General features: G+C 70.9%; 49 protein-coding genes (1 of these 49 cut by a window edge). 15 read left to right on the top strand and 34 right to left on the bottom strand.

Features of this window, described 5'->3' with window-relative positions; all coding sequences use genetic code 11:
• Both ACFY6S_RS29905 and ACFY6S_RS29910 read right to left on the bottom strand, forming a co-directional pair.
• A partial coding sequence (locus tag ACFY6S_RS29905) for a polysaccharide deacetylase family protein (RefSeq protein ID WP_388828594.1) occupies positions 1-852 on the bottom strand: 852 nt, incomplete at its 3' end.
• A gap of 111 nt (positions 853-963) precedes the next feature.
• The gene (locus ACFY6S_RS29910) at positions 964-1353 is read right to left on the bottom strand and encodes a hypothetical protein (RefSeq protein WP_388828304.1); all 390 of its coding nucleotides are present in this window, start codon (positions 1351-1353) and stop codon (positions 964-966) included.
• Positions 1354-1646: 293 nt separating this feature from the next.
• Between ACFY6S_RS29910 and ACFY6S_RS29915 the strand changes: the two genes are divergently transcribed.
• The gene (locus ACFY6S_RS29915; protein WP_388828307.1) at positions 1647-2717 is read left to right on the top strand and encodes a chitinase; all 1071 of its coding nucleotides are present in this window, start codon (positions 1647-1649) and stop codon (positions 2715-2717) included.
• A 64-nt stretch (positions 2718-2781) separates the two neighbouring features.
• Here ACFY6S_RS29915 and ACFY6S_RS29920 read toward each other — a convergent pair whose 3' ends face one another.
• The 3 genes from ACFY6S_RS29920 to ACFY6S_RS29930 form a co-directional block, all read right to left on the bottom strand.
• On the bottom strand, positions 2782-3201 hold the full coding sequence (locus ACFY6S_RS29920; protein ID WP_388828309.1) for a hypothetical protein: 420 nt from the start codon (positions 3199-3201) through the stop codon (positions 2782-2784).
• A 34-nt stretch (positions 3202-3235) separates the two neighbouring features.
• Complete coding sequence (gene mqnC, locus ACFY6S_RS29925) at positions 3236-4450, bottom strand: cyclic dehypoxanthinyl futalosine synthase (protein WP_388828312.1); 1215 nt, start codon at positions 4448-4450, stop codon at positions 3236-3238.
• 189 nt (positions 4451-4639) lie between these two features.
• Positions 4640-5452: a menaquinone biosynthetic enzyme MqnA/MqnD family protein gene (locus ACFY6S_RS29930; RefSeq protein ID WP_388828597.1), complete on the bottom strand. Its 813-nt coding sequence runs from the start codon at positions 5450-5452 to the stop codon at positions 4640-4642.
• A 455-nt stretch (positions 5453-5907) separates the two neighbouring features.
• Between ACFY6S_RS29930 and ACFY6S_RS29935 the strand changes: the two genes are divergently transcribed.
• Entirely contained in the window at positions 5908-6111 is a 204-nt protein-coding gene (locus tag ACFY6S_RS29935) for a cold-shock protein (RefSeq protein ID WP_017948713.1), read from the top strand.
• A gap of 214 nt (positions 6112-6325) precedes the next feature.
• On the opposite strand, the gene ACFY6S_RS29940 is transcribed toward ACFY6S_RS29935, so the two are convergent.
• From ACFY6S_RS29940 to ACFY6S_RS29965, 6 genes are all read right to left on the bottom strand, one after another.
• Positions 6326-7696 carry a dicarboxylate/amino acid:cation symporter gene (locus ACFY6S_RS29940; RefSeq protein WP_388828315.1) on the bottom strand — a complete coding sequence of 457 codons (1371 nt, stop codon included), beginning with the start codon at positions 7694-7696 and terminating at the stop codon, positions 6326-6328.
• 427 nt (positions 7697-8123) lie between these two features.
• Positions 8124-8420: a DUF4229 domain-containing protein gene (locus ACFY6S_RS29945; protein ID WP_388828318.1), complete on the bottom strand. Its 297-nt coding sequence runs from the start codon at positions 8418-8420 to the stop codon at positions 8124-8126.
• Positions 8421-8524: 104 nt separating this feature from the next.
• Positions 8525-9055: a GNAT family N-acetyltransferase gene (locus ACFY6S_RS29950; protein WP_388828321.1), complete on the bottom strand. Its 531-nt coding sequence runs from the start codon at positions 9053-9055 to the stop codon at positions 8525-8527.
• Positions 9056-9068: 13 nt separating this feature from the next.
• Entirely contained in the window at positions 9069-10247 is a 1179-nt protein-coding gene (gene mqnE, locus ACFY6S_RS29955; RefSeq protein ID WP_388828325.1) for an aminofutalosine synthase MqnE, read from the bottom strand.
• A gap of 157 nt (positions 10248-10404) precedes the next feature.
• Positions 10405-10857 (bottom strand): Lrp/AsnC family transcriptional regulator, encoded by a 453-nt coding sequence (locus ACFY6S_RS29960; RefSeq protein ID WP_388828600.1) that lies wholly within the window; start codon positions 10855-10857, stop codon positions 10405-10407.
• A 95-nt stretch (positions 10858-10952) separates the two neighbouring features.
• Positions 10953-11651 (bottom strand): UbiX family flavin prenyltransferase, encoded by a 699-nt coding sequence (locus ACFY6S_RS29965; RefSeq protein ID WP_388828328.1) that lies wholly within the window; start codon positions 11649-11651, stop codon positions 10953-10955.
• A 187-nt stretch (positions 11652-11838) separates the two neighbouring features.
• On the opposite strand from ACFY6S_RS29965, the gene ACFY6S_RS29970 reads away from it, so the two are divergent.
• Entirely contained in the window at positions 11839-12444 is a 606-nt protein-coding gene (locus ACFY6S_RS29970; RefSeq protein ID WP_388828331.1) for a rhomboid family intramembrane serine protease, read from the top strand.
• Positions 12445-12504: 60 nt separating this feature from the next.
• On the opposite strand, the gene mqnP is transcribed toward ACFY6S_RS29970, so the two are convergent.
• Entirely contained in the window at positions 12505-13410 is a 906-nt protein-coding gene (gene mqnP, locus ACFY6S_RS29975; RefSeq protein ID WP_388828334.1) for a menaquinone biosynthesis prenyltransferase MqnP, read from the bottom strand.
• The gene (locus ACFY6S_RS29980) at positions 13407-14858 is read right to left on the bottom strand and encodes a menaquinone biosynthesis decarboxylase (RefSeq protein WP_388828337.1); all 1452 of its coding nucleotides are present in this window, start codon (positions 14856-14858) and stop codon (positions 13407-13409) included. The genes mqnP and ACFY6S_RS29980 overlap by 4 nt, the downstream gene beginning before the upstream one ends.
• A 169-nt stretch (positions 14859-15027) precedes the next feature.
• Here ACFY6S_RS29980 and ACFY6S_RS29985 point away from each other — a divergent pair, with 169 nt between their 5' ends.
• The gene (locus tag ACFY6S_RS29985; RefSeq protein ID WP_388828340.1) at positions 15028-15417 is read left to right on the top strand and encodes a PLD nuclease N-terminal domain-containing protein; all 390 of its coding nucleotides are present in this window, start codon (positions 15028-15030) and stop codon (positions 15415-15417) included.
• Between the two features lie 145 nt (positions 15418-15562).
• Here the strand turns inward: ACFY6S_RS29985 and ccsB are convergent, their stop codons facing one another.
• The 7 genes from ccsB to hemL all read right to left on the bottom strand — a co-directional run bounded on the left by ccsB (position 15563) and on the right by hemL (position 23685).
• On the bottom strand, positions 15563-16648 hold the full coding sequence (gene ccsB, locus ACFY6S_RS29990; protein ID WP_388828343.1) for a c-type cytochrome biogenesis protein CcsB: 1086 nt from the start codon (positions 16646-16648) through the stop codon (positions 15563-15565).
• Positions 16645-18516 (bottom strand): cytochrome c biogenesis protein ResB, encoded by a 1872-nt coding sequence (locus tag ACFY6S_RS29995; protein WP_388828346.1) that lies wholly within the window; start codon positions 18514-18516, stop codon positions 16645-16647. Before ACFY6S_RS29995 ends, ccsB begins: the two co-directional genes overlap by 4 nt.
• Positions 18517-18520: 4 nt before the next feature.
• Positions 18521-19258 (bottom strand): cytochrome c biogenesis CcdA family protein, encoded by a 738-nt coding sequence (locus tag ACFY6S_RS30000; protein ID WP_388828349.1) that lies wholly within the window; start codon positions 19256-19258, stop codon positions 18521-18523.
• A gap of 73 nt (positions 19259-19331) precedes the next feature.
• Positions 19332-19952 carry a TlpA family protein disulfide reductase gene (locus ACFY6S_RS30005; protein WP_388828353.1) on the bottom strand — a complete coding sequence of 207 codons (621 nt, stop codon included), beginning with the start codon at positions 19950-19952 and terminating at the stop codon, positions 19332-19334.
• Positions 19953-20096: 144 nt separating this feature from the next.
• On the bottom strand, positions 20097-21338 hold the full coding sequence (locus ACFY6S_RS30010; protein WP_388828356.1) for a hypothetical protein: 1242 nt from the start codon (positions 21336-21338) through the stop codon (positions 20097-20099).
• 326 nt (positions 21339-21664) lie between these two features.
• Positions 21665-22357 carry a histidine phosphatase family protein gene (locus ACFY6S_RS30015; protein WP_388828359.1) on the bottom strand — a complete coding sequence of 231 codons (693 nt, stop codon included), beginning with the start codon at positions 22355-22357 and terminating at the stop codon, positions 21665-21667.
• Positions 22354-23685: a glutamate-1-semialdehyde 2,1-aminomutase gene (gene hemL, locus ACFY6S_RS30020; protein ID WP_388828362.1), complete on the bottom strand. Its 1332-nt coding sequence runs from the start codon at positions 23683-23685 to the stop codon at positions 22354-22356. Before hemL ends, ACFY6S_RS30015 begins: the two co-directional genes overlap by 4 nt.
• A 116-nt stretch (positions 23686-23801) precedes the next feature.
• On the opposite strand from hemL, the gene ACFY6S_RS30025 reads away from it, so the two are divergent.
• Positions 23802-24479, top strand: a complete 678-nt coding sequence (locus ACFY6S_RS30025; RefSeq protein WP_388828365.1) for a hypothetical protein — start codon at positions 23802-23804, stop codon at positions 24477-24479.
• 265 nt (positions 24480-24744) lie between these two features.
• Here ACFY6S_RS30025 and ACFY6S_RS30030 read toward each other — a convergent pair whose 3' ends face one another.
• A complete protein-coding gene (locus tag ACFY6S_RS30030; protein WP_388828367.1) occupies positions 24745-25098 on the bottom strand; it encodes a hypothetical protein in 354 nt (117 codons plus the stop codon).
• A gap of 361 nt (positions 25099-25459) precedes the next feature.
• Entirely contained in the window at positions 25460-27013 is a 1554-nt protein-coding gene (locus ACFY6S_RS30035) for a pentapeptide repeat-containing protein (protein ID WP_388828371.1), read from the bottom strand.
• Positions 27014-27511: 498 nt separating this feature from the next.
• Between ACFY6S_RS30035 and ACFY6S_RS30040 the strand changes: the two genes are divergently transcribed.
• On the top strand, positions 27512-28600 hold the full coding sequence (locus ACFY6S_RS30040; RefSeq protein ID WP_388828374.1) for a hypothetical protein: 1089 nt from the start codon (positions 27512-27514) through the stop codon (positions 28598-28600).
• A 23-nt stretch (positions 28601-28623) separates the two neighbouring features.
• On the top strand, positions 28624-29511 hold the full coding sequence (locus tag ACFY6S_RS30045) for a DUF3592 domain-containing protein (RefSeq protein ID WP_388828376.1): 888 nt from the start codon (positions 28624-28626) through the stop codon (positions 29509-29511).
• Positions 29512-29697: 186 nt separating this feature from the next.
• Here ACFY6S_RS30045 and ACFY6S_RS30050 read toward each other — a convergent pair whose 3' ends face one another.
• Positions 29698-31215: a carboxylesterase/lipase family protein gene (locus ACFY6S_RS30050; RefSeq protein WP_388828379.1), complete on the bottom strand. Its 1518-nt coding sequence runs from the start codon at positions 31213-31215 to the stop codon at positions 29698-29700.
• Between the two features lie 2 nt (positions 31216-31217).
• Positions 31218-32627 (bottom strand): FAD-binding oxidoreductase, encoded by a 1410-nt coding sequence (locus ACFY6S_RS30055; protein WP_388828382.1) that lies wholly within the window; start codon positions 32625-32627, stop codon positions 31218-31220.
• A gap of 272 nt (positions 32628-32899) precedes the next feature.
• Here ACFY6S_RS30055 and ACFY6S_RS30060 point away from each other — a divergent pair, with 272 nt between their 5' ends.
• The gene (locus tag ACFY6S_RS30060) at positions 32900-34636 is read left to right on the top strand and encodes a helix-turn-helix domain-containing protein (protein ID WP_388828385.1); all 1737 of its coding nucleotides are present in this window, start codon (positions 32900-32902) and stop codon (positions 34634-34636) included.
• Positions 34637-34710: 74 nt separating this feature from the next.
• Here the strand turns inward: ACFY6S_RS30060 and ACFY6S_RS30065 are convergent, their stop codons facing one another.
• The 5 genes from ACFY6S_RS30065 to ACFY6S_RS30085 form a co-directional block, all read right to left on the bottom strand.
• On the bottom strand, positions 34711-34887 hold the full coding sequence (locus ACFY6S_RS30065) for a hypothetical protein (RefSeq protein WP_388828388.1): 177 nt from the start codon (positions 34885-34887) through the stop codon (positions 34711-34713).
• 296 nt (positions 34888-35183) lie between these two features.
• Positions 35184-35639: a hypothetical protein gene (locus tag ACFY6S_RS30070; protein WP_388828391.1), complete on the bottom strand. Its 456-nt coding sequence runs from the start codon at positions 35637-35639 to the stop codon at positions 35184-35186.
• A 29-nt stretch (positions 35640-35668) separates the two neighbouring features.
• Complete coding sequence (locus tag ACFY6S_RS30075; RefSeq protein ID WP_388828394.1) at positions 35669-40885, bottom strand: DNA repair ATPase; 5217 nt, start codon at positions 40883-40885, stop codon at positions 35669-35671.
• 241 nt (positions 40886-41126) lie between these two features.
• Positions 41127-43223, bottom strand: coding sequence for a flotillin family protein (locus ACFY6S_RS30080; protein ID WP_388828397.1), 2097 nt, complete (start codon positions 43221-43223; stop codon positions 41127-41129).
• A gap of 259 nt (positions 43224-43482) precedes the next feature.
• Complete coding sequence (locus ACFY6S_RS30085) at positions 43483-44118, bottom strand: hypothetical protein (protein ID WP_388828400.1); 636 nt, start codon at positions 44116-44118, stop codon at positions 43483-43485.
• A gap of 330 nt (positions 44119-44448) precedes the next feature.
• On the opposite strand from ACFY6S_RS30085, the gene ACFY6S_RS30090 reads away from it, so the two are divergent.
• On the top strand, positions 44449-46005 hold the full coding sequence (locus tag ACFY6S_RS30090) for an alpha/beta hydrolase (RefSeq protein WP_388828403.1): 1557 nt from the start codon (positions 44449-44451) through the stop codon (positions 46003-46005).
• Between the two features lie 143 nt (positions 46006-46148).
• Here ACFY6S_RS30090 and ACFY6S_RS30095 read toward each other — a convergent pair whose 3' ends face one another.
• Positions 46149-47156, bottom strand: coding sequence for an aldo/keto reductase (locus tag ACFY6S_RS30095; RefSeq protein WP_388828406.1), 1008 nt, complete (start codon positions 47154-47156; stop codon positions 46149-46151).
• A gap of 117 nt (positions 47157-47273) precedes the next feature.
• Here ACFY6S_RS30095 and ACFY6S_RS30100 point away from each other — a divergent pair, with 117 nt between their 5' ends.
• The 5 genes from ACFY6S_RS30100 (at position 47274) to ACFY6S_RS30120 (ending at position 50669) form a co-directional block, all read left to right on the top strand.
• Positions 47274-48155, top strand: coding sequence for an AraC family transcriptional regulator N-terminal domain-containing protein (locus tag ACFY6S_RS30100; RefSeq protein ID WP_388828409.1), 882 nt, complete (start codon positions 47274-47276; stop codon positions 48153-48155).
• 113 nt (positions 48156-48268) lie between these two features.
• The gene (locus ACFY6S_RS30105) at positions 48269-48865 is read left to right on the top strand and encodes a TetR/AcrR family transcriptional regulator (protein WP_388828412.1); all 597 of its coding nucleotides are present in this window, start codon (positions 48269-48271) and stop codon (positions 48863-48865) included.
• A gap of 101 nt (positions 48866-48966) precedes the next feature.
• Positions 48967-49656 (top strand): type 1 glutamine amidotransferase domain-containing protein, encoded by a 690-nt coding sequence (locus tag ACFY6S_RS30110; protein ID WP_388828415.1) that lies wholly within the window; start codon positions 48967-48969, stop codon positions 49654-49656.
• A 117-nt stretch (positions 49657-49773) separates the two neighbouring features.
• Complete coding sequence (locus ACFY6S_RS30115; protein ID WP_388828418.1) at positions 49774-50151, top strand: nuclear transport factor 2 family protein; 378 nt, start codon at positions 49774-49776, stop codon at positions 50149-50151.
• An 89-nt stretch (positions 50152-50240) separates the two neighbouring features.
• Positions 50241-50669 carry an SRPBCC family protein gene (locus ACFY6S_RS30120; protein WP_388828421.1) on the top strand — a complete coding sequence of 143 codons (429 nt, stop codon included), beginning with the start codon at positions 50241-50243 and terminating at the stop codon, positions 50667-50669.
• Positions 50670-50871: 202 nt separating this feature from the next.
• Here the strand turns inward: ACFY6S_RS30120 and ACFY6S_RS30125 are convergent, their stop codons facing one another.
• The gene (locus ACFY6S_RS30125) at positions 50872-51783 is read right to left on the bottom strand and encodes a DUF397 domain-containing protein (RefSeq protein WP_388828424.1); all 912 of its coding nucleotides are present in this window, start codon (positions 51781-51783) and stop codon (positions 50872-50874) included.
• Between the two features lie 43 nt (positions 51784-51826).
• Between ACFY6S_RS30125 and ACFY6S_RS30130 the strand changes: the two genes are divergently transcribed.
• The gene (locus tag ACFY6S_RS30130) at positions 51827-52468 is read left to right on the top strand and encodes an ATP-binding protein (protein ID WP_388828426.1); all 642 of its coding nucleotides are present in this window, start codon (positions 51827-51829) and stop codon (positions 52466-52468) included.
• On the opposite strand, the gene ACFY6S_RS30135 is transcribed toward ACFY6S_RS30130, so the two are convergent.
• The 3 genes from ACFY6S_RS30135 to cobN all read right to left on the bottom strand — a co-directional run.
• The gene (locus tag ACFY6S_RS30135; protein ID WP_388828428.1) at positions 52392-52844 is read right to left on the bottom strand and encodes a hypothetical protein; all 453 of its coding nucleotides are present in this window, start codon (positions 52842-52844) and stop codon (positions 52392-52394) included. The two genes, ACFY6S_RS30130 and ACFY6S_RS30135, sit on opposite strands and share 77 nt — an antisense overlap.
• Before the next feature lie 29 nt (positions 52845-52873).
• Positions 52874-53218, bottom strand: a complete 345-nt coding sequence (locus ACFY6S_RS30140) for a plasmid mobilization protein (protein WP_388828430.1) — start codon at positions 53216-53218, stop codon at positions 52874-52876.
• Between the two features lie 293 nt (positions 53219-53511).
• Positions 53512-56415, bottom strand: partial view of a cobaltochelatase subunit CobN gene (gene cobN, locus ACFY6S_RS30145; RefSeq protein WP_388828433.1) — the 3' portion only. The gene runs 735 nt beyond the window's last position; the window shows 2904 of its 3639 coding nt (coding positions 736-3639); the start codon falls outside the window, past its right edge — the gene reads right to left on this strand; it ends in the stop codon at positions 53512-53514.

Genomic DNA, 56415 nt, shown 5'->3' on the forward strand with positions numbered 1-56415 from the left:
CTGCTGAGCGTCCTGCTCCTGCTGGCGGTCCTGCTGCTGGGCGCCGCTGACCGTGGTGAAGGTGTACCCCTTCGCCTTCATCTTCTTGATGTAGCGGGGCAGGGCGATCAGCGTCTCGTCGCGGTTGCCGCCCGCGTCGTGGAAGAGCACCGCCGCGCCCTTGCCGTTCTTCGGTGTCGCCCACTTGACGATCTTGTCGACTCCCGGGAGCTGCCAGTCCTCGCTGTCGGTGTCGATGAAGACGCTCGTGTACCCCATCGCGCCGAGCTTCTTGTAGACCGGCCAGCTCTCGTTGTCGATCGCCTCGTTCGTGGAGGAGTACGGGGCCCGGAAGAGGGTCGTCGTGATTCCGGCGGCCCCGGCCAGCGCCAGCTGCGTCTGGGCTATCTCCCGCTTGACGCGCGCGGCGCTCTGGTAGGAGAGATCGACATGGGTGAAGGTGTGGACGCCGACCTCGTTGCCGTCCGCGACCAGCTGTTTCACCACTCCCGGATAGCGGGAGATCATGGAGCCGATCAGGAAGAACGTGCCGGGTACGTCGTTGTCGTCCAGGATCTTGAGGACCTTCGAGGTGTACGTGGGATCGGGCCCGTCGTCGAAGGTCAGCACAATGGTCTTGTCGGCCACGGACCGGGTGCGCGCCCGCCCGTTCTCGAAGGAGAGGAAAGGGCCGCCGTCGATGACGGACTCGGGCACGTCGCTGTTGCTCGCGTCGGACCGTACGCGCTGGTCGCCGCCGACCTCGGACCGCAGATAGCCGTCGAGCAGCAGCACGCTGACCAGGCCGACCAGCAGCAGCAGAGCGACGATCACGCGGGGCCTCGGCACGGCCTGTCTGCGGACGCGCTCCATGCGGCCGGGCGTGGCGTGGCGGGGCTTGGCGGGGCCGGGCCGGGCGGTGCCGGAGCGTGCGGGGTCCGGCTCGGTGGGTTCGGGCTCGGTGGAATCGGTCGCTGTCATCGGTCAGTTGCCGCCGGAGGACGCGGACGAGGACGGGGAGACGGACGCCGAGGCAGCGGGCTGCCCGCTCGGCGGCGCGGACGGAGGCGCCTCGCCCATGCCGGGCGGCGGCCCCTCCCCCGGCGGTGCGCCGCCGCCGTCGACGGCGGCCGGTCCACCGCCGAACGGCGAGATCTCCGACGGGGTCAGCGAGATACCGCCCATGAAGGCCAGTCCGAGCACGGCCACGTATCCGATACAGACGACCCCGAACACGATGGCCGCACGGCGCAGCAGCCGGGACCGGCGCCCGGAGGCATCGACGAATACGGGGCCCTCCTGGGGGCCGGAGCCGGGCCTACGGCGCCGGCCGCGTGCCACGGGCCGTTTCTCAAGGGCGGGGTCGGAATGCATGCGAGCACGTTGACGGGCGCCGATGTGCGAAACCTGTGTATTCGGCGGCGCATCGCTATGAAAGAACGCGCTACCTGTCAGTGCGCTGAGAGCCGAAGGGATACCGGACTCTCCCTCCCGACCACCCTCATCTGCTAACCAGCGCGGCGGAAAAGGGAGTTGAAGAATGGCCGGATCGCGATTCCCGTCAACTGTGCGATGCGTCACCACATTCGACCGTACATCGAGCCGTGAGACGCTCGCTCCTCTCCTTCATTTCCCTCATTTCCCTCACGAGAGCGGGTGTGTTCGGTATGCGGATTTCCCCGGAACGGATTCCGCCGGGACGGCATTTCCCGGAAAGGGGCGCACGGTGGATCGCCCGGTCGGCCGGACCGGTCGCGCTGGCCCTGGCCTGCGCCGCCTGTGCGACGGGCACCGCCGCCGACACCGGCCGGGAGTCGCCGCCGCGCGCGGCGTCCTCCGGGACCGGCGGGGCGGGCGGGACGGCCACCGCTTTCGCGCCCTACGTCAGCGCCACCACGGCCGCCGCCACCGACTCGGCCGGCTCGCCTGACACGTACAACCTGGCCTTCGCCGTCGCGGCGGACGCGGACAGCTGCACCCCCACCTGGGGCGGGACGGCGGCGTACGACAGCGCGTCCGTGAAGTCCCGTACGGCGGCGCTCGCCGCGTCCGGCGCCGGGCTGCGGGTCTCCTTCGGCGGCGCGGCCGGCACCGAACTCGCGCTGGCCTGCGGCAGCGCCGACCAGCTCGCGGCGGCGTACGCGAAGGCGCTCGACGCGGTCGGCGCGACCCGGGCGGACTTCGACATCGAGGGCGACGCGCTCACCGACACCGCCTCCGTGGCCCTGCGCGACCAGGCGCTCGCCGAGCTCCAGCGGACCCGCGACCTCGACATCACGTACACCCTGCCGGTGATGCCGGACGGCCTGGAGGAGTCCGCGACGGCGGTCCTGACCGACGCCGTCGAGCAAGGGGTGCAGCTGTCGGCCGTCAACATCATGGCGATGAACTACAGCACGTCGGACGACGGGGACATGGGCGACTACGCGGAGCGGGCGGCCCGCGCCGCCCACGACCAGATCGCCGGCATCCTCGGTCTGTCGTCGGCGAAGGCGTGGAAGTCGCTCCACATCACGGCGATGATCGGCGTCAACGACGTGGCCGCCGAGACCTTCACCCTCGCGGACGCCGGCCGGCTCCGCCGTTTCGCCCGGCGCCAGGGCGTGGGCGCGCTCTCCATGTGGGCGGCCTTCCGCGACCAGCCGTGCGCGGCAGGGGTGTCGACGGCGGAGGCGTCCGACACGTGCAGCGGCGTCGAGCAGAAGGCGGGCGCCTTCGCGGAGGCGCTGGCGGGCTGAGCCCGGAGCGGACGGCCCCTCGGCGTACCCACTCGACGCGACCGACGGCGCACCCGGAAAACCCCTACGCCCTGCGGTGCACCAGCCGCCCCGCGCACACCGTCGCGACGCACCGGCCGTCCGCGTCGAAGACGGCGAGGTCGGCGCGGCGCCCCTCCGCCAGCTCCGGGCGTCGGTCGGCGGCGGGCAGCACCAGGACACCCACCCGGGCCGCCGCGGCCCGGACGCCCGGCTCCGCCGCGTACCGTTCCAGCACCGCCACCGCTCCCCGCTTCAGCACCTCGTGCACCCGCTCGCGGGGGCTGGGCGCTTCGGGCAGCGGCCCCTCGTGGACCAGGGCGGGCCCGAGCGTCCCGCGCCAGCTCCGCACCCGGGCGCCGGGGAACCGCTCGCGCAGCTCGTCGTACGTACCGACGGCGCCGATCCGGTCACCGGTCACGACCACGGCGTGGCCGGTCCCGTCGGCGACATGCAGGGTCTCCAACGCGCGTGCTCGCCTCGCTCCGGGTCGGTCGGGCTCAGTTGGAGGAGATGAGCTTCAGCTCGGGGTGCGCCGTACCGCCCTCGATCGCGGTGGACGAGATGTGCGAGACGACGCGCTCGTCGACCGGGTCGTTCGCCGGGTCGTCGTGCACGACGAGGTGCTCGTACGTCGTGGCGCGCTGCGCCGGGACGCGGCCCGCCTTGCGGATCAGGTCGATGATCTCCAGCCGGTTGGAGCGGTGCCTGGCACCCGCCGACGAGACGACGTTCTCCTCCAGCATGATCGAGCCGAGGTCGTCCGCGCCGTAGTGCAGCGACAGCTGGCCGACCTCCTTGCCGGTGGTCAGCCACGAGCCCTGGATGTGCGCGACGTTGTCGAGGAAGAGGCGCGCGATCGCGATCATCCGCAGGTACTCGAAGAGGGTGGCCTGCGTCCGGCCCTTCAGCTTGTTGTTCTCGGGCTGGTAGGTGTACGGGATGAACGCGCGGAAGCCGCCCGTCCGGTCCTGTACGTCACGGATCATCCGCAGGTGCTCGATGCGCTCCGCGTTGGTCTCGCCGGTCCCCATGAGCATGGTGGAGGTGGACTCGACGCCCAGGCCGTGCGCGATCTCCATGATCTCCAGCCAGCGCTCGCCGGACTCCTTGAGCGGCGCGATGGCCGTGCGCGGCCGGGCGGGCAGCAGCTCGGCGCCCGCGCCGGCGAAGGAGTCGAGACCGGCGGCGTGGATGCGCGCGATGGCCTCCTCGACCGGCACCTTGGAGATCCGTGCCATGTGCTCGATCTCGGAGGCGCCCAGCGAGTGGATGACCAGCTGCGGGAACTCCTTCTTGATCGCGGCGAAGTGCTCCTCGTAGTACTCGACGCCGTAGTCCGGGTGGTGGCCGCCCTGGAACATGATCTGTGTGCCGCCCAGCTCGACGGTCTCCGCGCAGCGGCGCAGGATGTCGTCGAGGTCGCGGCTCCAGCCCTTGTCCGTGTCCTTGGGCGCGGCGTAGAAGGCGCAGAACTTGCACGCCGTCACACAGACGTTGGTGTAGTTGATGTTGCGCTCGATGATGTACGTCGCGATGTGCTCCGTCCCCGCGTACCGGCGCCGGCGCACCGCGTCGGCGGCCGCGCCCAGCGCGTGCAGCGGGGCGGAGCGGTACAGGTCGAGCGCTTCCTCGGGGGTGATGCGTCCGCCCGCGGCGGCACGGTCGAGGACGCCAGTGACGTGTACGGACGTGAGGTCGGCCTTCTCGGTCACTGGGTGGGTCCTTCCCGAGGGTGCGGTACGAGGGCGTGGAGCGTGGGCGGTGACGACCGATCCAGCCTACGCCAGGGCCTTCTTCCGCCCGGTGCGCGGGCGGGACGGTACGGTGCGGCGTCCCGCCCGGGCGCCGGTGAGGCCCCGGGCACGGCCGTGCACGGTGCGGGCTTCAGCCGTTCCGGCGGTTCAGGGCTTCAGCAGTTCCACGTGCACGTCGGACGGGAAGCCGGTCGACGGACCGACCCGGCGGGCGAACTCCCGTACCCCCGCGAGCTGGTCGGGGCCGAAGCGGAAGTCGAGCGTCGTGAAGTAGCGCTCCAGCAGCTCAGCGTCGAAGGCTTCCCAGCGCGCCGCCTGCTTCGCGACCTGGGCGACCTCCTCCAGGGAGAGGTCCCGGGAGGCGAGGAACGCCTCGTGCGCCTTCCGTACGTGCCGCGGCTCACGAGCCAGGTAGTCCTTGCGCGCCGCCCAGACCGCGAAGACGAACGGCAGCCCGGTCCACTCCTTCCACATCTGCCCCAGGTCGTGGACCTGGAGGCCGAGCCGGGGCGCGTCGTGCAGCGAGGCGCGCAGCGCCGCGTCGCCGATCAGGACGCCGGCCTCGGCCTCCTGCATCATCAGGCCGAGGTCCGGCGGGCAGGTGTAGTAGTCGGGCCGTACCCCGTACTTCTCGTCGAGCAGCAGCTGCGCCAGCCTGACCGAGGTACGGGAGGTGGAGCCGAGCGCCACCCGGGCGCCGTCGAGCTGCTCCAGCGGCACCTGCGAGACGATCACGCAGGACATGACCGGCCCGTCGCAGCCGACCGCCAGGTCGGGGAAGGCGACGAGATCATCGGCGTTGCGGAGGAATTCGACGAGGGTGACGGGCGCGATGTCCAGCTCGCCCCTGACCAGCTGCTCGCTGAGCCTCTCGGGCGTGTCCTTCGTCAGCTCCAGGTCGAGCAGGAATCCGGTCCTGGCGAGCCCCCAGTAGAGGGGCAGGCAGTTCAGGAACTGGATATGTCCGACGCGGGGGCGGGTACGGCCCGGGACACGGCGGTCATCGGCGTCGGGAGCGGAGTCCGGGCCCGTGTCCGGGCCGGGGGGCGCCGCCGCTCGCGCCGTGTCCGCCGTGACCGCCGTACTGTCCGCTGTCGTACCTGCCGCTGTGTTTTCCTCGGAACTGTCCACATCGTGAGGCTAGACCCGCGCTCCATCAGGGGCGGATCCGGGGGCGTGCGCGGGCCCGCGCGGCGCGCGATTCGTCAGCACGGAAGGCCCTATACAAACGTCCGGGTGAAGTGATCTTTCCCTCTACCGCTGCGCACACGCTGCGTGCTAGGCTCGCCGCAAGTTGCAGTTTGGTTTCCCTTGCAGTACAGAGCCTGCGGAGCATGTGACCCGCAGGCTTTTGTAGTTTTCAGACTTCTTTGCAGGTTCTGGAGCAGGGCAACCCTTTGGCCCAAGGAGGGCTTATGGCTACCGGAACCGTCAAGTGGTTCAACGCTGAAAAGGGCTTCGGCTTCATCGCCCAGGACGGCGGCGGCCCGGATGTCTTCGTCCACTACTCCGCGATCAACGCGACCGGCTTCCGCTCCCTTGAGGAGAACCAGGTCGTGAACTTCGACGTCACTCAGGGTCCGAAGGGCCCCCAGGCGGAGAACGTGACCCCGGCCTAGTCACCCGGGTCGGCGATCGCGCACGACTTACGCAGTACCAAGGAGCCCTGCTTCCCCCACTCGGGTGGGGAAAGCAGGGCTCCTGCCTGTACGGGGTCCGTGATGCCCGAGGTCGTGCGACGGGACAGCGGGGGGGGCCGGGGCGCGCGACCGGGCCGTACGGGCTGTACGGGTGCCACCGGCCGCCGCGCCGTCGTATACGAACCCGGGGAGGTCAGGCGGCGACCGGCACCTTCTCCTCGTGCGCGGTCCCGGCGGCGCCGAAGTCGTCCACCGGCGAGGCCGAGGCCGAGTCGTACGCGTCGTGGTCGAGGATCTTCTCGCGCGCCGCGACGAGGACCGGGACCAGCGCCTGGCCCGCCACGTTGGTGGCCGTCCGCATCATGTCCAGGATCGGGTCGATGGCCATCAGCAGGCCCACGCCCTCCAGCGGGAGGCCGAGCGTGGAGAGGGTCAGCGTCAGCATGACCGTCGCGCCGGTGAGGCCGGCGGTGGCCGCCGAGCCGACGACCGAGACGAAGGCGATCAGCAGATAGTCCTGGATGCCGAGCTGAACGTCGAATATCTGCGCGATGAAGATCGCGGCGAGCGCCGGGTAGATCGCCGCGCAGCCGTCCATCTTGGTCGTCGCGCCGAACGGCACGGCGAAGGACGCGTACTCCTTGGGGACACCGAGGCGCTCGGTGACCTTCTGGGTGACGGGCATGGTGCCGACCGAGGAGCGCGACACGAAGGCCAGCTGGATGGCGGGCCAGGCGCCCTTGTAGAACTGGAGCGGGTTGACCTTGGCGACCGTCGCGAGCAGCAGCGGGTAGACGCCGAACAGGACCAGCGCGCAGCCGACGTACACGTCGGCGGTGAAGGTCGCGTACTTGCCGATGAGGTCCCAGCCGTAGTCCGCGATGGCGAAGCCGATGAGGCCGATGGTGCCGATCGGGGCGAGCCTGATGACCCACCACAGGGCCTTCTGGAGAAGTTCCAGCACGGCTTCGCTGAGGGTGAGGATCGGCTGGGCCTTCTCGCCGAGCTTCAGCGCGGCGATACCGGCGACGGCGGCCATGAAGACGATCTGGAGCACCTTCAGCTCGGTGAAGGGGGTGATGACGTCCGTCGGGACGATGCCGGTCAGGAAGTCGATCCAGGAGCCGGAGCCCTCGGGCGCCTTGCCGTCCCTCGGAGTGAGTCCGGTGCCCGCGCCCGGGTTGGTGATCAGGCCGATCGCGAGCCCGATGGCGACCGCTATCAGCGAGGTGATCATGAACCAGAGCAGGGTGCGGGAGGCGAGCCTGGCCGCGTTGTTGACCTTGCGCAGATTGGTGATCGACACCAGGATCGCGAAGAAGACGAGCGGTGCGACGGCCAGCTTGAGCAGCTGGACGAAGATGCTGCCGGTCTTGTCGAGCGTCGTGTACAGCCAGCCGATGTCCTGGCCGCGGGCGAGCCAGCCGAGCAGGACACCGAGGACCAGACCGGCGACGATCTGCGCCCAGAACGGGACCCTGGGAATTCTCGGCCTCCGGGAACGGGGCGGGTCGGACGGCTCACCGGCGGGGCTCGGGGACGTGGGCGCGGGGGTCGCGGACACGGACACACTCCAGACGTGACGTATCGATGCATACGGGAACGGAACAGGGGTGCGGCGCGCGTCTCGCAGAGGGCGCCGCTGCATGATGCCGGGTCAGACCGAGCGGCAACAGACCGCGGACATACAGCGGCAGAGATCGACATGCAGGCGCGCCACGAGCGGGAAGCCCGTGGCATGGCGGTGGCGCACTGCTGTCTGCATGTCGAACACGTTAACACTTGAACTTTGAGAACCTCAAAGCTCGCCTTTGGGACCTGTGACACCTGGGGGCCCGCGCGCCGGGCGGCACCTGGGCGGAAGGCGCGCATAACCGCGACACCCCGGCTCCGGAGGGGCGGCTCCGGAGCCGGGGTGTCGGGATATCGGGGTGTCGCGTGGTCGCTTCCACGGGACGCGGGACGCGCGTCCCGTGCGACGGGGGCGGGGCCTACTGGACGGCGCCGTCCTCCTGCGCCCGGTTGGTCTCCAGCCGGGCCCTCGCGTGGTCGATCCTGGGTGCGAGCTGCACGGACATCGCGTCACGCTGCTTGCGCAGCAGGACGAAGCTGACCGGCGCCGACAGGATGATGGCCAGCAGCGGCACCCAGAGGAAGTTGGAGTCGCCGAGCCCCTTGGGCAGCACGCCGAGCTGCACCAGCAGGGCGACGAAGGCGAAGCACAGGACGAAGACGCCGAAGCGCATCGCCGTGTACCGGATGGTGGCGTTCGTCTTCGCAGCGGTCACAGCGGGGCCTTCTCTCTTCCTGGTGCTTGCCTGTGCCTGAAGTGTGTGCCCGGGGGTACGTACGCGTGTGGGCACGTGTGTCCCAACAGTCAAGCACGCCCCGTTCAGTACCGGTTCAGCGGGAGCGTCATGATGATGTCGTCGCGGTCGTCGCCCGGGGCGACCCTGATCGCGTCGGGCACCCGCCCGACCTCCTTGTAGCCGCACCCGGCGTAGAACGACTCCAGCCCCGTACCGCCCCGGCAGGTGAGCCGGATAGACTCGATGCCGTCGAGGGACCGGGCGGACCCGGCCGCCGCCGCCAGCAGGTCACGGCCGTAGCCCTTGCCCTGGTGGCGGGGGTGCACCATGACCGTGTACAGCCAGAGCCAGTGGCGCATCAGCCGGTGGGTGTTGAGCACGAGGAACGCCGTCGCGGCGACGGCGCCCTCCTCGTCGTGCCCGACCAGCAGCCGGCAGCGGCCCTCGGCCATCGCCGTGAAGTGCTTGAGCAGCTCGGGCCTGACCGTCTCGGCCGTGACCGGCGGTACGAAGCCGACCGCGCCGCCCGCGTTGGTGACATCGGCCCACAGGGCGAGGATGCCGTCGCGCAGGGCGCGGTCGACCGGCGGGTCCAGCGTGAAGGTGAGTGCCATCGGACCCGCCCCCTCAGACCCGCATCGGCTGCGGGGACTCGCGGCGGTCCGCGTCGGGGCCGGGGTACTCGCGGATGATCTCGTACCGGGTGTTGCGCTCGACGGGCCGGAAGCCCGCGTCGCGGATCAGGTCGAGCAGATCTTCCCGGCCGAGCTTGTTGGGCGTGCCGTAGTTGTCCGCGTCGTGGGTGATCTTGTACTCGACGACCGAGCCGTCCATGTCGTCCGCGCCGTGCTGGAGCGCGAGCTGGGCGGTCTGGACGCCGTGCATCACCCAGAAGACCTTGACGTGCGGCACGTTGTCGAAAAGCAGCCGGGAGACCGCGAAGGTCTTCAGGGCCTCGGCGCCGGTGGCCATCGTCGTACGGGCCTGGAGGCGGTTGCGGACCTTGCCGTCCTTCATGTCCACGAAGTCGTGCTGGTAGCGCAGCGGGATGAAGACCTGGAAGCCGCCGGTCTCGTCCTGGAGTTCGCGCAGCCGCAGGACGTGGTCCACCCGGTGGCGGGGCTCCTCGATGTGGCCGTACAGCATCGTCGCCGGGGTCTTGAGCCCCTTCTCGTGGGCGAGGCGGTGGATGCGCGACCAGTCCTCCCAGTGGGTCCGGTGGTCCACGATGTGCTGGCGGACCTCCCAGTCGAAGATCTCGGCGCCGCCGCCGGTCAGGGACTCGAGACCGGCCTCGATCAGCTCGTCGAGGATCTCGGAGGCGGAGAGCCCGGAGATCGTCTCGAAGTGGTGGATCTCGGTGGCGGTGAACGCCTTCAGGGAGACCTGCGGGAGGGCTTCCTTGAGCGCGCTGAGCGAGCGCGGGTAGTAGCGCCAGGGCAGCGTGGGGTGGAGGCCGTTGACGATGTGCAGCTCGGTGAGGTTCTCCCCCTCCATCGCCTTGGCGAGGCGGACGGCCTCCTCGATGCGCATCGTGTACGCGTCCTTCTCGCCCGGCTTGCGCTGGAACGAGCAGTACGCGCAGGACGCGGTGCACACGTTCGTCATGTTGAGGTGACGGTTGACGTTGAAGTGGACCACGTCGCCGTTCTTGCGGGTCCGCACCTCGTGCGCGAGACCGCCGAGCCAGGCCAGGTCGTCCGACTCGTAGAGGGCGATGCCGTCCTCACGGGTCAGCCGCTCACCGGCCCTGACCTTCTCCTCCAGCTCGCGCTTGCGACCTACATCCTGGACAGATGCAGTCATCAGGCCGCCTCCCATACGTCTACCAATCGGGCCTGTCGAGCCTACGCCCCCCGACCGGCGGGGCCCGAGGCGGCCCTCCGGCGTTTCCGGCCCGTGTCCCGGCCCAGGTCACGGCCCGGGTCCCGGCCCCGCGCGGTCGCCCGCAGGGGAAACGCGCTCACTCCTCGGGGAGTTCGCCGACCCGGTTCTCCCACTTCGTGGAGAGAACGATGGTGGTACGGGTCCGGGAGACGCCCTTCGTGCCGGTCAGCCGGCCGATGGTCTTCTCCAGGCCGTCCACGTCCCCGGCCCTGACCTTGAGCATGTACGAGTCGTCGCCCGCGATGAACCAGCAGTCCTCGATCTCCCCGAGATCGCGCATCCGGCGGGCCACGTCCTCGTGGTCGGCCGCGTCGGAGAGGGAGATCCCGATCAGCGCAGTGACACCGAGGCCGAGCGAGGCGGAGTCGACCGTCGCGCGGTAGCCGGTGATGACACCGGCCGATTCGAGCCGGTTGATGCGGTCGGTGACGCTGGGCCCGGAGAGCCCGACGAGCCGGCCCAGCTCGGCGTAGGAAGCCCTGCCGTTCTCCCTGAGTGCCTGGATGAGCTGTCTGTCCACGGTGTCCATGGGAATGAAGCCTTCCATTGTTCAGATTTCAGGCGAGTATATACAGCTAATCTAAGGTATGGATAACTCAATACCTGCGAATCAGCGGGTCGCGTTCAGCTGTCGGTGCGGGAGCCGCCCAGCTCGCCTTCCCATCGGCGGTACAGCCCGTGCGCCACCCCCGCCGCGTCCAGCACCCGGCCGGCGACGAAGTCCACCAGGTCCTGGATGTGCGTCGCGCCCGCGTAGAACGCCGGGGAGGCGGGCAGCACCACGGCCCCGGCGTCGTCCAGCGCCACCAGATGCCGGAGCGTCTGCCCGTTCAGCGGTGTCTCCCGTACGGCCACCACCAGCCGGCGGCGCTCCTTCAGCGTCACGCTCGCCGCGCGCTGGAGCAGGTCCTTCGAGAGGCCGAGCGCGACCCCGGCCACGCACGCCGTCGACGCGGGCACGATCAGCATCCCCTGGACGGGATACGAGCCGGAGGACGGCCCGGCGGCCAGGTCACCGGCGCTCCAGTGCCGTACGTCGTCCAGGCACGGGGCGAAGGTGTCCGGCTTCCCGTCGGCGCCCCGCGCCAGCCAGGTCCGCAGATCGTCGCGCCAGTGCGCGTCACGGAAGGCGATCCCCGTCTCGTCCAGCAGCGTCAGCCGGGACGCGCGGCTCACCACGAGGTCCACGCTCTCCCCCGCGTCCAGCAGCCCGCGCAGCACGGCGGCGGCGTAGGGCGTCCCGGACGCGCCGGAGACCCCGACGACCCAGGGCCGCCGGGGCTCTCGCGGGCTCTGCTGATCTGCGTACGGTCCGGGCTTCACGGCTCCGAGCCTATCCGGCGCCACCGGGCCGGAACCGACAGCGGCCCCCGGACGTTCAGAGGGGCAGAGCACGGGCACGACCGCATGCGGACGGGCCCGGCATCGAGACGTACGCCACAGGACGCGACACGACAGCCGGGGCCACGAGCACCGCCGAGGCCGCCGGACCGCCGGTGAGGGGGGCGCCATGCCGTATCCGACCGTGGATTCGACCCGCGGAGGCCGGACCGCGCGCATGAAGCCGGCCGCCGCCCTGATGATCGGCTGGGTGGCGCTGCTCTGGGTCATCGAGGCGGTGAACAGCTCGACGGGCTCGCTCACCACCTACGGGCTCAGCCCCCGGGACTTCGGTGAGCTGCGCGACGTCATCCCGATGGCCTTCCTGCACCACGGCTTCGACCACCTCACGTCCAACACCGTGCCGCTGCTGGTCCTCGGCTTCCTCGCCGCGCTGACCGGGCTGCGCCGGTTCGCCGCCGTCGTCCTCACCATCATGGTCGTCGGCGGTCTCGGCGTCTGGCTCACCGCCGCCGACGGCACGGTGACGGCGGGCGCCTCGGGCGTCGTCTTCGGCCTGCTGGGCTATCTGCTGGTGCGGGGCTTCGTCGACCGCAACGCGGTGGACATCGTGACCGGGCTGCTGGTGCTCGTGTTCTACGGCTCCGCGCTGTGGGGCGTGCTGCCGACCAACTCGGCCGTGAGCTGGCAGGGCCATCTCTTCGGGCTGATCGGCGGGGTGCTGGCGGCGTTCCTGTACCGCAGGCCGCCGCCGGTCAACGAGCGCATAGGCTGACGGCCCCGGCCGGCCCGGCACGGGCCGACGGCGCGTCGGCCCACGCGGGCCGCCCGGACCTCAGACCGTGAGGCCGCGCGCCAGCAGATCGCAGAGCGCGCACACGAACAGCGCGATCCCGATGAAGCCGTTGACGCTGAAGAACGCCCGGTTCAGCCGCGACAGGTCGTGCGGCCTGACGATCGTGTGCTCGTAGAGGAAGGCCCCGCCGACGATCACCAGCCCGGCCCAGAAGAACACCCCGGCGTCCGTGGCCACCGCGTACCAGACCAGCAGCGCCGAGGTGACGACATGGGCGCCGCGCGCCCCGTGCAGCGACGCCGGGATGCCGAAGCGCGCCGGCACGGACTTCACTCCGTGCGCGCGGTCCGCCTGGACGTCCTGGCAGGCGAAGATCAGGTCGAAGCCGCCGATCCAGACACCGACCGCCACTCCGAGGATCACCGCGTCCCACGACCAGCTCCCGGTCACCGCGAGCCAGGCGCCGATCGGCCCCATGGCCTGAGCGAGGCCCAGGATCGCGTGCGGGAAGTTCGTGAACCTCTTCCCGTACGGATAGACCACCATCGGGACCACCGCGACGGGCGCCAGCGCCAGGCACAGCGGGTTGAGCGCGGCGGCGGCGCCCAGGAAGACGACGAGGGCGACGAGCGCGCCGGTCCAGGCGGACCGCACGGACACCGCGCCCGTCACCAGCTCACGGCCGGCGGTGCGCGGGTTACGGGCGTCGATCTCGCGGTCGATGATCCGGTTGCAGGCCATCGCGAACGTACGGAGCCCGACCATGGCGACCGTGACCAGCAGCAGCCGGCCCCAGAGGATGGTCCCCTCCGTGCGGAACATCGCGGTGAGCGCGGCGATATAGGCGAACGGCAGGGCGAAGACCGAGTGCTCGATCATCACCAGCCGCAGAAAGCCCCTGGTCCGGCTCGGCGGCTGCGGTACTGCCGCGGCGGCGCTGGTCACAGCCCGTACTCCCTCCACCGGCGGTCGACCTTCGCCGCCGTCTCCGGGTCGGACTCGACCATCTCCGGCCAGCCCCCGTCCCGTGTGTACCCCTCCTCGGGGAGCTTGCGCGTCGCGTCGATGCCCGCCTTGCCGCCCCAGAACTGCTGGTAGGAGGAGTGGTCGAGATGGTCGACCGGCCCCTCCACGACGGTGAGATCGCGCGCGTAGTCCGTGTTGCCGAGCGCCCGCCAGGACACCTCGTGCAGATCGTGGACGTCGCAGTCCGCGTCGACGACCACGATCAGCTTGGTCAGCGACATCATGTGCGCGCCCCAGATCGCGTGCATCACCTTCTGCGCGTGCTTGGGGTACTTCTTGTCGATCGAGACGATCGCACAGTTGTGGAATCCGCCGGACTCGGGCAGGTGGTAGTCCACGATGTCCGGCACGATGATCTTCAGCAGCGGCAGGAAGAACCGTTCCGTCGCCCGGCCCAGCGGCCCGTCCTCGGTCGGCGGCCGGCCGACCACGATCGACTGGAGCAGCGGGCGCCTGCGCATCGTCACACAGTCGATGGTGAGCGCGGGGAACTCCTCCTGCGGGGTGTAGAAGCCGGTGTGGTCCCCGAACGGGCCCTCCGGCAGCGTCTTCCCCGGCTCCAGCCACCCCTCGACGACGACCTCGGCGTTGGCCGGGACCTGGAGCGGCACGGTCTTGCAGTCGACCATCTCGATGCGCCGGCCCTGCACGAAGCCCGCGAAGAGGTACTCGTCGATGTCGCCGGGCAGCGGCGCGGTGGAGGAGTACGTCACGGCGGGCGGACAGCCGAACGCGATGGCGACGGGCAGCCGCTCGCCGCGCCTGGCGGCCACCTGGTAGTGGTTCGCGCTGTCCTTGTGGATCTGCCAGTGCATGCCGATGGTGCGCCGGTCGTGGCGCTGGAGCCGGTAGAGCCCGAGGTTGCGGATGCCGGTCTCGGGGTGCTTGGTGTGCGTCAGCCCCAGGTTGAAGAACGACCCGCCGTCCTCGGGCCAGGTGAACAGCGCCGGCAGCTGGTCGAGGTCGACGTCGTCGCCGGTGAGGACCACTTCCTGGACCGGAGCGTCCTTGATCTTCTTCGGCGGTACGTGCGCCATGGAGCCGAGCTTGCCGAACGCCTCGCGCACCCCGATGAAGCCCTGCGGCAGCTCCGGCCTGAGCAGGCCGCCGATCTTGTCGCTGATGTCGCTGTACGACGTCAGCCCGAGCGCCTTGAGCAGCCGGCGGTCCGTGCCGTACACGTTCATCGCGAGGGGCATCGAGGAGCCCCGTACGTTCTCGAAGAGGAGCGCGGGCCCACCGGCCTTGTTCACCCGGTCGACGATCTCCCCGACCTCCAGGTACGGGTCGACTTCGGCCTTGATGCGCTTGAGGTCGCCGTCGCGCTCCAGCGCCCGGAGGAGCGAGCGAAGATCGTCGTAAGCCATGCGCTCCAGTGTGTCATCCCGCTCCGCGCGATCTTCCGGGGGCGGCACGGTGGCGCGCGGGGGACCTCGTCGTCTCCTGCGGGTCAACGTCCTGGCGGCCACTCGCTACTCTTGGTGTATCAGGGGGGCCGTGACCCGGTCTCGATCTCCATGCGCAGGGGGGACCTCCATGCTTCGGGTGCTGATGTTTCTGGTGCCGCTGGCTCTCAGCATCTACGCCTTCATCGACTGCATCACCACCGATGAGAAGGAGATCCGCTTTCTCCCGAAACCCATCTGGGCGATCCTGGTGCTGCTCTTCCCGCTGGTCGGCTCCATCTCCTGGCTGATCGTCGGCCGCGACCGCACGACACCGGCGCGCCGGGGCGGCTGGGTCGCGCCGGACGACAACCCGGAGTTCCTCAAGTCGCTGAAGGACGAGAAGGGCGGCTCGGCGGACGACGACTCCTCGCATCTGGAGCGGTGGGAAGCGGACCTGCGCCGGCGCGAGGAGGAGATCGAGCGCCGCGAGAAGGGCAAGGGGACCGGCAGCGCGGACGACACCCCGCCGAAGTCCTGAAGCCGCCGGGTCCTGACGAGGTTCTGGCGGCAGGTTCGCGTACGACGTGACGGGCGACCGTGACGTGTGACGAAGGAGGGCGCCCCCGCCGTGTGCGGGGGCGCCCTCCTTCGTCGTGTGCCGTGCGTCGGCGGCCCGTGTGGCGTCAGACGCCCGCGTACGAGTGCTTGCCGGTCACGAAGATATTGACGCCGTAGTAGTTGAACAGCCAGCAGCCGAAGGCGATCAGCGCCAGGTAGGCGGCCTTGCGGCCCTTCCATCCGGCGGTCGCCCGGGCGTGCAGATAGGCGGCGTAGGCGACCCAGGTGATGAAGGACCAGACCTCCTTGGGGTCCCAGCCCCAGTAGCGGCCCCAGGCGTCGCCCGCCCAGATCGCGCCCGCGATGATGGTGAACGTCCAGAGCGGGAAGACCGCGGCGTTGACGCGGTAGCCGAACTTGTCGAGGGTCGCCGAGGCGGGCAGCCGTTCCATGACGGAGGTGGCGAAGGCTCCGGGCTTGAGACCTGCGGCGAGCTTCGACTCGTACCGCTCACGGAAGAGATAGAGGACCGTGGCGGCGGCGCCGACGTAGAACACGGCGCCGCAGAAGATCGCGGTGGAGACATGGATCCACAGCCAGTACGAGTGGAGCGCGGGGACGAGCTGGTCGCTGTCGGTGTAGAGGACCGTGACGGCGAGGCCGAGGTCGAGCAGGACCGTGGTGACCAGCGGCAGGCCGAGCCAGCGGACCTTCTTCTTCATCAGGAGGAACGCGAGGTAGACGCTCACGGCCACCGTGGAGAAGGTGATGTTGAACTCGTACATGTTGCCCCAGGGCGCCCGCTGCACGGACAGCGCGCGGGTGACCACCCCGGCGGCCTCGATGGCCCAGGCGAGCACGGTGAGGGAGATGGCGATCCGGCCGTACAGATCGCCCTGTTCGTCACCGCCGGCCGCGCCGGGGCCGTCCGGGATGTCGCGGGCGCCGGGCGCGGAGCGGGTGATGATCTTCGGCCGCTCCAGGACGGCCGTACCGCCCTTCCGCTCCGATCCGGCCTTCCCGGTGCTCGCCGCGGCCGGCCTGGCGTCGGCGGTGAGCGCGGCGGCGGTTCTGGCGGTCTTGGAGCGGCTGCCGAACAGCCACTCGGCGATATGCGCGAAGAAGGCCAGCAGATAGACGGCCATCGACGAATAGATCAGCACATTACTGGTGTGCGCCAGGCTCTCATTGGCTGCGGCGGCGAGATTCACTTCTCGGCCCCTCCGGCATTCTCTTCTGCGGAATCAGGCGCGGTGGGCGCCTCTGAATTGAGGGTGTAGGCCAGATCGGCCAGTTCCTCGGGGAGCTTGGCGGACTCGCTGCGGCCGAGTCCCGCCATCTCCACGACGGTGACGCCGTCGGCGCCCCGCACTGTACGGACCCAGATCCGGCGGCGCTGGATGAAGAGGGACCCGGCGAGACCGACGATGGCGGCGATGGCTCCGGCGAGCGCCCAGCCGTCACCCGGCTGGTGCGAGATCTGGAAGCTGGCCCACTCCTTGACGTCCTTCTCGAAGGTGATGGACCCGGCGCCGTCCGGCAGCGTGAGCTTGTCGCCGGGCAGCAGGGTCTTCTTCAGTACCTCGCCCTCGGAGTCCTTGAACGCCTTCATCTTGCGGGTGTTGAGCTGGTACACGTTCTGCGGCAGCCCGGCGTCGACGCCCAGGTCGCCGTGGTAGGCGCCGACGTTGAGCACCGGGAAGTCGAGGGCGGGGAACCGGGAGAACATCCTGGTGGCGCCGCCCTCGCCGCCGCCGTAGGTCGGCACGAAGAAGGCGGCGAAGCCCAGCTGGTCCTTCTTGCCGTTCTTGTCGCGGTAGCCGTCCATCACCTTGATGGCGCCGGTGGAGGAGACGTTGCTGTCGATGGGCAGCAGCGGGACCGCGCCCTTGAAGACCACCTTGCCCCGGCCGTCCCTGACGGTGACGACGGGCGCGTACCCGTGGCCGATCAGGTAGACCTTCGAGCCGTCCACCACGAGGGGCTTGTTGACCTCGATGGACGTCTTCTTCTCCGTACCGCCGGGCCCCTCGCTGTAGTGGACGTCGGCCCGGTAGACCCGGGGGGTCCCGAGCTGCGGTCCGCTGCGCTCGTACGTCCCGGTGAACTTGTCCAGGCCGAAGCTGAACGGCGCGAGGTCGTTCGTGTCGAACAGGGAGCCCGACTTGAAGTCGTCGTACTGGGTGAGGGTGTTGGAGAAGCCGTCGCCCTCGACGATCAGCTTGCCGCCCTCGGACTTGAACAGCTGCCCGCTGGCGAACGCGACGAGCAGCACGATCAGCGAGATGTGGAAGATCAGGTTCCCCGCCTCGCGGAGATAGCCCTTCTCGGCGGCCACGGCGTCACCGACGGTGTGGGCGCGGTAGCGGCGCTTCCTGAGCATCGCGAGCGCCGCCTCACGGGCGGCCTCGGGCTCCGCCGTCGTACGCCATGTGGTGTACGCGGGCAGCCGGGTGAGGCGTTTGGGCGCGCCGGGCGGGCGGCCGCGCAGCTGGCCGACGAACTGCCAGGTGCGCGGGACGATGCAGCCGACCAGGGAGACGAACAGCAGGATGTAGATCGCGGAGAACCACACCGAGCTGTAGACGTGGAACAGCTGGAGCTTGTCGTAGATCGGGGCGAGCGTCTGGTGCTGGTCCTTGAAGTCCTGGACCTTCAGCTCGTCGACGCTGCTCTGCGGGATCAGGGACCCGGGGATGGCGCCGAGGGAGAGCAGGAAGAGCAGGATCAGCGCCACGCGCATGGAGGTGAGCTGCCGCCAGAACCAGCGGATCCAGCCGACGACCCCGAGGGTGGGGCCGCCGATGGCGGTCTCCTCGCGCTCCTCGCGGGGGGCGGTGGAGAGCCGGGACCCGGCGTCGCCGAGGTCGCGGGAGTCCTGCGCGTCGCGGGCGTCCTGCGCGTCGCGGGCGTCCTGCGCGTCGCGGGCGTCCTGCGCGTCGCGGGCGTCCTGCGCGTCGCGGGCGGCGGACCCGGCGGTGCCGTCGGGGCCGGGGCCGGTGGCGTCGGGTGTCGGGTCCGTACCCGCCGTACCCGCCGTGCCCTCGTGCCCGGTGTCGCTCGTCGAAGCCTTGCTCATGGAACTAGATCCCTACCGTGAAGCCGTTCGACCAGGTCTGCATCTGCTGCACGATGCCGTCCCACGCGCCGGTGAGCAGCAGCAGGCCGGTCGCGATCATCATTCCGCCGCCGATACGCATGACCCAGGTGTAATGGCGCTTGACCCAGCCGAAGGCCCCCAGGGCCTTGCGGAACGCCACCGCGGCGAGCACGAACGGCAGGCCGAGGCCGAGGCAGTACGCGACCATCAGTATCGCGCCCCGGCCGGCGTCCGCCTCGCTGAGCGCCAGGGTGTTGACGGAGGTGAGGGTGGGGCCGAGACAGGGCGTCCAGCCCACCCCGAACATCACCCCGAGCAGGGGGGCGCCGGCGAGGCCGCCCACCGGGCGCTTGTGGAAGCGGAATTCGCGCTGGGTGAACCAGGGCATGAGCCCCATGAAGAACAACCCCATGAGGATCATCAGCGCGCCGAGCACCTTGGAGATGATCCCCTGGTACTCCATGAGGGTGGCGCCGAAGTAGCCGAAGAGCGCGCCGCCCGACACGAAGACCGCCGTGAAGCCCACCACGAACAGCGTGGCGCCCACGACCATCCGGCCGCGCCTGGCGTCCGCGAGATCGGTGCCGCTGACTCCGGTGACGTACGAGAGGTAGCCCGGCACGAGCGGCAGGACGCACGGCGAGAAGAACGAGACGAGCCCGCCCAGCACCGCGATCGGGAGCGCGAGCGCGAGCGCTCCGCTGTAGACCGTCTCGTTCACGCCGGACACCCCGGGCGCGGCGCGCACCCGCGCCGCGTGCGCCGGACCGGGCGTACGGGCCGTACCGGCCGCATCACTTCTCCGCGATCAGCGGGTCGATCATCTTGCGCAGCTTCTCCTCGTTGAGCGCCATCAACGAGCGGGCCGCGATCTTCCCCTGCCGGTCCAGGACGATCGTGGAGGGGATGGACTGCGGGTTGAGGCTGCCCTTGGGGAAGCCGTTCACGATCAGCTTGCCCGTCGGGTCGTACAGGCTCGGGTACTCGACGCCGTAGTCCTCTTCGAAGGCGACCGCCGGGCCCTTGTTCGGGTCCCGGGTGTTGATCCCGACGAAGGCCACGCCCTTCGACTCGGTCTCCTTGGCGACCTTCGCGAAGTGCGGGGCCTCGGCGCGGCAGGGCGGGCACCACGAACCCCAGACGTTCAGCACGACGACCTTGCCCTTGAGGTCGGCCACGTCGAGCTGCTCGCCTTCGAGGGTCTCGCCCGCGATCTTGTTGACCGGCCGGCGGTCGGCGACAGCGGCGGTGGAGATGCCGCCGGCGTTCGTCACGAAGTTGGTGTCGCCGCCGCCCCCGGACTTACCGCCGCTCGTGCACGCCGAGAGCGTCAGCGCCGCGACGACGGCCGTGACCGGCAGGATGGCGCGAGGACGGCGGCCGGGGCTGCGTCGGGGGGCGCGACCTGAGTTCATGTGAAAAGTTTCGCATGGGCGTTTCGCGGATCTTGCGCACCCCCCTGGTCCCGCCGTGAGAAGCGGAAAGACGGTGGTCGGGGGCGTGGCCGGGCCGGGGCCCGACCGGGGCCGGGCCCCGGTCGGGCGGCGGTCGGGCAGCGATCAGGCGGCCTTGAAGAAGGAGTTCCAGCCGCCGTCGGGGGCCTGCCCGGGGTTCAGCGTGCGGAGCTTCTCCAGCACGGCCGGGTCCTGGGCGTCGAGCCAGTCGGTGAACTGGCGGAACGACACCAGCCGTACGTCCTTCTTGCCCGCGATCTTCTTCAGCGCCTCCTCGACGGCGTCCATGTAGATCCCGCCGTTCCACTGCTCGAAGTGGTTGCCGATGAAGAACGGGGCGCGGTTCGACTCGTACGCCCGCTCGAAACCGGCCAGGTAGGACCCGGCGGCCTGCTCGCGCCACTCCGCGTACCGCGAGGTCATGCCGTTGGTCGAGTTCTTCGACTGGTTGGCGAGCATGTTGTAGTCCATGGAGAGGACTTCGAAGCTGTGGCCGGGGAAGGGCACCGCCTGGAGCGGAAGGTTCCAGACGCCGTTCAGCTTGGCCGGCCAGATCTGGGTGCCGCCGGAGGAGCTGGCGTCGTAGCGCCAGCCCAGCTTCTTCGCCGTCGGCAGCAGGTTCTCCTGGCCGAGCAGACAGGGCGTGCGGCCGCCGGTCAGTTCCTTGCGGTAGTCGAAGGGCAGCGGGTCGAGGTCCGTCCAGCCCGTGTTCGTACGCCACTCGGTGACGAAGGAGACGGCCTGGTCGATCTCGCTGCGCCACTGGTCGGGGGTCCAGTTGGCGACCGTGCCGGAGCCACCGCAGAAGTGGCCGTTGAAGTGCGTGCCGATCTCGTGGCCGTCCAGCCACGCCTGCCGGACGTTCTTGAGGGTGTCCTTGATGTGCGCGTCGGTGAGATACCCGATGTCGGACGCGCCGACGGGGTTGTTGGGCGGGCGGTAGAGGGTCTTCTTCGACTCCGGCAGGAGATACAGGCCGGAGAGGAAGAAGGTCATCGCCGCGTCGTGCTCCTTGGCGAGTTCCAGGAAGCGCGGGAAGAGGCCGTTTCCGACCTCGCCCGCGCCGTCCCAGGAGAAGATCACGAACTGCGGCGGGGTCTGCCCCGGCTCCAGCCGGACCGGCGCGGCCGGCTGGTGCGGCTGCTTTCCGGTGTCGGAGGTGGAACCGTCACCGATGAGACGGCCGTCCTTGCCCGTGGAACCCGTTCCGGATGTCGGGCTTCCGCTGCCGCCCTTCGCGGCGTCGGGCCGGCCCGGCTCGCTCCCTCCGGTGGAGCAGCCGGCGATCCCGGCCGCCGCCGCCCCGATTCCCGCTCCGAGCAGACTCCTTCGGCTGATGTCGCGCATACCGTTCCTTCGCGCTCGCTTACACGTACGCCGTTCATAAAGTCTTACAAACGGCAATACATGAGATGGCGTAGCGAACGCGGAGGTTCCAGCATTAGTCACACTTTTGCTGAGGTAACGACAGCTGTGACAAAAATCATCGCGATATGACAGAAGTGGTCACTCGGGCCTGCTGACGTGCTGACAGACCGTCGCGACGGCGGCGGTCGCGCCTGCTGAGGGCGGCGGTCGCACCTGCCGACGGAGACGGGGCGCGCCCGCGCCGACGGAACCGGGGCACGCCTGCTGACGGAGACGGCGCACGCGATGCCGCCCGGCGCGGAGGGTCACGCCCCGAAGGCTTTGGCCCCGCCCTTCACGGGCCGCGCGCCCGGCAGGAGGTGAGCGGGCACCAGGTCGCGGGCCGGCTCGGAGTAACCGACGGAGACGATCTTGTTGCCCCGGTAGGTGACGCTGGTCAGGGACGCGAGCGAGCACTGCCGCCGCCTCGGGTCGTGCCACAGCCGGCGCCGCTCGACGAAGCTCCGCACGATCCAGATCGGCAGCTGGTGGCTGACGCAGACCGCCTCGTGCCCCCGGGCCGCGTCGCGGGCGGCGGTCAGCGCGCCCATCATCCGTACGACCTGATCGATGTACGGCTCGCCCCAGGACGGCCGGAACGGGTTGGTGAGGTACTTCCAGTTGGCGGGCCTGCGCAGCGCGCCGTCACCGACGCCGAAGGTCTTGCCCTCGAAGACGTTCGCGGCCTCGATCAGCCGGTCGTCGGTGTCCAGGGTCAGCCCGTGGGCCTTGGCGATGGGGGCGGCCGTCTCCTGGGCGCGCTCCAGCGGGGAGGCCACGACATGGGTGATGTCACGGCCAGCGAGGTGCTCGGCGACCCGGTCGGCCATCCGCACCCCCAGCTCGGAGAGGTGGAAGTCGGGGCGCCTGCCGTACAGCACGCCGTCGGGATTGTGCACCTCACCGTGGCGCATCAGATGGACGACGGTCATCTCGCTCTGGGCACTGGTGGCACTCATGCGGCGTTCTCCGGCTCGATGGCTTGGGCCGCGGCGCGGGCGGCGGCGGGCAGGGCGGCGGCGATCCGCTCGACCGCGCGCTCGTCGTGCGCGGTGGAGACGAACCAGGACTCGAAGGACGACGGCGGCAGGTAGACGCCGTCGGAGAGCATCGAGTGGAAGAAGGGGGTGAAGCGGAAGGACTGCTGCTTCTTGGCGTCGTCGTAGTCGCGTACCTCGTCGGCCGTGAAGAAGACGGAGAACATGTTGCTCGCCGTCTGGACACGGTGTGCCACGCCCTCCTTGGCGAGCGCCTCCGTCACCAGCCCCTGGATCTCGCGCGAGACGGCGTCGACCGTGGCGTACGCCGCGTCGTCGAGCAGCCGCAGCTGCGCGAGGCCAGCGGCGGTCGCGACCGGGTTGCCGGAGAGCGTGCCGGCCTGGTAGACGGGGCCGACCGGCGCGAGCCGGCCCATCACGTCGGCACGACCGCCGAACGCGGCGGCCGGGAAGCCGCCCCCCATCACCTTGCCGAAGGTCATCAGGTCGGGCTCGACGCCGTCGACCCCGTACCAGCCGGCCTTCGAGGTACGGAAACCGGTCATCACCTCGTCGGAGATGTAGAGCGCGCCGGCGGCGGCGCAGATCTCCTTGAGCCCGGCGTTGAACCCGTCCCTCGGCGGTACGACCCCCATGTTGCCCGGCGACGCCTCGGTGATCACGCAGGCGATCTCGCCCGGGTTCGCGGCGAAGGCGGCGCGTACCGCTTCGATGTCGTTGTACGGCAGGACGATGGTGTCCCCCGCCTGGGCACCGGTCACACCGGGCGTGTCGGGCAGCCCGAACGTGGCGACCCCGGACCCGGCGGCGGCGAGCAGCGCGTCGACATGGCCGTGGTAGCAGCCGGCGAACTTCACGATCTTGGCCCGGCCGGTGAAGCCGCGGGCCAGCCGGATGGCGGACATGGTGGCCTCGGTCCCGGACGACACGAGCCGCACCTGGTCGAGTGGCGCGATCCGCGCCACCATCTCCTCGGCGAGCGCGACCTCCCCCTCACCCGGCGTGCCGAAGGACGTACCGCGGGCGACCGCGGCCTGGACGGCCTCGATCACTTCCGGGCGGGAATGTCCGAGAATCATCGGACCCCAAGAACATACGAGGTCGACATATTCGCGACCGTCCGCATCGATGAGGTATGGACCGTTACCGGACACCATGAACCGGGGCGTACCGCCCACCGCGTTGAACGCGCGGACGGGAGAGTTCACGCCGCCGGGCGTCACGAGGGCGGCACGGTCAAAGAGTGTCTGCGAAACTGGGGCGTCATAGGGGAAGCTCACGCAATCCATGGTGTCAGAGGCTCGGACGGATCCGCGGACTGGTGTTTCACCGGACGTTCGTGGGGGAGGTCACTGTCACGATGATCGGGTTGCGCGGCCGGGGCTGCGAGTGGTCGGGTGGAGATATGCATCGCGGTGGCGGAGTGGGCGAGGGGACCGACGACCTGGGTCCGGAGCCTGCCCGGGGGAAACACCGGCGCCGCGAGCACCGGGACCGCGAGGCGCGTGACTCCCGCGAGCGGCGCGAGCCCGGCGAGATGCGCGGTACGGGCGAAAGACGCGGTGGCGGCCAGACCGGCGAAGCCCGCGCGGCCGAGGAACAGCTTCCGGGAACACGGATTCCGGGAATCAGGAGTGGTGGCCGGGTGGGGGTGACCTACAAGTACTTCGGCGCGCCCAACGGGGCCACGGCGGCCCGCGTCCCCATCTCCATGCGTCCGGAGGAACTGGGCGGCGATGAGCTGGGCATGGGCGGGATGTTCTCCAAGATCAAGCCGGAGACGATAGCCGCGATGGTCCTGACGGGCATACAGGGCATGCCCCTGCACAAGGTCCCCCCGCTCGAACTCGTCGTCCTCCACCCGGATTACGCGGTCGTGCGCCTCCCCATGACGGTCGTGGACCCGCTGCGCGACATAGGCGAGGAATCGGTGGGCGCCGCGGCCTTCATCTGGTCGACGGTGCCGGACCGGGGCGGGCCGAGGGACGCGTACAACGTGTACCAACTGCTGCACGAGTGGCAGGACTTCAGCCACCGGCTGCACGAGGCGGGGCATCAGCCCTACTGTCTGGTGTGGCCCTGAGCCGGGGGTTCACTGGTGGCGGGCGGGGTCTTCGGGCCTCGCCTTCTTCATGTCCCCGGAGGGGCCGCCGGGGCGCGCTGAGGGGCACATGGGCTCGGCGCGGGCACTGATGCGCCCTGAGCCTCCGGCGGTGCCGGGCGCGCCCCCATCGCGGATACGGGGAAGCGTGTTCGCGCCGCACCCGCAGCGCGAACACGCTTCCGCGCCTCCCTTCACCGCGAACGACGGCCCGGCTGCCCATCCTCCGCGCGTACGGAAAGCAGCGTCAGCAGTTGTCCCCGATGGCGTCCATCGTCTTACCGAAGGCCGCCCCCTTGTTGTAGTTATCGGCGAAGTTTCCGGCACTGACGGTCCGGCACTGCTTGGTGCCGTCGTGGTAATTGATGAAGGCACCACTGCGGTTGGCCCGGAAGGAGTACACGTGGTGGTGGAAATTCGACGGGAGATCCAGGTAGCCGCCGCGCCAGACCTTGAGCTGGCCGCCTCCGTTCTGCTCGGTCCACAGACAGATGGCCCTGGCTTCGCAGCTCGGCGCCGCGGTGGACGGGGTGATGGTGGCGAGTGTGGCCAGCACTGCCGTCCCGGCTACCAGCAGCGCGTATGTCCTGCGCATCGACATGGGTTACTCCCTCTTCGGCGGGCACCCCAGAACGGTGGAAGTACCGCTACAGACGGAGAGCGCCCTCTAAGTCCGAATATGGCCGACCATATTCCTGCTGACCGAGCAAATCGCCTTGCCCGGAGGGCGAGTAGAGGTGAACCCGGCGCCCTCCGGTGACCCGCACGACCGGCGTACGCGACGGGGCGCGCACAGGCATCCGGGGCAGGAATGGCTGCTGAACCGGGCGGCAACCGGCCTCGCGTTCCTCGGCGGTCTCGGTGGTGATCCGGGTCGGGTCTACCTGGGGAGGGGATGACGAAACCCCTCCCCAGGATCGTTCTGAGCTGTAATGGTCACCGTGCGGGAATCCCCATCCATTTCACGGTCCGGTGGGCAGCCATGCAGCAGACAGGATGACTCCCACTGGTGCGGAAAGGGAAGCCTGTACCAACTCGTTCGGTGCGGCACCGAACGCCCCGCTGAAGTCGACCACACCGCCGGAGAAAACCGCGCCAGTGAAGTTGACCCTGCTGCCGGAGAACTTCGCACGTATGAATTCGACCGTGCCGCCGGAGAACAGCGCCTCGTTGAATTCGACCGTGCCACCGGAGAACTCGGCACTATTGAAGCTGACTTCACCGCCCGAGAAGACCGCATTACCGAAGCCGACCCTGCCGCCGGAGAGCTCAATACGGTTGAATTCCACTCTGCTGCCGGAGAATATTGCACCGTCGAACTGCACCCAGCCGCCAGAGAATACTGCGTCGCCGAATTCAACCACTCCGCCAGAGAACTCGACTCGATTAAAGCTGGTCGATCCACCGGAGAAGATCGCACGGCTAAATCCGACCTCACTGCCGGAGAACATCACGCGGTTGAATTCGACCGCACCGTCGGAGAACTCCGCACCAATAAAATCAACCCTACCGCTGGAGAATCCCACACGATGGAATTCGACCGTGCTGCCGGAGAAATTCGCATAGCTGTAGTCCAGCTCGACGCCGGAGAACTCCGCTTGATTGAAGCTGACCCTACCGTTGGAGAACTCCGTACGGCTGAAGTCGACCCTGCCCCCTGAGAACAGCGCATGCCTGAAGTAGACCCTGCCCCCTGAGAACACCGAGCCGCTGAAGCTGACCGTGCCGGGGGAGAACTCCGCGCTGCTGAAATCGACCGTGCCACCGGAGAACGTCGCGCCGCTGAAGCTGACCGTACCGCCGGAGAACGTCGCGCCGCTGAAGCTGACCGTACCGCCGGAGAACACTGCCAGGGCGAAGTCACCGCCGTCGAAGGTGACACCGGTGAAGTCGAAGTCGTGTCCCTGCCACGCGTGGGGGTGGCCGAGGGGGAGCCGTAGGTGGTCACGGATGAGGCGGATGACGGTGTGTCGGACTTCGCGCAAGGCGAGGTAGACGTGACGTGCGTCCGGGTCATTAGGGGAAAGGTCGGCCTCCGGGGTGTACGGGAGTCGAAGGTAGGCGCACAGAACGTCGATGGCGGTCTGGCGGAGGGCTTGGGTGGGGGCGTCATCGGCGAGTCCGGCCAGGGAATGGATGCCGCCGAGGCGTACGGCGGCGGATTCATCTCCCAGTTGAGACACGGCGGTGGTAAATCGCTCGGTGTGCAGGCGGGTGGCATCTCGCAGCGCACCGTCCTCGTCCACGCGCTGGCGTCGGTAGGCGACGATCAAAGCGACAAGGGCACCGGACCCGGCGACCACACCGAAGGCTAGCTTCACCATGTCGAAGAGAGTCTGGGAATCGATGCGCCGTTCCTGTTTGACCCTGTTTACCCCCAACAGCTCCCAGGCGGTGTAGAACACTCCGGACGCGACCAGCAGTGCGGTGGCAAAGGCCAGTACCAGGACGAGGCCGATGGGCCGAAGCCGCAAGCCGCGCCGCTCTGTCCGGCGCCAGGGCAGATGTGGACTCATTCCGTCGAAGACGCCGCTGCGGCAGTGTGCGGTTCCTCGCGGGGCGGCTGGGCCGAACAATGGGGTACGGCAGGACCCCCGCGGATTCAGCGGGGGCCGAACGGTGGCCGGCAGGGCAGTCCGGCGGCAACTGGCGTGCTCGGCGCGCGAGAGGCCCTACGGGGCCGCGGTGAGAGCGACGGCCGTCGCGGTCACCGGTGTCGTGCGTACCACCATGTCTTCCCCCAAGGTCCGGCGACCGGCTCGGTCGGAAGGAGAGACGCGAGCCGGTCAACACCCCGTTGCCTCACCCGGAGTCGGCGACAAAAGAGGTCGGCGCGGCCGGACCGGATCCGACGCTCGACCTGCGTACGCGACGGGGCGCCCTCGGTCGGCACCGTGCAGACCGCGGTACGCGGAGTCCGCCCGGCCGCCCGTAACGCGTTCTCCGCGGGAGCCGTGGAGGTAGCCCGTCCACAGGTCTGTCGGCCGCTACCCATGCTGTGCACAATCGGCCATATGACGATCGCCGCGAGCGCGCCGCCCACGCACAAGGGGCCTGCCGGTCTCGCTCTGGGGTTCCTGACGGGTGGGGTGATCGGGGCGTCCCTGACCGCCTTCATCGGTGGCTGTGTCGTCGAGAGGGCTCCGCTGATCGTCACGGGGCTGGTTCTGCCCGCGGTCTACGGCGTTGTCTTCTTCCTCGCCACGCTGCCGCGCCGTCTCCAGGAGGCGGCTGTCGTGCCGCGCACGGCGCTCGCGGTGATCGAGAGCCTGGAGGCCGTCGGCGGTGAGACCGGCGACGTGCCGGTGCGGTTCGAGCTGTCGGTCGCGCCGGACGGCGCGCCCGCGTTCCGTGTCGAGATACGGCAGGACATCAACCTCGTCGAGCTGCCCGGCTACCGGCCGCGCGGGATCGTGGTGGTGGAGTATCCACCGGACCGGCCGTGGAAGACGCGGATCGTGAAGCGGCCGACACCGCGGTGGGAGGAGCGGGCGGCCGTGGCCCGGGTGGACTCGGCGCCCGGTCCGGCCCTGAAGCGCGAGACACCGGGGGGTTGTTTCAGCGCCTTCCTCGCTCTCCTCGGGCTGCTGCTCGGCACCGCCGCCGTCCTCCTGCTGTTCCGTGCCGACCTGTTCGACTCCCACGAGGGTGACAGCAGCGCCCCCAAGCCGTCCGTGTCCTCCTCGTCGTCCACGACCACGGTGACGTCGGGGACGGGCACGGTCACCTTGGGGCCCGGCCAGTCGCTGCTCGACGAGGGCGAACTGCGCAGGGCCGTCGAGTCGTTGATGCAGGGGGCGGACCGGCGTCGGGCGCTCACCGTCGTCGTGCAGGACCGCCTGCTGACGGTCGTCTTCTCGCCCGGCGGCGTGCAGAGCCCCGCCTTCGACCCGAGGTCGCTGCCCTTCGAACGGGTCCCCGGTCTGGTCGAGGAGGCCAGGACCACCCTCGGCGTCGGGTCCCCGCGGAGCTGGCAGCTCACCGTCGACGGCGTCGCCGGCTCGCTCACGCTCAGGGTCGTGGTCACCGGCGGCGGGGGCGGGGGAGCGGGAACGCTGGAGGCGGACGGGCAGGGCAAAGTGCTGCGGCGTAACGGCAGTTGACGGGACCGGCAGGAGGAGGGGGCATGGGGTGGGACGGGTTCCTGGTGCTGTGGTGCGCGGTGTGGGGTGCGGTGGCCCTGGTCGGGTACGGCATGTCGCTGGCCGGAGTGACCAGGGCGCAGCGGACGGTCCGGCTCACAGGGCGCGTCCAGCGGGTGCGGGAGCCCCGGCACGGCGGGTCCCGGAAGGGCGGGATATCGGTGGTCGTCTCCTACCGCGACCCGGCCTCCGGGCGGGAGGTCATCGTGACGAACGACGGGGAGCGGGGCGACACGGTCATCACCTGCGCGTGGGAGGGCCGGGAGATCGGGGTCAGCCATCCGCGAGGCAGACCGCACGCCCTCCGGTTCTCCGACACACCGGAGAAGCCCGGTCGTGGGCTGGGCTGGCCCGGTTTCGCGGTCTTCCTGGTCTACGTCGGGCTGGTGGCCCTCGCGGCGGCCGGCTGGGGGTGGCCGTGGGCGCTGATCGGCCTCGGCGGGGCGTGGGCGGTCTCCAGCGCCGTTCAGCTGCCCGGGGCTGTACGCGCCAAGAACCGCCGCGTCGAGCGACTGGCCGCGATGGAGACCGCGCGGGGACGGGTCGTCGCGGTCCTGAGAGATGTCAGCGTCGACGACGAGGGCCACACCTCGACCACCGTCACCCCGGTCGTGTCGTTCACCACCGGTGCGGGCACGGCCGTCACGGCGTACTGCGCGTCGCGCCTGCCGGACCCCGCCGGCGCGTACGGCCGTGATGTCACGGTCCACTGCACGTCCGCCGATCCGGCCGAGTTCACACTGGACCGTGTGGCCGAACACCGCTCGGTGGAGCGGGGGGTGCGGTTCCACGCCCTGGCGGTCGTCGTGCTGGTGGCGACGACCATGGCGGGCACGGTGCTGGTCCGAGGCCCGGGAGAGGGTCTCTGGTGAGGCCCGAGAGCCCGCGTCCGGGGCGGGCTCGAAGCCTCCGGGGCCGGCGGTGCTCGCCCTCGGCGGGGGCCGGCCACCAGCCGTCCCGCCGTCCGGCGCCGACTCCGTGACGCGGTCGGTGACGCCGGCGCCCTGGTCGCGGTACGGTCCGCGCGCGGGATGACGGCCGCGCCTTGGGCGGGCGGGTCAGCGGATGTTGTGCCAGAGGGACCGCTCCGGGCCGTCCGCGGTGTGCGTGAGGGTCCACTCGGTGTCGATGCGCCGCACGGCCGGTTCGTCGGCGGTGAACCGGGGCCAGCCGGGGTCGCCGTCGCGGGCGAACGCGACCCAGGCCGCGTGCGTGTCCCGGGCCAGCTCGCGGACCGCCGGGACGTCCGAGGGGATACCGAAGGCGCCGGTGTCGATTCGGCCCACGATGTCGAACACAAAGGGCAGTTCGAGGCCGTGGCAGGCTCCCATACGGCCGTCGGCGGCGGGTGAGGGCCAGGTGAACTCGTAGCGCCAGGTGGCGGCCGGCCGGCCGGCGTGCGCCTCGGCGAGGCGGGCGGTGGGCACCGCGAACATGTAGTCAGTGCCGATCGCCGAGTGGACCTCGTCGGGGCTCTCGCCCCGGCCCGCCTCGCGGTAGGCGGCGACGAGCGCGTCCGGGTCGGGGTGCAGCCCGGAGGCGACCGCGCGCAGTGCCTCTTCGGTGACGGGCGGGGCGGGCAGCGCGACGAGGTAGAGGTTCATCTCGTCGCGGTTGGAGCCGACCAGGAGGTCGACACCGTCGGCGGCGCCCTTGCGGACGGCGTCGACCGGCTGCTCGGTGAGCAGGTCGCCGTCCACCACCGGACCGAGCTTGCTGAGGCCCATCAGGGGGTCGCGGACTCCGTCGACGGTCAGGTCCACGTCGGCGCCGGACACCTGGATCACCGCCTGGACGAGGGCCTCGTCGGGGATCGCGGCGAAGGCGTCCACGGTGGCCGGGACGCCGAGGAGTTCGGCGACGGCGGCGGTGACGCGGTCCGCCTGTGCCGGGGTGAAGGCGTGCGAGGCGCCGCCGCTCTGGCTGATCGCCCGGCGGAACAGCCCGGCGGGCGCCGCGGCGAGCAGGGCGCCGACGCTGAGGGCGCCCGCCGACTCGCCGAAGACGGTGACGTTGGCGGGGTCGCCGCCGAACCGGGCGATGTGGTCCCGTACCCACCGCAGGGCGCAGATCTGGTCGCGCAGGCCGCGGTTGTCCGGGGCGCCCGGCAGCCGCAGGAACCCGGGTATGCCGACGCGGTAGTTGAGGGTGACGAGGACGACGCCGTCGCGGGCGAACGAGGTCCCGTCGTAACCGGTCGTACGGCCCGCGCCGCCGACGAAGGAGCCGCCGTGCACGAACACCATGACCGGCAGCGCCCCGGCGCCGGGGCTGGCTTCGGGGTCGGGCGTCCACACGTCGACCGTGAGGTAGTCCTCGCCGCGCACCCACCCCGGGCCGACGACGACGGACAGGTCGGGCAGGCCGGGCACGTCCGTGGCGGGCTGGGGCGCGGTGGGACCGAAGGCGCGGGCGTCGCGTACGCCCGTCCAGGCGGCGGGGCGCGGTTCGGCGAAGCGCCCGGCCCCCGTGGGCGCCTCGGCGTACGGAATGCCCCGGAAGACGGCGACACCGTCCTCGCGGATGCCCGTGACCGACCGGCCTTCCCCGAGGTCCACCGCGAGGGCGGGGTCCATGCTCAGGAGTCCTTCCGCGAGTACGACACGACTTTGCCGGGGTTGAGGATGTGGCGCGGGTCGAGGGCGTCCTTGACCGCGTGGTTGAGGGCGAGGACGGCGGGCCCCAGTTCGTCGCGCAGACCGTCGCGCTTGAGCAGTCCCACCCCGTGCTCGCCGGTCACGGTGCCGCCGAGGGCGAGGGCCTCGGCGATGATCTCGGTGAACGCGGCCTGGGCGCGGGCCCGGGCCGCGTCGTCGCCGGGCGGGGTGATCAGCAGCGGGTGGAGGTTGCCGTCGCCGGCGTGGGCGATGTTGGCGATGAGGGTGTCGTGCCGGGCGGCGATCGCGTCGATGCGTCCGAGCATCTCGGGGACGGCGGCCTTGGGGACGCAGATGTCCTCCGTGAGGACCGGGCCGAGCCGCTCCAGCGCCGGGTAGGCCAGCCGCCGCGCCTCGAACAGGGCCTCCGCCTCGTGCTGGTCGGTGGAGCGGACCGCGTAGGTGGCGCCGGCGCGTTCGAAGCAGGCGAGCATCGTGTCCGCCTCGGCTTCCCCGGCCGGCCCGGGGGCGTCGGAGCGGCCCAGCAGGACCACCTCGGCCTCGGTCGACAGGCCCATGTGCTTCCACCGGTCGACGGCCGCGAGGCAGTGCCGGTCGATGAGTTCGAGCGCCGAGGGGGTGACGCCCGCCTCCGCCACGGCGGCGACGGCGCGGCCCGCGTCCACGACGGACGCGAAGTGCCCGGCGACGGTGTGCTCGGGGTCGCGGCGCGGGCGCAGCCGGACGGTGATCTCGGTGATGACGCCGAGAGTGCCTTCGGAGCCGACGAGCAGGGAGGTCAGGTCGTACCCGGCGACGCCCTTGGCGGTCCGGCGTCCCACCCGCACCAGCTCTCCGGTGCCGGTGACGAACTGGAGGCCGAGGACGTAGTCGCGGGTGACTCCGTACTTGACGCAGCACAGTCCGCCCGCGTTGGTGGCGACGTTGCCGCCGATCGTGGACCAGCGGGCGCTGGCGGGGTCGGGCGGGTACCAGAGGCCGTGCTCGGCGCAGGCGGAACGGAGATCCTCGTTGACCACGCCCGGTTCGACGACGGCGAGCCGTTCGAGGGCGTTGATCTCGGTGATCGCGGTCATCGCCTCGGTGGACAGCACCACACAGCCGTCGACGGCGTTCGCCCCGCCGGACAGTCCGGTGCCGGCGCCCCGGGGGATCAGCGGGACGCCGTGCCGCAGGCACGCCAGGACGACGTCCTGGACCTCCTCGGCGGTCCGGGGCCGCACCACGACGGCCGGCAGGCCGCAGGGGGCCCACTCCGCCTCGTCGTGGGCATAGCTCCGGGTCGAGTCCGGGTCGGTGATGACGCGGCCGGGGGGCAGCCGCCGGTTCAGTTCGTCGGCCAGTTCTTGGGGCCACGCCTCGTCGCGCATACCGACGACACTACGGATGATCGGCTTGCCCGCTCAATGGACGGAGTGCCTACCATTGCCCCGTTCCGATGGCGGAAGCGTCCATGTGGGCGAAGACTCGTCGGGAGGACACGGACGGTGCGGGGCCCGGACGGCGGGCCGGCCGGGCAGCGGGGGCGCGGGTACGGCCGGGCACGGACACGGCCGGCACGCGTTTGGCCGGCCACACGTACGGCGCGCCGGTGCGGCCGGGCACGGCGCATGACGGACACGACGGGCAGTGGGCACAACGCGTGACGGACACGACGGGCGAATCCTGGCTGGAACTGCTGCTGCGCGACGCGTCCGCCGAGGAGCTGCTGCGGCACGGAGCGGAGCTGGCGCGGTCCCTGGACTCCGGCACGGCGGACCGGGAGACCGCGAGCGCGCTGCGGCTGAAGGAGCTGCTGCACCAGCAGACGCAGCGGGCGGCCGAGCTGAGCGCGCTCAACGACATCGCGATCCGGCTGGCGGCGCTCAGCGCGCCGGACGAGCTGCTGCCGGAGATCGTGGACCAGGCCCGGCGGCTGCTCGGCACGGACCTGGCCTATCTCGGGCTGGTGGAGGACGGCGTGCTGCGGCTCAAGGTCACCAGCGGCGCGCTCACCCCCGAGCTGGTGGGTCTCGCGGTGCCGCTGTCGCGGGGGCTGGCGGGTGAGGTCCTGGAGCGCGCCGCACCCCGCTGGACGGCCGACTACCGGACCGATCCCCGGTTCCGGCACGACGGGCCGGCGGACGCCGCGGCGGTCGCCGAGAACATGCGCGGTCTGCTGGGGGTTCCGCTGCGGCTGCGGGGCCGGGTGCTGGGGGCGCTGTTCGCCGCGAAGCGGCAGCGGCGCGACTTCGGCGAACACGATGTGACCCTGCTGAGCGCGCTGGCCGCGCACGCCGCCATCGCCATCGAGAACGCCCGGGCGGTCACCGACCTGAACGCGACCAACGCCCACCTCGCCCGGCGTTCCGCCGAGTTGGAACAGACGCTCCGCTGGGACCAGCGGCTCACCCGGGTGGTGCTGCGCGGCGGCGGGGTGGAGGACCTGCTGCGCGAGATCCGCGCCATCGCCCGGGGCGAGGTCCGCTTCGTGACATCGCCCCCGGTGCCGGAGGAGGGCGCGGGACGGGCGGTACGGCCGGTCGTGGCCGGTGAGCGGACATTCGGAGCGCTGGTCCTGACGGGGGCCGCCGCGCCGGACGATCCGCTGCTCCTCGAACGGGCGGCCCCGGCACTGGCGCTCGCGCTGGTCGCCGAGCGGGCGGTCGCCGAGGCCACCCGGCGCACCCGTGACGTACTCCTGCTGGATCTGCTGACCACGTCCTCGGGGCGTCCGCAGGACATGCGGCTGGCGGGTCTCGACGCGACCGCGTCGTACGCGGTGCTGGTGGCCGACCCGGCCTCGGCCCGTGCCCGGGTCGAGCGGATGGAGTGGCCCGAGGGGACCGTGATGGCCGAACACGGCACCCGGCTGGTCGTGGTCGCTCCCGCCGACGCCCCCGAGCGCCTTCAGCAGAGCTGGCCGGGGGGTCCGGACGTGCCCACCGCCGGTATCGCGGGACCGGCCCGCGGCGGCGCCGAGCTGGCCCGCAGTTTCGTGGAGGCGCGCCGGACGCTGGAGGCCCTCCAGGCGCTGGAACGGTACGGACAGGCGTCAACGGCGGCGCAGCTCGGCCTCTACCGGATTCTGCTGGACCATACGGGCCGGGCGGATCTGGAGGCGCGGTTCCGTCAACTGCTCGGTCCCGTACTGGCGGAGGAGGCCCGTCGCAAGGTGCCTCTGCTCGACACACTGCACGCCTATCTCGCCCACGGGGGCCGCGCCCGCGCCACGGCGGACGCTCTCGCCGTCCACGTGAACACGCTCTACCAGCGGCTGTCGACGCTGGACGGCATCCTCGGCGAAAGCTGGCGCTCCCCGGACCGCGCGCTGGAGTTGCGGGTACTGCTGCGGCTGCGAACCGCGGCGGCAACACTGGACGGCGGAACGGGTGGGTGAGGGGCCCCATTCCCGCGAGTCAGAGCCCCTCGCGCCGCCCCTCATCCAACCTCACGGGAACATCGCTATCCCCCTCACGGGAACATCGCTATCCCCACGATCACCACGACCAGAATCACCAGGACGATCATCATCGTCGTCCAGCTTCGGCTGTGGGCCAGCGGCGCCTTGGGGCCACCGCCGCGCGGGCGGTCCTCCGGGAGGGTCGGGTGTGGCGGTCTGTCGTGCGCGTAGAAGTCGCTGTCAGTCATGCGAACCTCCTCACAGAGGTCGACGCTCCCCCACTCCACCGGGCCGGTGACCACCATCGATCGCCTGCCCGCTTTAGCACCAATTGTACGCTTCGGTCGCGACGCCGGCAGCGGCGCTGTTCCGCGACAGCGGCGCTGTTCCGCGACAAGCGACAAACAACAAACGACAAACGACTCGACCCGAGCCGCGACCGAGGCGCCGGTCAGGTCGCACCGTCCGGCCCGTCGACCCACCCGGTCCACACGGCGATACCCCCGGCCCCTCCCCCTCGGTCACGGCCCGAGCCCCTGCCGGGTCAGATGCCCATCGACGCCAGTTCAATGGCCGTGCGGTAGTTCAGCGCCGTCGCGCTCACGCAGGCGCGGTACGTACGGTCCTGGCTGACCACCAGGAAGTAGTCGCGCAGGTTCTTCCAGTAGTTGACCAGGTAGCCCATGCCCGGTATGAACCCGGCCGGCCGGGGCACCAGGGCGAACGCCTCCGAGCACTTGAGGATCTCGCCCGTGGCCGTCGACAGGATGTCCGCCACATCGCTGTTCATGTCCCAACCCGCCGCCAGGCTGTCGCCCCAGATCGCCCCCGCGATCGCCCGGAGCCGCTCCTGCTCCTCCGGTGTCGGCGCGGCACTCACGGCGGCGGCCCCCGCCGACACCCGCGCGTCGCTCCCGCTCGGCTGCCCCGCTCCCGCAGCGTCCGCCGTGCCCGCCGTCACGGCGACCAGCGCCGCTCCGGCGACCGTCAGCGCGACCATGGATCTCCATCTGGACAACCGCTGTTCGATCATGACGTCCACCCCTCTGAAGCCTCTGAGCCGGCGGATTCCCCACCGGCGGAATCCCCACCGGGGGATTCCTCACCAAGGGTCAGCTCTGCCGCACCCTCCGTCAACGGGGCCTCGGCTCGCCCGGCGCCGCCCCGCACCCGCCGCCCCGGACCGCCCGCCGCCCGGACGATCGCCGCCTCGACCGCACTCATCCGGTCCGCGAGCAGGCCCAGGGCGGCCACCGCGCGGGTCAGCGGATCGCCTTCCGGCCCGCCCAGGGTCAGGGCGCGGACATGGCCCGCTTTGATCTCCGCCCAGCGTGCCGCCTCGGCCGGGGTCAACGTGCCCCGGAGTTCGCCCAGTTTGAGGAGGTTGGACTCGGCGCCCGAGGTCAGGGTCTGGGCCTCGCCCGTGTAGTGGTCCTCGATCACGGCGGCGAGTTCGTCGTCGTTCATGACGGCGTCGATCCGGGCCGCGATCTTGTTCATGTTGCGGTACGAGCCCTGGAGGAGGAACGGCGGCTCCGTGCGGGTCGCGTCGGACCGGGCGGCCGAGGCCATGTACGCCTCGTTGACCGCGAGGACCGTGTCCCGTGCTGTCAGCAGACGGCGCAGGACGGCGAGCACCCGGTCCAGCTCGGCGGGCGGGTAGGGGTGGGTCAGCCGGTCCGTGCGGGCGGTGGGGTCGTCGGAGGCGAGGCGGACGAGCACCTCCAGATCGGCGCGGTCGCGGGCGGCGAGCGGGGCGAGGACCGGGTGGGCGGTGAGGGCGTTCTCCACGAAGCTGAGCGCGAAGACGTCCTCCTTGCCGGTCAGCACATCCCCCAGGTTCCACACGTCGGCGCGGTTGGCGAGCATGTCGGGGATGCGGAAGCGGTGGCCGGACTCGGTGTACGGGTTGCCCGCCATGCAGACGGCGAAGCGCTTGCCGCGCAGGTCGTACGTCCGCGTCTCACCGTCCCGCACACCCTCGATACGGCGCTGCGCGTCGCACAACGAGATGAACTGCTGGAGCAGTTCGGGCGAGGTGTGCTGGATGTCGTCCAGGTAGAGCAGGGTGTTGTTGCCCGCCTCCAGAGCGAAGTTGATCTTCTCGACCTCCTGGCGGGCCGTCGCGTTCGGAGCCCGGTCGGGGTCGAGCGAGGTGACGGCATGGCCGAGGGCAGGGCCGTTGATCTTGACGAGGACCAGGCCGAGGCGGTCGGCCACGTACTCCATGAGTGTCGTCTTGCCGTAGCCCGGCGGTGAGACCAGGAGCAGCAGGCCGTTGCTGTCCGTGCGCTTGGACTCGCCGGCCGTGCCGATCTGTTTGGCGAGGTTGTCCCCGATGAGGGGGAGGTAGACCTCGTCGATGAGCCGGTTGCGTACGAAGGAGGACATGACGCGCGGCCGGTGGTCGTCCAGGCGCAGCCGCGCCCGCTCGGCCGTGACGAGAGCGCCGCGCAGCCGCTGGTAGGCCCGGAAACCCGGGGCCACCCGGTCCCGGAAGTCCGCTGTGCGGGCGAGGAGTTCATCGAGACGGACGGTCAGCCGGCGGCGCTCGATCCTCGGGTGGCTGCCGAGCAGCCCGTCGACGGTCTCGGCCCGGGGCGCCGTCACCTCGTAACGGACCAGGCCGGGGCAGAGTTCCACGGCCGCGGCCTCCGCGAGGTCGCCGGGGTCGACGCCGTCCCGGCCGCCCGCCGCCGCGTACGCCGCGAGCCAGTTCTCCACCAGTTGGCGGCGGGCGGTGAGGTCCTCGCCGAGTCCGGCGAGGTCGTCGTCGTACGCGGAGCTGCCGGACTCCGAGGCGCCCACCGCGCGCCGGAACTTGTCGAGCAGTGTCCGCGCGCCCGCACTGGTGACGAAGCCGTCCGGTCCCGATGTCAGCTCCTCGAAGAGATACTCGGCGGCCTGCGAGCACGCCTCGACCGTCCCCGCCGTCCCGACCGGCCCCGCCGTCCCGACCGTCCCCACCGTCCCGACCGGCCCCACCGTCCCGACCGGCCCCACCGTCCCGACCGGCCCCGCCATTTCGGCCGGCCCCACCGCCTCCGTCAGCCTCATCGCCTCCGCCAGCTCCGCCCGGAGCGCCCCGATGGCGGGCGCCAGCCCGAAGGTGTCCCTGGCCCGCGCCATCGACACCGCCCGCCGGGTCCACGCCTCACGCGCCTCCGGAGTCGTGCCGTGCGCCCAGAACAGCTGGGCGGCGGCCCGGGCGGCCGGTGCGTAGCGCAGCAGCCCGGCCTCGGCGCGCAGCCGCAGCAGGGCGCGCAGGATCAGCGTGGCGTCGTGGTCGTGGACACCGCGCTCGTACCCCTCGTCGTACGCCTCCTCGGCCGACCGGCGGACCAGGGCGGCCAGTTCGGCCGGGTCGGCGTCGGGGGACGGGATGTCGCCGCCGGCCGCCCGGCCGGCCAGAAGCTTCGCCGCCAGATACTCGCCCCGGTACACGTCCGCCGACTCCGACGGCAGCTCCTGCCCCCAGTACGGCCGGGTCGCCGCGAACTCCGGGTCGGTGACCGGAGCCCGGTAGTCGGTCCCCGTCAGGGCGAAGCTCAGCCCGTCGGAACCGTGGAGGCCGCCGAAGCCGTCGTGGCCGGCAGCACCGGCGACGCCGTGCGGTACGAGGGTGAGGTCGAGGGGCTGCGTGTTGACCGCGAAGCTGTGCCGGCCCAGCCGGATCAGCGCGCCGCCGTCCGCGTACAGGTCGGTGCGGTCCCGCAGCGCGCGGGCCGCCTCCTGCCGGGCCGCCTTGATCCGGCCGTCCAGCTCCTCCGCCCTTACCCGGTCGCCCAGTTCGCGCAGCTCGGCGATGGTGCGCCGGACCTTGGCGACCATCGGGTCGGAGGCGAAGTACGTGCTGACCGCGTCGGCGGAGTCCAGGGCGGCCGCCCGTCGCGCGACGGTCTCCAGCGCCCGTCCCGCCGCATCACCCAGCCTCTCGGCGCGCTGCGCGCGGGCGTCCTGGAGGCCCTGCTTACGGGCCGAGAACGTCTCGTAGACCTCGGTGCGCCTGCCCGACAGCTCGGCGAGGAAGTCGTCGGACTCCGCGAAGCGGGTTTCGAGGTCCTCCAGCCGCAGCAGCAGCCCCGCGAGCTGTTCGTCGCAGGTCTCCGGAGTGGAGGCCACGGCCAGCGCGCCCGTCACGGCCTGGCCGAGCAGCGCGAACTCCGCGGCGAACTCGGCCCGCCCCTCCCGCTCGCGCAGCTCCCCGCGCCGGGCCTCCAGAGTGGCGCGGGCGCCGTTGGCACCGCCGAGGACCTCCGCGATGCGCTCCAGGATCGCGGTACGGACCGTCGCGTCGCCGATGTCCAGGCCCGCGACGACCTCGGTGACCGTACGCAGACCGGTCGCCAGCTCGTCCAGCCGCTCGGCGACCGGGCCGGCCTCGGCTGCGGTGGTGATCGCGGCGGCGGAGGCCGTCAGCCCCTCGATGTCCTCGTGGTATCCGCTGAAGGCGTCGTCCCGGCTGAGGAACCGCACGGCACGCCGCGCGAAGACGGTGAGGTCCTCCGTCACCTCGGCGCCCAGCGCGTCGACGCGCTCGGTGTCCGCGTACCGCTGGTCCTTGAGGGTCAGCAAGTGGCCGTGCGCACGCCGCAGTTCGGTGAGGCGCTCGACCCATCCGGCTGCCGTGGCCGGGGCCTCGCCCCGGGCCCTGCGCACCAGCGCGGCGATCCGCGCCGCCGACTCCGCGAACGCCTCGGCGGCCTGCCGGGTCAGCGTCTGTACGGTCTCGAACTCGGCGAGCACCCGCTCGGCCGTCGCCCGGACCCCCGACAGCGGCTCGCGCAGATCGCCCGCTTCGGCGTCGCCCAGCCAGTGGTAGGTGTCGGCGGCGCGGACGCACGCGGCGAGCAGCGTCTCGTACACCCCGGTCGTCGGCGTGCCGGTCTCGGTGACGGCGCGCGCCAGCGACAGGCAGTCGGAGATGCCGCGCACCAGGTCGGCGTTGCCGATCCGGCCCAGCGGCCCGGCGTCCGCCGGGCCGGATGCGGCGGCGTACGCGTAGGCGTCGGAGACGTAGGGCGAACTCCAGATCTGAAGCGGATGGACACGGGCCGGCTCCGCCGGCTCCGGGGCCCGCAGCACGATCAGCGCGCCGTCCTCGAAGAGCGCGTACCCGTGGCAGGAGAGCGGCGCCGCGACCTCCTTGCGGATCAGGTTGTACGGCAGGAGGAGGCTGCGGCCCTCGGCGCGGGCGTGGAACGCGTACAGCACGTCCTCGCCGTTCGGCGAGCGCAGCTCCCGCTCGAACTCCAGGCCATCGGTGTCGGTGTCGAACGTCTTGTACGCGCCGGTGGCCAGGCAGTACCCACCGGGAAAGATGATCCCCTGGTCCTCGGGCAGCCGACGGCACGCCTGCCCGATGCCGTCGAGCCGCACCACGGTCCCGGTGACGGTGTTGAAGACGAGATGGCGCCGGGTCTCCTCCTTGTACGGGCGCACCCGCAGCAGGACCAGGGCGCCCGCCCTCGCGTACTCGACCTCGGCGTCCGCCAGCGACTGGAGCGGCTCGTCGACCGGCTCGGTGTACACGCCCCCGCCGGTCTCGGTGTCGTTCTCCGTCCTGACGGTGAGCGCACCGCCGACCGTCGAGACGAAGACGGTGCCGCCGGCGATCGCGAGGTGCGGATGGCGGCCGAGGACATGGTCCTCCCGGGACGTGGCCGTCCACTCCACGTCCTGCGCGGCGGGGAAGACATGGTCGCGTTCACCGCGCGCGTCGAGGAACTCCGCCGTACCGTCCACGCCGATCGCCCAGCGCAGCACCCGGATGTCGTCGGCCGCGCCGCCGGTCTGGAAGACGGCCAGGAGCCGGCCCTCGGTGTGCCGCAGCTGGAGCAGCCGGGCATCGCGGAAGTAGCGGTGGAGGTCCGCGAACTCCCGCACGAATCCGGGGTCGTCGAGCAGTCCGGGGACCGCGTCGTCCGGCAGCCGGTTCAGCTCGCGGTCGAAGAGGGCGAGGACATCCCCGACGGCGGAGACCTGCCGCGGCCCCGGCGGGACATTGACGCCGAACAGCAGCGCACCGCCGACCGCGACGACGTCCCGGGCCACGCGCGGCTGCTCCGTGCGGATGCGCTCCGTGCCGGTGAGGGCCAGCTCCGTCGAGCCGAACGCCTCGATCCGGCGGGAGTTCAACTCCTCGGCGCGCCGCGCCAGCTCCCCGGCCTGCGCGGCGAGCCGGTCACGCAGCACCTCGTACGTACCGGCGTCCACCGAGGCCGCCGGGGCCGCTGCTGTCTCCATCGGTCTTCCCACTTTCCGTACAAGGCCGTATGAGGCCGTACAAGGCCGTATGAGGCCGCACAAGGCCCTGCGAGGCGCCGGCCCCGCGAGCCGTAACGGTCGTACGAGCGGCAGAGCGGTACGAGCCGCAGCCGTGCCCGTGCCTGTGCCCATGCCCGCACGCACGCGTGACAGGCGGGATCCGGAACCGCCGACCCCCGTACGGCGGCTCCGGACCCCACGCTCCTTCGGGCGAGTGCCGTCAGGAGGTTTTGGCCGGTGCGGCGGCTCCGGCACCGTTCAGCGCGCCGATCGGCGTGTCCGCCAGCCCCAGCCGGTCCGCCTGCTCCAGCAGCTTCTCCAGCTGCGTGGATCCCGCGACGCCGGACTTCATCAACTTCATCAGCAGCGCGGACACCGTCAGGTTCTGCACGTCCGAGGTCGAGACCGACCCGAGGATCTGCTTCAGGTCCTCCGGCAGGCTGGCCGAACCGTCCAGCCACGGCTTGGCGAGCGTCCGCGCCGTCTCCGAGTGGGTCATGAAGCCGTCGACGCTCTTCCCGAGCGAGATGGACGACATCAGCCGGTCGAAGAAGACCGAGTCCCCGCCGACGATATTGATGTCCGAGTTCTCCAGCCCGGTGGCGAGCACCGTGGCCTGCGCCTCGGCGATCTGACGCTGCACATCGAGACCCGCGAGCCGGATCTCCTTCTCCGCCTGGAGCCGCAGCCGGTACTCCTCGTGCGTACGGGACGCCTCGTCCAGCGCGGCCATCGCCGCCGCCTTCTCCGTCAGCCCCGCCGCCTCGGCCTTCAGCTTCTCGCCGATCATCGCCGCCTCGGCCATGGCCTGCGCCTGCGTGCCCTCGGCGGTCGCGAGCGCCTTGAGCCGCGCGCCCTCGGCCTCCGCACGCAGCCGGGCCTCCGTGGCCTCGGCCTCCGCCAGGCCGGCCTTCTCCGCCACGTCCGCCTCCTTCTCGCGGACCTGCGCCTCGGCCAGCCCCGCCGCCGCGGCCTCGGCCTGGATGCCCTCGGCGAGCCGCAGCTTGGCGCGCGAGTCGAGGTCGGCGGACTTCAGCCGGGCCTCGGCCAGGGTGAGCTGCTCGGCGGCGCTGTGCCTGGCCGCCGCCTCCGCGGCCTCGGCCGCCTTGATGTCCTTGACCAGCTTCTCCTGCGCCTCCGCCTCGGCGCCGATGATCACGGCCTGCCGGGTGCGCTCGGCCTCCTCGACGATGCGGAGCTTCTTGATGGACTCCTCCTGCTCGGCGACCGTACGGTCCACCGCGATCCGCTCACGGATGACATCGGCGACCTCGCGGCGCTCCGCCTCGACCTCCTTGTCCTTGGACATGCGGCTCAGCTCGGTCTCGCGCTCGCGCCAAATGACCTCCAGGAGGCGGTCCTTCTCGATCCGCTCGTTCTCGATGGCGATGACCCGCTCGCGGTTCTTCTGCGCCACCGCGATCTCGCGGGCCTGGTTCTCCCGCTGCACGCCGAGTTGTTCCTCCGTACGGAGGAACGCGGTCTGCGCGCCGAGCCGCTCCTCCTCCTGCACCTTGGAGGTGGCCGCCTCCTCCCGTGCCCGCAGCGTCTCGACCTCGCGGCGCTGCTTGATCTCGGCCTCGGCCTGCCGCCGTTCCAGCTCCAGGATGGTCTCCCGGGCGTCCACGTCCTGCCGGGTGATCTCCTTCTGCTCGGTGCGCTGGAACTCGTTGGTGCGGACGTGCTCGACCGCCGTCAGTTCGGTGATCTTGCGGATGCCCTGGGCGTCGAGGATGTTCGCGCCGTCGAGCTGGCTCATCGGCGTCTGCTCAAGGAAGTCGATGGCCGCGTCGTCCAGGTGGTAGCCGTTGAGGTCCGTGCCGATGACCCGGATGATCCGGTCCCGGAACTCCTCGCGCTTCGTATAGAGGTCGACGAAGTCGAGCTGCTTGCCGACCGTCTTCAACGCCTCGGAGAACTTCGCGGCGAAGAACTCCTGGATGGCGATCTTGTCGCTGGCGCGTTCCGTGCCGATGGCCTGGGCGACCTTGATGACGTCCTCGACGGTCTTGTTGACCCGTACGAAGAACGAGATGTGGATGTCGGCGCGGATGTTGTCCTGACAGATCAGCCCTTCCCTGCCGGTACGGCGGATCTCGATGATCTTCACCGAGATGTCCATGTACTCGGCCTTGTGCAGGACCGGCAGCACCACGGCGCCGGTGAAGGTGACATCCACCTTCTTGGTCTTGGAGATGATCAGCGCCCGGCCCTGTTCCACCTTGCGGAACAACCGGCTGACCAGCAGAAACGTCGCCAGGGCGATAAGCAGGACAACGGCGATCAGCACGCCGATGCCCAAGGAGATGGCATCCATGAGGAGTCCTCGGGAAACGAGAAAGCGAAGAGTGGGCTCAACGGAGCGGGCGCTTCGCGCTGTCGGCGGAGCACGGGCTCAACGGTCGGTGGCGGTACGAAGTCAGTGGCGGTACGAAGTCGACGGCGGTACGAAGTCGGTGGTCGTGCGGCGGCCGGCGGCGGTACGGACCCGGGCGGCCGGGGCGCCGGGCAGCCGGAGAGACGGTCAGGCGGTCAGGCGGTCAGACGGTCAGGCGGTCAGGCGCGGCGGTACGGGCTCAGCCGGCCGAGCGCGGATCGAGCGCCGCGTCGTACGGCGCGACCCAGAAGAACTCGCCCTCGACGTCGAACGCGTACAGCAGGCCCGTACTCCCGAAGCCCATGACGTCGTCCCCGCTCTGCCTCACCTGCACGACCGCGGTCGAGCCGTCGGCCGCCGCGACCTCGGCCTGACCGAAGTCGGCGGAGACGGAACCGGTACGGATCGTGCACGTCAGCCCGATGAAGTCCAGCCGCGAGGGGGGCGCCTGTTCAGGAACCAGGTCGCGCAGTCGGCGCACGAGCAGCCGGGTGACACCCCAGGCGATCAGTGACGCGGCGGCGAGTACGGCGAAGGACCAGAGCGTACGGACGGTCCCGGGCTCGACCTGCCGGCGCACCAGCACCGAACCGGCGAGGCTGGTGAACCAGGCAATGGCGATCAGGGAGGACACCGGGATGGTCACCGGCACCCCACCGAGGCCGGTGGCGTTCGCGCCGGTGCCTACCGGAGAGTCGAGGTCCACCTGCGAGGTGAAGGCGTCGTACTCGGCGGCTCCCGCCAGCACCAGCAGCCAGAAGGCGATCACCACGATCAGCGCGACGCCGAACAGGACGGCGGGGAAGCTCGTCGCGGCGCTCAGAAACTCGCTCATTCCCCCACGTCCCCCCACACACATGTCTTATCGGTCCCCGGCGCCGGTACGTTGCCGTAACCAGGCGCCGGGGCCCGATCCCCCGTTGTTCCCCCGTGCTCCCCCGTTGTGCTGACACCATTCTGCTTGCAGACAGCATGTATGCGCATTGCCGGAACCCGGCAATCTTGACGTTTCCTTAATGCCGGGCCGGAACCACAACCTTCGCGCGGCGCGCGTCGGCGCGGGGCCTCGGGCCGGGTGGCCGGTGCGCCTGGCAGGGGACACCCCCCTCCATGACCGGGTGCCTCCCGGATGGGCCGCGAAGCTCCCGTCAACCAGCCTTCTCCCATGACCACTTACGCACGCAGAGCCCTCCTTGTCGCCCTCTCCGCCGCCGTCGCCGCCACCACCCTGGCGACCTCGGCCACGGCCTCCGTACCGTCCTGGCGGCCCGAACAGCCCTCCCTGTCCCACCGGCCTTCACCGTCACCGCCGTCACCGCCGGCCCTCACGTGGCGCGCGTGCCCGCAGCCCCAAGGCCCCGCCGACCAGGAGTGCGCCGATCTCTCCGTCCCGCTCGACTACGGCGTTCCGGCGGGTCCGCACCTCACCGTGGCCGTGGCCCGGCTGCGCGGCAGAGGTGGTGACGACCCGTCGGCGCGGCGCGGGACGCTGCTGATGATCCCCGGCGGGCCCGGCGGGTCCGGAGTGCGGGCACTGGCGCAGAAGGGAGCCGCGCTGCGGGCGGAGACCGGCGGCACGTACGACATCGTCAGCTTCGACCCGCGCGGAGCGGGTGGCAGTACGAAGGCGGGCTGCGGGCTGGACGAGGGCGACCGGCACCTGGTGACCCTGCGCTCCTGGCCGGACGCCGACGGCGGCATCGCCGGGAACGTCGCCCGCTCCCGGCGCACCGCCGAGGCGTGCGCCCGCAACGGCGGCGCCGTGCTGCGCAGCTTCTCCGCCGAGAACGAGGCGCGCGACATCGACACCTTCCGGCAGGCCCTGGGCGAGAGGAAACTCTCGGCGTGGGGCGTCTCGTACGGCACCTACGTGGGAGCCCTGTACGCGCAGAAGTACCCACAGCACACCGACCGTTGGGTCCTCGACAGCAGCGGCGACCCGGACCCGGACCTGGTCGAGCGCGGCTGGCTGGCCAACATGGCTCCGGCGGCCGAGGACCGCTTCCCCGACTTCGCCGCCTGGGCCGCCGATCCGGCCCGGGCGGGTGAAGGGCTCCGGCTGGCGCGCAGGGCCGAGGAGGTGCGGCCGCTGATCCTCGCGCTGGCGGAGAAACTGGACCGCGAGCCGAAGAAGTCGGCCACCGAGGGCGTCCCGCTGACCGGCAACCGGCTGCGCCAGGAGCTTCAGAGCGCCCTGTACAGCGACAGTCTCTTCCCCCGGTTCGCCCGCCTCGTCCTCGACGCCGAAACCCCGGGCGCGGAGCCGGTCCTCTCCGACGACATCGCCCGGGCCCTGCCGGACGAGGCCGCGGCGGCCTCCATCGCGTACTTCTGCAACGACGTGCGCTGGCCGGGGCGGGTCGCGGCGTACGAGCGGGCGGTCGCCGCCGACCGCGCCCGGAATCCGCTCACGGCGGGCATGCCGGCGAACATCACTCCCTGCGCGTTCTGGAAGGACGCGCCGGCCGGCAAGCCGACCCGGATCACCGGCGACGGCCCCTCCAACATCCTGATGATCCAGGGTCTGCGCGACCCGGCCACCCCGTACTTCGGGGCGCTGAGGATGCGCGAGGCGCTCGCCGACCGGGCCCGCCTGGTCACGGTCGAACACGGCGGCCACGGCGTCTACCTGGGGAACGGCAACCCTTGCGGCGACCGGGCGGTCAGCCGGTTCCTGACCACGGGCGAGCGGCCCGCGCGGGACACGTACTGCGCGGACTGACCACGAGGGCGCGCGGCGCGGTGAGGCCGAGCCGCGCGCCCTCTCTGTACGCGGCGGCCGGGCGCGGCGGCCGGGCGCTGAGGCCGTACGCAGCGGCCGGGCACTGAGGCCGTACGCAGCGGCCGGGCGCGAACGCCGCCCGCCTACCAGGACGGCATGATCGCCTCCGGGTAGCGGGACCCGGCAGCGCCGCGCGGGAGGATCTCCCGTACCCGCGCAAGGTCCCGCGGCGTGAGCGCGATCCGCGCCGCAGCCGTGTTCTCCGCGACACGCCGCGGGCTGCGGGTCCCCGGGATCGGCACGATGTCGTCGCCCTGGGCCAGCAGCCAGGCCAGCGCGAGCTGGGTGACGGTGATGCCCTTGTCCTCCGCGAGCGCGGTCAGCTCGCGGATCGCGGTCAGGTTCTTCTCGTAGTTGCCCGGCTGCCAGCGCTCGTCCCAGCTGCGCATGTCGTCCGCCGGATACTCGGCGGCCGGCTTCACCACACCGGTGAGGAACCCCCGGCCCAGCGGGGAGTACGGCACAAATCCGATGCCCAACTCCCGTACCACCGGCAGCACATCGGCCTCCACCGCACGCTCGAACACCGAGTACTCGGTCTGGAGCACGGACACCGGATGGACCGCGTGGGCGCGCCGGATGATGTCCGGACCGGCCTCGCTGAGCCCGAGGTAGCGGACCTTGCCCTCGGCGATCAGCTCACCGACCGTGCCCGCGACGTCCTCGATCGGCACGTCCGGGTCGACGCGGTGCTGGTAGAGCACGTCGATGTGGTCGGTGCCGAGGTGACGCAGGCTGTTCTCGGTGACCTCGCGGATGTGCTGCGGCCGGCTGTCCAGCACGGCCCCGACCGACGCGGGGTCGCTCAGGTCGAAGCCGAACTTGGTGGCGATGACGATGTCGTCGCGGAAGTCCTTCACCGCGCGGCCGAGCAGTTGCTCGTTGCTGCCGGTGCCCATGCCGTACAGCTCGGCGGTGTCGAAGAGGGTGACGCCCAGCTCGTACGCCCGGCGGATGGTGGCGACGCCGCCCGGTTCGTCGCCCGCGCCGTAGGCCATGGTCATGCCCATCGTGCCGAGGCCGATCGCCCCGGCCTCCAGGCCCTGGGCACCGAGGGCGCGCTTCGGAAGACTCTTGTCCGTCTCTGTCATGCGGTCAACGCTAGAGGTCGGCCACCTGCGGGGTCATGGGGCACGGGCCGCGTAGACTTGCCCAATCCTCTCACCGGACGGCCGGTGAGCAGGAGAGCGAGGAGCGGGGAACACGCCATGCTGGACGATCTCGCGGCGGCCATCACCCGGCACCGCGACGGCCTGTGGTCCGACAGCGCCGTGCCACGGCTCACGCTGGTCACGCTCGACGAGCCCGTCCCGCCCGTCGACATGCTGTACGAGCCGATGGTCTGCTTCATCGCGGACGGCGCCAAACGCGGCGTCGCGGGCGACCGGAGCTGGGCGACCGGGCGCGGCGAGATGTTCCTCAACTCGCTTGTCCTGCCGGTCACCGCCACGTTCGAACGGGTGCCGTACCGCTCGGCGGTGCTACGGCTCAACGGCGGGGCGCTCGCCGATCTGCTGCTCGAACTGGACGGCGTCGAGCCGCGTACGTCACCCGGCCCGGGCGGGCAGCTGGCCGCACCCATGACCCCGGACCTCATCGACGCGGTCACCCGCTGGGTGCGTCTGCTCGACGCCCCTGACGACATACGCCCGCTGGCGGGACGGGTCGAGAGCGAGATCCTCTACCGGCTGCTCAGCAGCCCGCTCGGCCCGGTGCTGCGCCAGTTCACCCTGGCCGACTCCGGCGCGGCCCGGGTGCGCGCGGCGGCGGCGTGGATCTCGGCGCACTACACCGAGCCGCTCGGCGTCGACACGATCGCGGCGGTGGCGCACATGAGCCCGGCCACGCTGTACCGCCACTTCAAGGAGGCCACCGGGATGAGCCCCCTGCGCTTCCAGAAGCAGCTACGGCTCCAGGAGGCGCGCCGGCGACTGGTCGCGGGCGACACGACGGCGGCGCTCGTCGCGGAGGCGGTCGGATACGTGAGCGCGACACAGTTCAGCCGGGAGTACCGGCGGGCCTACGGCCTCCCGCCCGCCCAGGACGCGGCTCGCCTGCGCGGCCGGCTGACGAGCGCGCGGCGGGACTGAGCCGGGTCCGGTGCGCACGCGGTCGCCGCCGGACCGGCCCGGTTCGTCGCCGCCGTACCGGCCCGGTACCCACCCACTAGACGACTGGTCTATTCATGGAGTACGGTAGCCACATGCCAGCCACCACCGCGCGCAGCACCGACACCCGTCGGAACATCCTCGACGCCGCCCAACGGATCATGGCCCACAAGGGCTACTCCGCGGTCGGCCTCAACGAGGTGCTCGCGGAGGCCGGCGTACCGAAGGGCTCCTTCTACCACTATTTCGCCTCCAAGGACGCCTTCGGCGAGGCCCTGCTGAAGAGTTACTTCGACGAATATCTCGCCGACACGGACCGCATCCTCGGGCGGCCCGGCCAGTCCGCCGCCGAGCGCCTGACTGCCTACTGGCAGGCATGGCGGGAGACGCAGAGTTTCGACGAGTGCCAGGGCAAGTGCCTTGCCGTGAAGCTCGGAGCCGAGGTCTCCGACCTGTCCGAGCCGATGCGGCTGGCGCTCAAGGAGGGGACGGGCGCGATCATCAGCCGTCTCGAACGAGCCATCAGCAGCGGTCTCACGGACGGATCGATAGCGATCGACGGCGCACCGCGCGAAACGGCGCAGATCCTCTACGACATGTGGCTCGGCGCCAGCGTCATGGCCAAGATCCACCGGAGTCTCGAACCTCTCGACGCCACCACGGCGATGACTCGCCGGCTCCTGAACGCCTAGGCGCAGCCCCACCACCACCCCCGGATCCGGCGGACAACGCCGGACACGGGCAACTACGTCACTCATCTTATAGACGACTGGTCTACTAAAAGGAGACTGCCATGAAGGTCCTGATCGTTCTCACCTCGCACGACAAGCTGGGCACCACCGGCCGCCCGACCGGGTTCTGGCTGGAGGAACTGGCGGCGCCCTACTACCACTTCAAGGAGGCCGGCTGGGAGATCACCCTGGCCTCCCCCAAGGGTGGCCGGCCGCCGCTGGACCCCAAGAGCAACGAGACCGCTTTCCAGACCGACCAGACCCGCCGGTTCGAGTCCGACGCGGAGGCGACCGCGGCGCTCGCGGACACCGTGCGCCTGGACTCCGTCTCGGCGGCGGACTTCGACACCGTCTTCTACCCCGGCGGCCACGGCCCGCTGTGGGACCTGGCCGAGGACGCCGACTCCGCCCGGCTGATCGAGACGACCCTGCGCTCGGGCAAGCCGCTCGCACTGGTCTGCCACGCCCCTGGCGTCCTGCGCCACACGGTCAACGAGGACGGCACACCGCTGGTGCGGGGCCGGGAGGTCACCGGGTTCACCAACTCGGAGGAGGAAGGCGTCGGGCTCACCGAGATCGTCCCGTTCCTCGTCGAGGACGAACTCAAGCACCTCGGCGGCGTCTACTCCAAGACCGACGACTGGCAGCCCTACGTCGTGCGGGACGGCCTCCTGATCACCGGTCAGAACCCGGCGGCCTCGGGCCCGGCAGCCGAAGCCCTCATCAAGCTGACCCACACGATCGACGCCTGAACAGGCTTCCCCGCCGCCGACCGGCAGGTACCGAGGGCCGAGGGCGCCTTCCGCGAGGCTCCCTCGGCCCCCTCACAGAAGGCAGCACCGGAATTGGCCCACTCCCAGGGATTCAAGGTGGTCAGCGATCTCTACACGGCGTACGGGGAAGGCGACTTGGCCGCCTTCACCAAGGATCTGTCCGCCGAGCTCACATGGATCGAATGCGAAGGCTTCCCGGCCTCCGGAGTGTTTCGGGACAGGGAAGACATCGCCGAGAAGGTCTTCGGTGTTCTGGCGCGCGACTGGAGCCACTGGGACTACCAACTCGAACAACTCATCGATGCCGGTGAACGCGTAGTCGCGGTGGGGACCTACCGAGGGACCCACGGCACCACAGCCAGGTCCTTCAGCGCCAGAGCCGCACACGTATGGCACGTGGTCGACGGAAAAATCGCTCGATTCGAGCAGTTCGCTGACACGCACCTCATGCAGAGCGCCGCCGCGCCTGCTTAGGAACTCCGCCTCCGGTCCCGGCCTGGGCACGCGCCGGGAGGGCCGTTTTGTTCAAGACCACGGCGGCAGCCCCTTCTACCATCGTGGCCATGGAGACAACCGCTTCGGCGCCGAACCCGGTCCCGGCCTCACGGCATATCAGCACCCATATCGATCGCGCGGCCAAGGAGGTCTATGACTACGCGTCCGACCCGGCCAACTTGCCCGAGTGGGCTCACGGACTGGGGAAGTCGATCGAAAAGGTCGGCGGGCGATGGATCGCGGACTCGTCCCCCCTGGGACGGGTCGTGGTCGCCTTCGCTCCGGAGAACGAGTTCGGTGTGCTCGACCACGATGTGACACTGCCCTCGGGCGAGGTCGTCTACAACCCGGTGCGCGTGATCGCCGAGGGCACCGGGAGCGAGGTGGTGTTCACGCTTCGCCGACAGCCCGGAATGAGCGACGAGGACTTCCAACGCGACGCGGACGCGGTATCCGCCGACCTGGCCGCCCTCAAGCGAGTGGTGGAGCGAGCCTGACGCCGCGCGCGACGCGGAGCTGACCGGTGACCGGTGACCGGCGCGAGCAAAAGGCCCGGCGCCGGGACGGGGCGGGGCGGGACGGCCGGTGCCGTCGAGTGCGACGTCAGAGCCACGGAACGGGCCGCTACCTGGCCCTGACGTCGCACTCCACCGTCGGCCAAGGGGCGGGCAAGCCCAAGTGCTGCCCCGGGGGCAACGGTCACGCGCTCCGGACGCCGGCCTTGGCCGCGCCCAGGAAGGCGCGCCACGGGGCGGGGCCGAGGTGCAGGGACGGGCGGGTCGTGTCCTGGCTGTCTCGAACGGCACGGCCGCCATTGGCGGTGGGGGCCGCCTCCACGCAGTTGTTCTCCTGGCCGGAGTAGGAGGACTTCCGGTACGGGCCTATGACGTCAGAGGTCACGATGTGTCTTTCTTGCTGCTCCGCAGCCGTCAAATCGTCAGCGGCTTCGAGAACGGACGTACCCCTCAGCTTGTCGAGCGTTACGGCCTCCACGGTCGGTTCGGAGTCAAAACTGAATGACGCGAAGGCTGAGGTCATGGCTGCTTTTGCCCCTGCGGTGAACGGCAGTACCTGGATGGTCACGTTCTTCCGCTTGCCCGCCTCAAGGGTGTGCGCCAACTGTTCCCGGTGCATGTCAGCGTCGACCAACGGGTGCTTGATGACCGGTTCCCAGACGATGGCGGTATAGGTGGCTCCGCCCTCGTTGGTCTTCGCCTGCCGACCCTCCCGCACCTGCGTCAGCTTCTCGATCCGCTCGGGTGCGACGTATCCGAGCCCTGCCTCGATCGACGCCTTCGCGTAGGTAGCGATCTGCAGCAGCCCAGGGAACATGACGGGCTGCCACTCCCGGATGTACGTGGCGTCGTCCTCCAGCGAGATGTGGTCGAGGTAGTCCGCACGCAGATGGGCGGCATGTTCGAGCCACCACCCGCGCCGCTTCGAGGTCTTGGCCAACTCCTCGTACCGCGCGACCTTTTCACGCTCGGTCTCCCCGTAAGCGGCCATGAGTAAGCGGACGTCGATCACGCGGCAGGACACATGCCCACTCTCCATGCGGCTGATCTTGGCCGCGGACGCGGCGATCACCTCGGCCGCCTGCGCCTGATCCATCACGCGGCGTAACTCCGACCACGCGTCAGCTGGGGGGCCGGCCATGCTCACAACCCTTTCCGCGGAGCCGTTTCGCGCCGCCTTCCGCATCCCGAAACGCAAGAAGCACGTGCCGGCCGTACGGGCCCAGGTGCGGGAGACCCTGATCAAGTGGGGGCTCGAACAGATCGCGTCCGATGTCGAGTTGGTGACGTCCGAACTGGTCACCAACGCCGTCATCCATTGCCGGGTGAGCTTCGCCGAGGTCGAAGTGACCGTTCATGTCGACGGGGACGAGCTGGTGTTGGAGGTCTCCGCCCCCGACCGCGCGAGGCTGCCGCAGCCCGGCGAGCGCCGCCCCGAGGATGACGAGGAGGGCGGCCGCGGCCTGCTGCTGGTCGCCGCGCTGTCCGACTCCTGGGGGTGCCGGGAGCTGACGTACGGGAAGTGCGTGTGGGCGCGGTTCCGCGCGGACCGGGACACCGTCCGTCGAGGGGTCGACGTGAGGGGGCGGGGTCGGCTGCGTCGCACCCGTATCCGCTTCTCGCTCCAGCCTGCGGGTACCGAGGGGACCGGACCTCGTGGGCCGCTCCGTGCCGGTTCACCCCCCGCTTGCGCGGAGAGAGCCCTCAGACCTGCACGATATGTACGTCCCGCGCGTTCAACGCCCTCAGATAGGCGTCGAGGTCTGCCGGATCGCTGGTGAAGACCACGGCGCTGCTATGCCGGGCCGCTGTCAGTGCCACAAGGGCATCCACCGCGTCAGGACGCTTCTTCGGGGGCAGATCCGCCGTGCCCAGAGCGGTGCCGACTCGCTGCCACTCGATGATGTCAGGACCTATCGCGCACACGATGCACGCCGTTTGACCAGCGCTGGTCGGACGCATGGCCGGCATCGCGCTACGAGCCTGCGGCACGGTGCAGTCCCTCATCACCCTGGCCAGAGCGTGCACAGAAGCCGGGGCGGGCCGCCAGACCTGCGCTAATACCGGTCCGAGCACGACCGCGCGGTGAGGAGTGTCCCTGATCCCGGCGTGCAGAGCCACGGCCTTCGCCTTGCGGTCCGCAAGCGCGATCAGCATGCCGGTGTCATACACCGGAACACGGACCGTCACGCGGCACTGCCCGGGTGAGAGGTCGGGCCGTTCACACCATCCGCGCCCTCGACGCCATAGACCAGGTTCATGGCCGCTCGCACCTCGCGCCGCTCCTCCTCGGTGAGGTCGCCGTCTGCGGTCTCCGGCAGCGGCGGAAGAACAGACGCTTCTTCCTCGGCTGCGGCGATCAAGGCGTCGAGTTGTGCGAACTGCGCTTCGGCGGCCTCCACCTCGGCCATCTGCCGGATCGCGGCGTTGCAAAGATAGGCCGAGACATCCATGCCCGCACGGTCCGCGTGGGCGCGGATTCTCTCGGCCTGTTCGCTCTCCAGGCTGATGCTGATCCTCGTCTTGGACATACCGGAAGTGTATGACGCGTATTACGGCTCGCCAAGCACTCCATACGAACGGCCCCGGCGCCACCTTCGGACTCCAGCCCGGCGAGACCACCCCGCCTGCGCGGGGAGCACGCTTCCTGACCTGGGACTTCAGAGGTGCTTTGCCATCCCCTGACCCGCACCTCTCCTCATCTCCCCATCGTGTCAGACCAGCGCAGAGAGAAGCCCCGTACGCCCGACGACCATCAGGCTCAACGCTCGGCCCCCGGCGCGCCCTCAGCTCAGGTGATCCTGCCCCGCGCCCCCGCCGCAGCTCAGTCGTCCTCCCCCTCCAGCTCCCCCTCCGTCTCCAGGAACACCTTCCGCAGCGCGTCCAGCACCTCCGGGTCCGGCTTCTCCCACATGCCGCGCGACTCCGCCTCCAGCAGCCGTTCCGCGATGCCGTGCAGGGCCCACGGGTTGGCCTCCTGGAGGAAGGCGCGGTTCTCGGGGTCCAGGACGTAGGTCTCGGTGAGCTTGTCGTACATCCAGTCCGCGACCACGCCCGTCGTCGCGTCGTAGCCGAAGAGGTAGTCGACCGTCGCGGCCAGCTCGAACGCGCCCTTGTAGCCGTGGCGGCGCATCGCCTCGATCCACCTCGGGTTGACCACGCGGGCGCGGAAGACGCGGGAAGTCTCCTCGACCAGGGTGCGGGTGCGGACCGTCTCCGGGCGGGTGGAGTCGCCGATGTACGCCTCCGGGGCCGTGCCCTTCAGGGCGCGGACCGTCGCGACCATGCCGCCGTGGTACTGGAAGTAGTCGTCGGAGTCCGCGATGTCGTGCTCGCGCGTGTCCGTGTTCTTGGCGGCGACGGCGATGCGCTTGTACGCGGTCTCCATCTCGTCGCGCGCCGGGCGGCCGTCGAGTTCGCGGCCGTACGCGTAGCCGCCCCAGACCGTGTAGACCTCGGCCAGGTCCGCGTCCGTGCGCCAGTCGCGGCTGTCGATGAGCTGGAGGATGCCCGCGCCGTACGTGCCGGGGCGGGAGCCGAAGATACGGGTGGTGGCGCGGCGTTCGTCGCCGTGTTCGGCCAGGTCCGCCTGGGCGTGGGCCCGTACGAAGTTGGACTCGGCGGGCTCGTCCAGCCCGGCGACCAGCCGTACCGCGTCGTCCAGCAGCCCGATGGCGTGCGGGAACGCGTCCCGGAAGAAGCCGCTGATGCGCAGGGTGACATCGACACGCGGGCGGCCGAGTTCCGCGAGGGCGACGGGTTCGAGTCCCGTGACCCGCCTCGACGCGTCGTCCCACACCGGGCGCACCCCCAGCAGCGCCAGCGCCTCCGCGATGTCGTCGCCGGACGTGCGCATCGCGCTCGTACCCCACAGGGAGAGCCCGACGGAGGTCGGCCAGTCGCCGTTGTCCGTGCGGTAGCGGGTCAGGAGCGAGTCCGCGAGGGCCTGGCCGGTCTCCCAGGCGAGCCGGCTCGGCACGGCCTTGGGGTCGACGGAGTAGAAGTTGCGGCCGGTCGGCAGGACGTTGACCAGGCCGCGCAGCGGCGAGCCCGACGGGCCGGCCTGCACGAAGCCGCCGCTCAGCGCGTGCACGACGTTGTCGATCTCGTCGGTCGTCGCCCCCAGCCGCGGAACGACCTCTTCCGCCGCGAACTCCAGGATCGCCGCGACCTGTTCGGGCCGGCCCGACGTCACGCCCGCCACGACACCCGGCACGGCCGCCGCGTCCCAGCCCGCGTCCTCCATCGCCTGGACCAGCGCACGGGCCGTGGCCTCGACCGCGTCCGCGTCCGCGCGGCCCGGCGCGGACTCGTCCAGGCCCAGCGCCTCGCGCAGGCCCGGCAGCGACGCCGTACCGCCCCAGATCTGGCGTGCGCGCAGGATCGCGAGGACGAGGTTGACGCGCGCCTCGCCCTCCGGCGCGCCGCCCAGCACATGCAGCCCGTCGCGGATCTGCGCGTCCTTGACCTCGCACAGCCAGCCGTCGACGTGCAGCAGGAAGTCGTCGAAGCCGTCGTCGTCGGGCCGGTCCTCGAGACCGAGGTCGTGGTCGAGCTTCGCCGCCTGGATCAGCGTCCAGATCTGGGCGCGGATCGCGGGCAGCTTGGCGGGGTCCATCGAGGAGATCGCCGCGTACTCGTCGAGGAGCTGCTCCAGGCGCGCGATGTCGCCGTACGACTCGGCGCGCGCCATCGGCGGTACGAGGTGATCCACCAGCGTGGCGTGCACGCGGCGCTTCGCCTGCGTGCCCTCGCCCGGGTCGTTCACCAGGAACGGGTAGATCAGCGGCAGGTCACCGAGCGCCGCGTCGGGCGCGCACGCGGCGGACAGCCCCGCGTTCTTGCCGGGCAGCCACTCCAGGTTGCCGTGCTTGCCCAGGTGGATCATGGCGTCGGCGCCGAAGCCGCCGTCGTCGGCGGGGGCCTGGATCCAGCGGTAGGCGGCCAGGTAGTGGTGCGAGGGCGGCAGATCGGGGTCGTGGTAGATCGCGATCGGGTTCTCGCCGAAGCCGCGCGGCGGCTGGATGAGGATCAGCAGGTTCCCGCGCCGCAGGGCGGCCAGGACGATGTCGCCGTCGGGGTCCCCGCCGTTCCCGACCCGGCTGCGGTCCAGGAACATCTCGCCGGGCGGCGGCCCCCAGTGCCGCTCGACGGACTCGCGCAGCTCGGCGGGGAGCTTCCCGTACCAGCGCCGGTAGTCGGCGGCCGGGATACGGACCGGGTTACGGGCGAGCTGCTCCTCGGTGAGCCACTCCTGGTCGTGGCCGCCGGCCTCGATGAGGGCGTAGATCAGCTCGTCGCCGTCGCCGGATTCCAGGCCGGGGACCTCTTCCGTACCGAAGTCGTAGCCCTGGCCGCGCAGTTCGCGCAGCAGCTCGACGGCGCTGGCGGGGGTGTCGAGGCCGACGGCGTTGCCGATGCGGGAGTGCTTGGTGGGGTAGGCGGAGAGGACGAGCGCGATGCGCTTGTCGGCGTTCACGATGTACGAGAGCCGCGCGTGGCGTACGGCGATCCCGGCGACGCGGGCGGCCCGCTCGGGGTCGGCGACGTAGACCGGCAGCCCTTCCTCGTCCAGCTCCTTGAAGGAGAAGGGGACGGTGATCAGCCGGCCGTCGAACTCCGGTACCGCCACCTGCGAGGCGGCGTCCAGCGGGGTCAGCCCCTCGTCGCTCTCCTCCCAGGCGGCGCGGCTGGAGGTCAGGCACAGGGCCTGGAGGATCGGTATGTC

Source organism: Streptomyces sp. NPDC012835 (assembly GCF_042900885.1).
GTDB lineage: Bacteria > Actinomycetota > Actinomycetes > Streptomycetales > Streptomycetaceae > Streptomyces.

Bases quoted from the DNA above. Each gene is read 5' to 3' on its own strand.
- ACFY6S_RS30025 (WP_388828365.1), top strand. From the start codon at position 23,802: ATGCATCGCGGTGGCGGAGTGGGCGAGGGGACCGACGACCTGGGTCCG.
- ACFY6S_RS29985 (WP_388828340.1), top strand. From the start codon at position 15,028: ATGCTTCGGGTGCTGATGTTTCTGGTGCCGCTGGCTCTCAGCATCTAC.
- ACFY6S_RS30050 (WP_388828379.1), bottom strand. From the start codon at position 31,215: ATGGACCCCGCCCTCGCGGTGGACCTCGGGGAAGGCCGGTCGGTCACG.
- ACFY6S_RS30065 (WP_388828388.1), bottom strand. From the start codon at position 34,887: ATGACTGACAGCGACTTCTACGCGCACGACAGACCGCCACACCCGACC.
- mqnE (WP_388828325.1), bottom strand. From the start codon at position 10,247: ATGACTGCATCTGTCCAGGATGTAGGTCGCAAGCGCGAGCTGGAGGAG.
- ACFY6S_RS30130 (WP_388828426.1), top strand. From the start codon at position 51,827: ATGCTCACAACCCTTTCCGCGGAGCCGTTTCGCGCCGCCTTCCGCATC.
- ACFY6S_RS30045 (WP_388828376.1), top strand. From the start codon at position 28,624: ATGGGGTGGGACGGGTTCCTGGTGCTGTGGTGCGCGGTGTGGGGTGCG.
- ACFY6S_RS30120 (WP_388828421.1), top strand. From the start codon at position 50,241: ATGGAGACAACCGCTTCGGCGCCGAACCCGGTCCCGGCCTCACGGCAT.
- ACFY6S_RS30070 (WP_388828391.1), bottom strand. From the start codon at position 35,639: ATGGTCGCGCTGACGGTCGCCGGAGCGGCGCTGGTCGCCGTGACGGCG.
- ACFY6S_RS30055 (WP_388828382.1), bottom strand. From the start codon at position 32,627: ATGCGCGACGAGGCGTGGCCCCAAGAACTGGCCGACGAACTGAACCGG.
- ACFY6S_RS30105 (WP_388828412.1), top strand. From the start codon at position 48,269: ATGCCAGCCACCACCGCGCGCAGCACCGACACCCGTCGGAACATCCTC.
- ACFY6S_RS30015 (WP_388828359.1), bottom strand. From the start codon at position 22,357: ATGAGTGCCACCAGTGCCCAGAGCGAGATGACCGTCGTCCATCTGATG.
- ACFY6S_RS30135 (WP_388828428.1), bottom strand. From the start codon at position 52,844: ATGCTGATCGCGCTTGCGGACCGCAAGGCGAAGGCCGTGGCTCTGCAC.
- ACFY6S_RS30125 (WP_388828424.1), bottom strand. From the start codon at position 51,783: ATGGATCAGGCGCAGGCGGCCGAGGTGATCGCCGCGTCCGCGGCCAAG.
- ACFY6S_RS29995 (WP_388828346.1), bottom strand. From the start codon at position 18,516: ATGAGCAAGGCTTCGACGAGCGACACCGGGCACGAGGGCACGGCGGGT.
- ACFY6S_RS30035 (WP_388828371.1), bottom strand. From the start codon at position 27,013: ATGAGTCCACATCTGCCCTGGCGCCGGACAGAGCGGCGCGGCTTGCGG.
- ACFY6S_RS30110 (WP_388828415.1), top strand. From the start codon at position 48,967: ATGAAGGTCCTGATCGTTCTCACCTCGCACGACAAGCTGGGCACCACC.
- ACFY6S_RS30080 (WP_388828397.1), bottom strand. From the start codon at position 43,223: ATGGATGCCATCTCCTTGGGCATCGGCGTGCTGATCGCCGTTGTCCTG.
- ACFY6S_RS30085 (WP_388828400.1), bottom strand. From the start codon at position 44,118: ATGAGCGAGTTTCTGAGCGCCGCGACGAGCTTCCCCGCCGTCCTGTTC.
- ACFY6S_RS29915 (WP_388828307.1), top strand. From the start codon at position 1,647: ATGCGGATTTCCCCGGAACGGATTCCGCCGGGACGGCATTTCCCGGAA.
- ACFY6S_RS29970 (WP_388828331.1), top strand. From the start codon at position 11,839: ATGCCGTATCCGACCGTGGATTCGACCCGCGGAGGCCGGACCGCGCGC.
- ACFY6S_RS30030 (WP_388828367.1), bottom strand. From the start codon at position 25,098: ATGTCGATGCGCAGGACATACGCGCTGCTGGTAGCCGGGACGGCAGTG.
- ACFY6S_RS29960 (WP_388828600.1), bottom strand. From the start codon at position 10,857: ATGGACACCGTGGACAGACAGCTCATCCAGGCACTCAGGGAGAACGGC.
- ACFY6S_RS30010 (WP_388828356.1), bottom strand. From the start codon at position 21,338: ATGCGCGACATCAGCCGAAGGAGTCTGCTCGGAGCGGGAATCGGGGCG.
- ACFY6S_RS30040 (WP_388828374.1), top strand. From the start codon at position 27,512: ATGACGATCGCCGCGAGCGCGCCGCCCACGCACAAGGGGCCTGCCGGT.
- ACFY6S_RS30140 (WP_388828430.1), bottom strand. From the start codon at position 53,218: ATGTCCAAGACGAGGATCAGCATCAGCCTGGAGAGCGAACAGGCCGAG.
- ACFY6S_RS30005 (WP_388828353.1), bottom strand. From the start codon at position 19,952: ATGAACTCAGGTCGCGCCCCCCGACGCAGCCCCGGCCGCCGTCCTCGC.
- ACFY6S_RS30075 (WP_388828394.1), bottom strand. From the start codon at position 40,885: ATGGAGACAGCAGCGGCCCCGGCGGCCTCGGTGGACGCCGGTACGTAC.
- ACFY6S_RS29910 (WP_388828304.1), bottom strand. From the start codon at position 1,353: ATGCATTCCGACCCCGCCCTTGAGAAACGGCCCGTGGCACGCGGCCGG.
- ACFY6S_RS30100 (WP_388828409.1), top strand. From the start codon at position 47,274: ATGCTGGACGATCTCGCGGCGGCCATCACCCGGCACCGCGACGGCCTG.
- hemL (WP_388828362.1), bottom strand. From the start codon at position 23,685: ATGGATTGCGTGAGCTTCCCCTATGACGCCCCAGTTTCGCAGACACTC.
- ACFY6S_RS29950 (WP_388828321.1), bottom strand. From the start codon at position 9,055: ATGGCACTCACCTTCACGCTGGACCCGCCGGTCGACCGCGCCCTGCGC.
- ACFY6S_RS30090 (WP_388828403.1), top strand. From the start codon at position 44,449: ATGACCACTTACGCACGCAGAGCCCTCCTTGTCGCCCTCTCCGCCGCC.
- ACFY6S_RS29980 (WP_388828337.1), bottom strand. From the start codon at position 14,858: ATGGCTTACGACGATCTTCGCTCGCTCCTCCGGGCGCTGGAGCGCGAC.
- ACFY6S_RS30095 (WP_388828406.1), bottom strand. From the start codon at position 47,156: ATGACAGAGACGGACAAGAGTCTTCCGAAGCGCGCCCTCGGTGCCCAG.
- ACFY6S_RS29935 (WP_017948713.1), top strand. From the start codon at position 5,908: ATGGCTACCGGAACCGTCAAGTGGTTCAACGCTGAAAAGGGCTTCGGC.